This window comes from Peristeroidobacter soli (assembly GCF_004138485.1).
GTDB classification, from domain to species: domain Bacteria; phylum Pseudomonadota; class Gammaproteobacteria; order Steroidobacterales; family Steroidobacteraceae; genus Steroidobacter; species Steroidobacter soli.
In genome coordinates this window covers 458,820-516,490 of record NZ_RYEV01000005.1, presented here as the reverse complement: position 1 = coordinate 516,490, position 57,671 = coordinate 458,820, and the positions used below count along the sequence as shown (strand labels likewise).

Here is a 57,671-nt window from a genome sequence, read left to right as displayed (position 1 = left end):
GTTGCATCAAGCCGCGCATCCGGCGCAGCGCCAAGAAATCGAAACAAACGCTTTCAGCTGGGAATCAGAGCCCGAAGCGCGCGGCGGCCAGTTCCAGAACTCTGGCCAGGACGGCGTCAATCGTCATCGAGGTGGAGTCCACGATCTGCGCGTCATCCGCGGGCTTTAGCGGGGCGATCGGGCGGCTTGCGTCGCGTCGGTCACGCTCGGCGATGTCCAGCGAAAGGGCGGCGAGGTTAGCATCGAGGCCCTTGTCTTTCAACTGGTTATAACGCCTGCGCGCGCGCTCTTCGGCGCTGGCCGTCAGGTATATCTTGAGGCGGGCGGACGGAAAAACCACGGTACCCATGTCGCGCCCGTCGGCCACCAGCCCGGGAGCCTGTGCAAATGCACGCTGACGCTCTAATAAGGCCGCACGGACGCCCGGCATCGCCCCCACCTGGGAGGCGCCCTCGCCGGTCTGCTCGGTCCGGATGGCCCGGCTGACCTCCTCGCCCTCCAGCCAGATCTGCTCGCCCCCATCCGAAGCCAGGCCGAATCTGACATCCAGCTGCTCGGCGACCCGTTGGTGACCGCTCTGGTCGTCCTGAGCCAGGCCTTTGCGCAACCCGGCGAGCGCCACCAGCCGATACAGCGCCCCACTGTCCAGCAGGTGCCACCCCAACTGGTCGGCGACCCGCCGCGCGATCGTGCCTTTACCCGAGCCGCTCGGGCCGTCGATGGTCAGGATCGGAGTGGGATCAGCCATGCACGGTGACGTTCAGCCCCGCCGAGGCGGCGGTGCCGGGGAAGTCCGGGAACGAGGTGGCGACATTGGCCACATCCAGAATCTTGATCGGAGCGGCGGCGCGCAAGCTGGCCACCGAGAACGACATAGCGATCCGGTGATCGCCATGACTGTCGACGGTGCCGCCGGAGAACACCTTGCCTTCCGGACGACCCTGAATGCGAATGCCGTCGGACAGCACTTCACAGGTCACGCCCATCGCCTTCAGGCCCTCGGCCATGACAGCAATGCGGTCGCTTTCCTTCACGCGCAGCTCCTCGGCACCGGTGACGATGGTCTCGCCCTGCGCGCAGGACGCGGCGACGAACAGCACTGGGAATTCATCGATCGCCAGGGGCACCAGATGTTCGGGCACATGAATGCCTTGCAATTGCGCCGGACGCACTTCGATGTCGGCGACTGGCTCGGCGCCCGCGGAGCGATGATTCACTACGCGCAGGTCCGCCCCCATCAGCGCCAGGATATCCAGCAGGCCGGTGCGCGTCGGATTGATGCCGACGCCGGTGATGGTCAGCACGGCGTCCTTCCTGGGATTGATCGAGCCTGCGACCATGAAGAAGGCTGCGGAAGAAAAATCTCCCGGCACTTCCAGCGTGCACGCTTTCAGTTGCGTGGGCGGCGTCAGCGACACTTCTCCGTGCGCGGCGTCGACCTGGCAGCCAAAGCTCAGCAACATGCGCTCGGTATGATCGCGCGTGATCGCAGGCTCGATGACCGTCGTCGGCGTGTTTGCATACAAACCGGCGAGCAGCACCGCGGATTTCACCTGGGCACTCGCCACGGGCAATTCATAACGAATGCCTTTCAACGTCGCGCCGCCCGTGATTTTCACCGGCGGTTTACCGTCGAGCGTCGCGATCTGCGCACCCATTTCGCGCAGCGGCTTCGCGGCGCGTTCCATCGGACGCTTCATCAGCGAGGAATCGCCGATCAGCTCGCTGTTGAAGGACTGGCCGGACAACAGACCGGTCATCAGGCGCATCGCCGTGCCGGAGTTGCCCATGTCGAGCGCATGATTCGCCGGCTTCAAGCCGCGCATGCCGACCCCATGAACGCGCACGGCCTGCGGGCCGATCTGCTCGATTTTCACGCCGAGCGCGCGCATCGCTTTCATGGTCGACAGGCAATCTTCGCTTTCCAGAAAGCCGGACACCTCGGTCACGCCATCGGCGATGCTGCCGAGCATGAGCGAACGGTGTGAAACGGACTTATCGCCGGGCACGCGGACCGCGCCGGAAACGCCAGAAACGGGCTCGACTATGTAATGCGACATCTAGTTTTACGGGGTCACCGGCTCGGCGGCGCCGAGCCTCAGGGCGCCCAGTCTACCCTCATTCCGGCCTTACAGCACCGCGGCCGGGTACGAGCCCAGCACTCGAAACAGAGTGGACGCTTTGCGCAGCTCATCCAGCGCCGTGGACAGCGGCGGCTGCTCGGCATGGCCGATCACGTCGATGAAGAACACATAATCCCATTTACGTTTGCGCGACGGCCGGGATTCGATGCGGGTCATGGTGATGTCGTTGTCCGCCAGCGGCCCCAGCAACCGATGCAGCGCGCCGGGCGACTGCGTGTCGCCGGCCGAGACTAGCAAGGTGGTTTTGTCCTGGCCGCTGGCGCTGAACAGCTTGCGACCGACGACCAGGAAGCGCGTGGTGTTATCGGCCGTGTCCTCGATTTCCGGAACGAGCACGCCGAGGTTGTAAACCTCCGCCGCCGCCTCGCCGGCAATCGCCGCCGTGCCGTCCTCATCGCGGGCCCGGCGGGCTGCCTCGGCATTGCTACTGACCGGCACGCGCTCGATGTTTGGAAGATGCTCATCCAGCCATTGCCGACACTGCGCCAGCGACTGCGGATGTGAGCAGACACGCGAGATTTTCTGCAGCCCTTTCATGCGGCCCATCAGATGCTGACGAATGCGCAGCTCGATCTCGCCGCAGATCTTCAGCGGCGAATTCAGAAACATGTCCAGCGTGTGATTGACCGTCCCCTCGGTGGAATTCTCGATGGGCACCACGCCGAAGTCGGCATGACCGGCCTGCACTTCCTCGAATACTTCGCTGATCGCCGGCAGCGGCAGCGCCCGCACCGAATGGCCGAAATGTTTCAGCACCGCCTGTTGGGAGAACGTGCCCTCCGGACCGAGGAACGCGATCTTCAGCGGCTCCTGCTGGGCCAGACAGGCGGACATGATCTCGCGGAACAGCCGCACGATCTCGTCGTTGCGCAGCGGGCCTTTGTTTCGCTCGATGGCATTGCGCAGCACCTGCGCTTCGCGCTCGGGCTTGTAAAAGTCCGCCGTGCTCATGCCCTCACCGCGCTTGGACTCGCCCACCTGCTGGGCAAAGCGGGCGCGCTCGTTCAGCAACTCGTGGATGTGCTGATCGATCGCATCGATCTGCTGGCGGATCGAGCTCAGCTCGGCCGGTACCGACGCCGGAGCCTTTCTGGCTGCCGCTTTTTTGGAGACGGCCTTGCGAGAGCCGGCCTTGGGAGTGCGCTTCATTGTGAGACAGTCGTGCTCGAGGCTGAACGGGTTTTCAGCCCGTCATTCTGCCAGCCTCGACGGTCACAACGCACGCACGTTCAATACGCCCTCGATCTTGCGCAGCTGGTCCAGCACCCCGGCGGGCACCTGACCGTCCACATCGATCAACGTATAGGCCAGCTCGCCGCGGGATTTGTTGAGCAGATCGGCGATGTTGAGTCGGGCGTGGGCCAGGGCGGTGGAGATCTGTCCGACCATGTTCGGCACGTTCTCGTTGGAGATCGACAGCCGGGTCGAGCTCGCGGTCCGGGGCAGCACCGCCTCGGGAAAATTGACCGAGTGACGGATGTTGCCGTTCTCGAGGAAGTCCTTGAGCGTGTCCGCGACCATGATGGCGCAGTTCTCCTCGGCCTCGCCGGTGGACGCGCCCAGATGCGGCAGCGCCACGATCTTCGGATGATGCTTCACGCCGTTGGTCGGGAAGTCACAGATGTAGGCGCCGAGCTTGCCGCTGTCGAGCGCTTCCACCACCGCCTTCTCATCGACGATGCCGGCGCGTGAAAAGTTGAGCACGACGCCGTTGTCTCTGAGCAGCCGGATGCGCGCGGCGTTCACGAAGCCGCGAGTCGCTTCGATCAAGGGAACATGCACCGTGACCATGTCGCAACGTGAGAACAGATCGTCCAGCGACAACGCCTGCTGCACGCCCGACGACAATTGCCACGCGCGTTGCACGGTGATTTGCGGATCGAAACCGAGCACTCGCATGCCAAGCAGATGAGCCGCGTTCGCAACCTCGACGCCAACCGCACCGAGGCCGATGACACCGAGCGTGCGACTGGGCAGCTCGTAGCCGACGTATTTCTTCTTGCCCTGCTCGACCGCGACCTCCAGCTCTTCATCCGAGCCTTTGAGATTGCGTGCGTAGTCCCAGGCCTGGCAGATATTGCGGGCCGCAAGAAATAAACCGGCGATGACCAGTTCTTTCACGGCGTTCGCATTGGCGCCCGGCGCGTTGAAGACTGGAATGCCGCGCGCGGACAGGCGCGACACAGGAATATTGTTGGTGCCCGCCCCGGCGCGGCCGACGGCAATGACGCTGGCGGGAAGCTCGATCGAGTGCATGTCCGCCGAGCGAACCAGCACGGCGTCGGGATTGCTCAACGCCGACGCAATCTCATATCTCTCCCGTGGCAGCCGCTCCAGGCCGCGAACGGAAATATTGTTCAGCATCAGGATTCGATAAGCCACATCGTTCCCCTCGACGCTCTGACCAGTCATTGGTCAGCAGTCACCAGTCACTTCATCCTGCGTGCTTGCGCTCGAACTCCTTCATGAAGCTCACGAGCGCTTCCACGCCCGCCAGCGGCATGGCGTTGTAGATGCTGGCGCGCATGCCACCGACCGAGCGATGGCCTTCCAATGTCACCAGCCCGGCGTCCTTCGCCTCGCTGGTGAACGTCTTGTCCAGCTCCGGCCGCGCCAGCGTGAAGGGCACATTCATCCAGGAGCGCGCATCGTGCGCCACCGGATTCTTATAGAACGACGAGGTATCGATGGCCGAGTACAGCAGCTCCGCCTTGCGCCGGTTGATCTCGCCCATGGCCTTCAGGCCGCCCTGGCGCTTCAACCACTGGAACACCAGACCCGCCAGATACCAGGCGTAGGTCGGCGGCGTGTTCAGCATCGAGCCTTCCTTCGCCATGGCGCCGTAATCCATGAACGACGGCGTGCCCGGACGGGCGTGACCGAGCAGGTCTTCTCGCACTATCACCAGCGTGAGGCCGGCGGGGCCGACGTTCTTCTGTGCACCACCGTAGATCAGCCCGAACTTGGAAACATCGATGGGCCGCGACAGCAAGGTCGAGGACATGTCGACGACCAGGGGCGTGCCGCTCTTCAGCTCGGGGACGAAATGAAACTCCACGCCACCGATAGTTTCGTTCGGCGTGTAGTGCAGATAGGCGGCGTTCTCGCTCACCTGCCAATTCGACAACAACGGAATCGAGGTGTACGGCTCGCCGGCATCGGCAGCCACATTCACCTTGGCGTAGGCTTTTGCCTCGCTGATCGCTTTCTTGGACCAGGCGCCGGTGTTCACATAGTCGACCGTGTCGCCGGGCTTGCTGAGATTCATCGGCACGCCGGCGAACTGGCCGAAGGCGCCGCCCTGCAGGAACAGCACCTTGTAGTTCTTCGGGATCGACAGCAGCTCGCGCAGATCGGCTTCCGCCTGTTCCGCGATGGCAATGAACGCCTTGCCCCGATGGCTCATTTCCATGACCGACATGCCGGTGCCATGCCAGTCGAGCATTTCCTCGCGCGCCTGCTCGAGTACTTCCTGTGGCAACACCGCCGGACCGGGACTGAAGTTATAGACGCGCATAAGACCCGAAGTAACCAATGACTACTGACTAATGACTGGTCAGGCAGAATCCGGAGCAGCGCCGCCGCCATCGTCGCCACCGGCATCGCCTTCGCCGCCCTCACCCTCGGCGCCTTCCGCGCCGGCTTCGCCAGCACCTTCGCTGACGATGCGCTCCAGACCGACCAGACGATCGCCTTCGTCGACCCGGATCAGGCGCACGCCCTGAGTGTTGCGACCTTGCACCGAGATTTCGTTGACCTGCGTGCGCACCAACGTGCCGCCCGAGCTGATCAGCATGATCTCGTCTTCCGGCTTCACCAGCAGCGCGCCGACCATCCGACCATTTCGCTCGCTGATTTGCAACGCGATCACGCCCTGACCGCCGCGACCATGGATCGGGAAGTCCTCGATCGCGGTCCGCTTGCCGTAGCCATTTTCGGACGCGGTGAGCACCATGCCCTGCTCATCGACGATGATCAGCGAGATGACCTCTTCGGCGGCGGTGGCCGGCAGCTCCGCGCCTTCAGCCGCTGGTGTCGGTTCCGGCAAGCGAATGCCTCGCACGCCGGCTGCCGTGCGCCCCATCGGACGCACGTCGTTCTCATCGAAGCGAATGGCCTTGCCGCCGCTCGAGCACAGAATGATCTGCTTGGTGCCGTCGGTGATGTCGACACCGACCAGCCGGTCGCCCTGCTCCAGCTCGATGGCGATGATGCCGGCCTGGCGCGGCCGCGAGAATGCTTCGAGCGACGTCTTCTTCACCGTGCCCGCCGCCGTGACCATGAACACGAATTTGTTTTCTTCGAATTCGTGGATGGGCAGCACCGCGTTGATGCGCTCGCCTTCCTGCAGCGGCAACAGATTCACAATTGGCTTTCCGCGCGAGCCCCGGCTGGCCTGCGGCAGCTGATACACCTTGAGCCAATACAGCTTGCCGGTGCTGGAGAAGCACAACAGCGTGTCGTGAGTATTGGCGACGAACAGCTTGTCGACGAAGTCTTCGTCCTTCATCGCGGTGGCGGACTTGCCGCGACCGCCGCGACGCTGCGCCTGATAATCGGTGACCGGCTGCGACTTCGCATAGCCGCCATGCGACAGCGTGACCACCACGTCCTGCTGTTCGATCAGATCTTCGATGGTCAGATCCGAATGATCGAAATTGATCTGGGTGCGACGCGGATCGGCGTACTTGGCCTTGACCTCTTCCAGCTCGGTACGAATCACCTGCAACAGGCGCTCGGGACGCGCCAGGATGTCGCTCAGGTCGGCGATCTGCGTCAGCAGTTCCTGGAACTCGGCGATGATCTTGTCCTGCTCCAGACCGGTCAGCCGGTTCAGGCGCATGTCCAGGATGGCTTGCGCCTGGACGTCGGACAAGCGATAGCCGCCTTCGACCAGACCGAACTCGATGGACAAGCCGTCCGGCCGGGAGACGATGTCGCCGGCCCGCTCCAACATCGCCGGCACCGCGCCCGACGTCCAGATGCGGCTCATCAACGCGACCTTGGCTTCAGGCGGCGTCGGCGACGCCTTGATCAAGGCAATGACTTCATCGATGTTGGCCAGCGCGACCGCCTGGCCTTCCAGAATGTGGGCGCGCTCGCGAGCCTTGCGCAGGTCGAACACGGTGCGGCGGGTGACCACTTCGCGCCGGTGCCGCACGAACGCTTCGAGCATCTCCTTCAGGTTGAACAGCTTCGGCTGGCCGTCCTGCAAGGCCACCATGTTCATGCCGAACACCGTTTCCATCGGCGTGTGCTTGAACAGTTTGTTCAGCACCACATCCGCGACTTCACCGCGCTTGAGCTCGATGACCACGCGCATGCCGTCCTTGTCGGACTCGTCGCGCAAGCCATCGGAGGCGATGCCCTCGACCACTTTTTCGCGCACCAGCTCGGCGATCCGCTCGAGCAGCCGCGCCTTGTTCACCTGATACGGCAGCTCGGTGATGATGATGGCCTGACGACCCTTGTCGTCTTCCTCGATGTCGGTCTTGGCGCGCACGTATACGCGGCCACGGCCGGTCAGATAGGCCGAGGCGATCTCGGCGGCGCCGTTGATGATGCCGGCGGTCGGAAAGTCCGGGCCCGGAATGATCTGCATCAAGGTCGCGATGGTGATGCTCGGATCGTCGATGAGGGCGATACAGGCCGTGACCACTTCGCCCAGGTTGTGCGGCGGAATGTTGGTGGCCATGCCGACCGCGATACCGGCCGAGCCGTTGATCAGCAGGTTCGGCACGCGCGTCGGCAGCACGACCGGCTCTTTTTCCTTGCCGTCGTAGTTGTCGACGAAATCGACGGTCTCGCGGTCGATATCGGCGAGCAGCTCGCTCGCAAGCTGCGTCATGCGGCACTCGGTGTAGCGATAGGCCGCCGGCGGATCGCCGTCCACCGAGCCGAAGTTGCCCTGGCCGTCGACCAGCTGGTAGCGCATCGAGAAGTTCTGCGCCATGCGCACCAGCGCGTCGTAAGCCGACGTGTCGCCGTGCGGGTGATATTTGCCGAGCACGTCACCGACCACGCGCGCGCACTTCACATACGGGCGGGAATAGACGTTATTGCTCTCATGCATCGCGAACAGGATGCGACGATGGACCGGCTTCAAGCCGTCGCGCACGTCGGGCAGAGCGCGCCCGACGATGACGCTCATCGCATAGTCGAGATACGACTGGCGCATCTCGTCTTCGAGGTTGACGTGCAGGATTTCGCGCGCGATTTCGGCCATGCGGAACTCGTCGAAGGAAGTGGCGAATCTTATCACATCGCGCGTCCAAAACAGGGCGTCCGGTGGTACTTCTCACAGCTATACTCCGGCGCCCATGGAACCTATCGACACGCTGCTCTCGGCCCGCTGGATCATTCCGATCGAACCGGCGGGCGTGGTGCTGGAAGCACATTCGCTGGCGATTCACCAGGGCCGCATCCTGGCGGTGTTGCCCACGGCCGAGGCGAAACAGCGTTTTTCCGCGCAGGAAGAGCTCGACCGGCCGGCGCACGTGCTGTTGCCGGGGCTGGTGAACGCGCATACGCATGCCGCCAGCAGCCTGTTGCACGGAGCAGTCGCCAGCAGCTCGTTCGAGCATTGGGCGCACACCATCCGGCAGCTTCAACGGCGCTGGGTCGATGCTGAATACGTCCGCGACGGTACCGAGCTTGCGATCGCCGCCGCGCTATCGAGCGGCACGACATGTTTTGCCGACCAGCATCTTTTTCCAGAAGTGGTCGCGCAGACCGCCGCCGAAGCGCGCATGCGTGTCTGCGTCGGCCTACCCGTACAGGACACGCCGTCGGTCTGGGCCGGTTCGGCCAGCGAGTGTCTGGATAAAGGCTTCAAATTGCGGGACGAATACCGCGACGATCCTTTGATCACGACCGCGCTCGCGCCGGTGGAACCCGCAGCACTCAGCGACGACACGCTGGAACGCCTGCGGCGCCTCGCCGACGAGCTGGAATTACCCATCTACATGCACGTCAACGAGAGCCGAGGCAGCGCGCCGTCGCTCGAACGGCTCGAACAGCTGGGGCTGCTGTCCCCACTGCTCGCCGCGGTTCACATGGTCAAACTGGATTCCGCCGACGTCGAACGCGTCGCCGCCGCGGGCGCCAGTGTCGTCCATTGCCCGCAATCCAACCTCAAGCTCGGCAGCGGCCTGTGCCCCGTGCCCCTATTCAAGGATCGTGCGGTGAACGTGGCGTTGGGCAGCGGCGGTGTCGGCAATCACGATCTGCTCGCCGAGCTGCGCACCGCCGCCCTCATCGCCAATGGCATGTTCCCCGCGGCGACCCCGGTCGATGCGCATGACTGGCTCCAAACGGCGACGCTGAACGGTGCACGCGCGCTCGGCCTGGCCGAGTCCATCGGCTCGCTGCTGCCGAGGAAATGGGCCGATGTGTGTTGTATCGACTTGGGCCAGCCCAATACTCAGCCCACCTACGATCCGGCCGCGCAGATTGTATATGCCGCGTCGCGCGAGCAAGTCAGCGATGTCTGGGTCGCCGGCCGCACGCTGGTGCGCGATCGCCAGCTGACGCATATCGACACCGCGGCTCTGTTGAATCGCGCCGAGCTCTGGCGCGTTCGTATCGCGGCTCAGGTGACAGAATGAACGCAACTGCTTCCAATCACGACCCGGCCGAAATCGCCCGCTTCGACGACATCGCCCAGCGCTGGTGGGATCCGAAGGGCGAATTTCGTCCGCTGCACGTTTTGAATCCGGTGCGGCTCGACTACGTCGATGAGGGCGCCTCGTTGCGGGGCAAGCGCGTGCTCGATGTGGGCTGCGGCGGCGGCATTCTCAGCGAAGCGATGGCCAAGCGCGGCGCTCGAGTCACGGGCATCGACCTCGCGCCTCAGACCATCGAAGTCGCCGGGCTGCATGCGCTCGAAAGCCAGCTCACGATTCGTTACATGCGCGAGTCGGCCGAGACCCACGCGGCTCATTCGCCGGGCGCCTACGACATCGTCACCTGCATGGAAATGCTCGAACACGTGCCCGAGCCGGAAAGCGTGCTGCGCGCTCTGCACGATCTGGTGAAGCCCGGCGGTGACATCTTCGTCTCGACGTTGAATCGCAATCTCAAGGCTTATCTATTGGCGGTGGTCGGCGCGGAGTACGTGCTCAACCTGCTGCCGCGTGGCACTCATAGTTATGAGCGCTTCATCAAGCCTTCCGAGATGAGCCGCTGGGCCCGCAGCACCGGTCTCAATGTCGTGGACATCGCGGGCCTCGCGTATGACCCGCTCCAACACACCGCCCGTCGCACCGGCGACGTGAGCGTGAACTACATGATGCACTTGAAAAGAGATGCCTGAATTGGTCGGTACTTCGATTGGGTTGATGGTTCTGGCCGCGCTGGTGGGTGCGCTCGTCGGCGCGCTCGTCGCGAGTCTGCGTGCGCGTCAGCGTTCTGAGGGGCTGCACGTCGAGCTCGCGGTGCTGAAAGCTCAGGTCAAGGGCGAAGAGCAGCTCGAACGCGAGCGCCAGGCCGCGCTCGAACGTTCGATGGAAAAGATGAAGTCGCAGTTCGACACGCTGGCCGGCTCGTCCCTGCGTACCAACAGCGAGCTGTTCCTGCAACTCGCGCGCGAGCACCTGACTCAGCATCAGCAATACGCGGTCTCGGCACTCACCGAACGTGAGAAAGCCATCGAGACCATGCTCGCGCCGATTCGCGAGGCGCTGGGCAAGACCGAGCAGCAGATCGTGCGCATCGAAAAAGAGCGCGCCGAAACTTTCGGCAGCCTGAAGACCTCGCTCGAAACCGTCGCGCTCGGCCAGCAAGCGCTGCAAAAGGAAACCCGCACGCTGGTCAACGCGCTGCGCCGGCCCGAAGTGCGCGGCCAGTGGGGCGAAATGACGCTGCGTCGCCTGGCCGAGCTGGCCGGCATGGTCGAGCACTGCGACTTCAAGGAACAGGTGCACGTACGCATCGAGGACGGCAACCTGCGTCCCGACATGATCGTCCACATGCCCGACGGCCGCGATCTGGTCGTGGACGTGAAGACGCCGCTCGATGCCTATCTCGAAGCCGTCGATGCCGCCACCGACGAAGCGCGCGCAGTGGCGATGCGCCGTCACGCCAACGCCATCGCCGAGCGCGTCAAGCAACTCGGCGCGAAGAGCTACTGGGCGCAGTTCGAACGCAGCCCCGACTTCGTGATTCTGTTCATCCCGGGCGATCAGTTCCTGTCCGCCGCGCTCGCCGAGCAACCGAACCTGCTGGAAGACGCGATTCGTCAGGACGTGATCATCGCGACCCCATCGAGCTTCGTCGCGCTGCTGAAAGCAGTCGCCTATGGCTGGCGGCAGATGTCGCTCGCTCAGAATGCCGAGACCATTCGCACGCTCGCCGAAGATCTCTACAAGCGTCTGGCGGTGTTCACGACACATCTGGGCAAGCTGGGCCGCAACCTGAGTAGCAGCGTCGATCATTTCAACGCCGCGGTCGGTTCGCTCGAACGCCAGGTGCTGCCCGGCGCACGCAAGTTCACCGAGCTGGGGGTGCGCCCGGATCGCGAGCTGGAAACGCTGGAGCCCATCGACAAGATGACGCGCGAGCCGGCGGAGAAAGACCAGCTGCCGCTGCCCGGGACCAACGACAAGGCAGCGCAGTCCAAGTAGCGCCATGTCGATCCTGGAGAACGAACTGGTCAATCGCACGGCCCCACCGGGCTCGATGCGCTATTTCTCGCTGCTGTACTCGCCCGAAGACAAGCGCGACGCCGTCCTCGCCCTCTACGTCATCGACACCGAAATTCGCGAATCCGCCAAGAGCGCCAGTCATGACGTCGCTCATACGCGGCTGACCTGGTGGCGCGCCGAGACTGATCGGCTGGTCAACGGCAATCCACAGCATCCGGCGACGCGGGTGCTCAACGAACACGCGTCCGGCGATCGTGCCATTTTCAGCAAGTTGCACGAAGTGCTGGCGGCGGCGGACATGGATCTCGCCCGCATGACCTTCTCGAATCAGCAGGAGCTGCGTGCGTATTGCTCTCGTAGCGGTGGCGCGATTCAGGAGTTGATCGCTGCCCTGCTCGCCCAACCGGGCGCGCTCGATGAAACAACGCGAGCGGCGGCCAACAAACTCGGCGTCGGCATTCGCATGGCGGAGATCGTTCGGGATCTGCGTCAGGATGCGTACGACGGCAATGTTTATTTGCCGCTCGACCTGCTCGACCGGCAGGAATTGAAAACGGATCATCTGCGCGCCCGCGAAGTCGATCCGAAGCTCAAGACCGCATTGAGCTCCATCCGTGACAGTGCCGCCGCCGAACTGGAGCTGCCTCCTCGGGGCCGACAGACGGAGAGTCTGCGTCCTGCGTTCGTGCTGGCGGCATTGCACCGCAAATTGCTCGATCACATCGCGGCCCGCCACTACGATGTCGCCTCCCAGCGCATCGAGCTCGGCCCGCTGCAAAAACCGTGGACTGCGTGGCGCGCCGCGCGTCGTGCTTGATCCGCCCGTCCGACGAAGCATATGGCTGGCAAAGAATATGACTGACCCGCGTACCTACCAACCCTCCAAAGACGCGCTCAAAGATCGCGTCATCCTCATCACCGGCGCGAGCGACGGCATCGGTAAAGCGGTGGCGATTGCGGCCGCGACCCACGGCGCGCAGGTCGTGCTGCATGGTCGAAACGTTCGCAAGCTCGAAGCGGTTTACGATGAGATCGTGAAGGGCGGCCATCCGCGGCCATCCATTCTGCCGCTGGATTTCGAGAAAGCCGGCCCGGATGAGTACGAGAAGCTGGTCACCGCGCTCGATCAGGAATTCGGCCGACTCGACGGCCTGCTGCACAACGCCTCGATGCTGGGCGAACGCGCGCCGATCGAACATCACGACGTGGCGAAATGGCTGCGCACCATGCACGTGAACGTCAATGCGCCCTTCATTCTCACGCGCACCTGTCTGCCGCTGCTGAAGAAGTCGCCCGATCCAGTGATCTTGTTCACCTCCAGCGGCGTCGTCTCCAATCCGCGTCCGTTCTGGGGCTCGTATCTGGTGTCCAAGTGGGCCAGCGACGGTCTGATGAGCATGCTGGCGCAGGAACTGGAGAAGCAGCCGGCGATGCGCGTGAACAGCATCAACCCGGGCGCGGTGAAGACGAACATGCGATTGCAGGCCTACCCCGCCGAGGATCGCAGCAAGCTGCGCGAAGCTCACACCATCGTGGCGGCGTATCTTTACTTGCTCGGGCCCGATAGCCGCGGCGTCCAGGGCCAGACCCTCAACGCCCAGTAGCCGACTTTTTTGCCCGCCTGTGTCGGGAACCGGTCGGCGGCGGCGTCCTTGCCTCGAACGACCGGTTCCACTCGCAACAGGAGCAGAAAATGAGCGCGGCGCAGAGCGAAACTCCCTACCCGAATCCCGAAGTCAAAGGCGGCCTGGTCGCCTATCTGTGCGTGGATGGCGCCAGCAAGGCGTCCGACTTCTACGTGAAGGCATTCGACGCCAGGGAAGTGTTTCGTTATCCGGTGGATGACAAGGGCCGCACCATGCACATCCATCTTTACGTCAATGGCTCGTCGCTGATGCTGGCCGACGGCTATCCCGAGCACGGCCACCCCTGCGAGCAGCCGCAGGGTTTCAACCTGACGCTGCAGGTGAAGAACATCGACCAGTGGTGGCAGCGCGCGGTAGATGCCGGCGCGGAGATCGTGCTGCCGCTGCAGGATATGTTCTGGGGCGCCCGCTACGGCCAGTTGAAAGACCCGTTCGGCGTGCTGTGGTCGATGAACGAGCCGAAGTAACGATTGTTACTTTCGATTGTTACTTCCGAGGTCAGCGCCGCTTCGGCTTCTTGCGTCGATCAGGCGCGGGCCGGCGGCGCGGACGGGCCGGCGCTTCCGGCTTGGGCGGCGGCGTCGGCAATGTGAGCTCGACGCTCGCATACAACTCAGCGACCTCGCTGTCCGACAGCTCACGATGCTTACCGCGAGGCAGATCTCGCGGCAGCTCGAACTCGCCGAACTGCACTTGAATCACGCGGCTGACTTTCAACCCGCGACTTTCAAACAATGCCCGCACGGCGGCGCGACGATGCGCACGATGCGATTCCACGCGGAACCATCGATTCGTGCCCTCGCCGCCGGCCGGCTCGATGTTTTCGAACTCGATGGTCTCGTCGTCGTATTGAACGACGCGAGGAATGGAGTCGACGTCGTATTCGGGAAACGGCACGAGCACGCGTGCAACGTACGCTGCCGGCGTCGTTTCAGCGCGGCGGCGAAGCGCGTCGGCCAGGCGACCATCGCTCGTCAGTAACAACAATCCGCTGTCGCCCGCTTGCATGGTGTTCACGACCAGCCAGCGCGAGCCGCGCAACGACGGCAGCGATTCCATGACGGATTTACCCGCCACCTCGCCGCTTTCATCTTCCGCGGTGGGCGTGATCGGCTGGCCTTGCGGCTTGTGATACAGGATCACTTTCGGCGCCGCGAAGACGCTCAGCCGCGATGTGACATCTTTGCCATCGATGCTGACCCGATCGCCCGCGTTGTAACGGTCGCCGGGCTGCGCCGGCTGATTGTTCAGACGGACACGGCCTTCCAGCATCCACTTCTCGATCTCGCGACGCGAGCCGAGGCCGTGCTGGGCCAGGAGTTTATGCAGACGTTCGGACATGATTCGGGCACCGCGGGTGCAGCGGTGCCGGTGGGTTAGCCTTCGCTCGGTGGCTCGCTGACGCGAGTGTGCTCTTCATCGTGGTCCGATGCGACCATCGGCGATGAGGTACCGGACTCGTCGTCGCCCTCATCGGCGTCGGCGGACAATTCATCGTCGGCGTCGTTCGATTCGTCGCTGTCACCAGCGTCGGCCGACAGCTTGTCCTCGCTCTCGTCGTCGTCCTCATCGAAGTCGTCGTCATCGTCTTCGTCGTCATCGAAGTCGGCGTCGTCGTCTTCGTCTTCGTCTTCGGCGTCGTCATCATCGTCATCATCGCCGAAGTCGTCGTCTTCTTCTTCCTCTTCCTCTTCCTCTTCCTCTTCGTCCTCTTCCTCTTCGTCCTCTTCCTCTTCGTCCTCGTCCTCGTCCTCGTCGTCTTCGTCCTCTTCCTCTTCGGCGTCGGCGTCGGCGTCAGTGTCTTCGGCGTCTTCGTCGTCGGCATCACGGCCGCTGTCGTCGGCTTTGGCGACCGTCTCGCCGTCGATGCCGGCTTCCGCGTCAGCCTCTGCTCCTGCTTCGACGGCGGCGGCGGCGCCTTCCGCGCTCGCCACAATTTCACCACCGGACTCGATAGCGGCCTCGCCGCTCGCCGCAGCTTCTTCTGTCGTCGCCGCGCCCTCTTCGGTGCTCGCCGCAACTTCACCTTCAGCCGACCCTTCGATGGGCTGAGGCTGATCGGCCTGCAGCTCGAGTTGCACACCGATGGTCTCGATGTCCTTCAGCTCGGCGAGCGTCGGCAGCTGATCCAGGCTCTTCAGACCGAAGTAATCCAGGAACTCACGCGTCGTGCCGAGCAGTTCCGGACGGCCCGGGACTTCGCGGTGACCGACGGTGCGAATCCAGCCGCGCTCTTGGAGCGTGCGCATGATGGTCGAGCTGATCGACACGCCGCGGATCTCTTCGATCTCGCTGCGGGTGATGGGCTGGCGATAGGCGATGAGCGCCAATGTTTCCAGAAACGCACGCGAATACTTCGCCGGACGTTCCGACCACAGACGCGATACGACTTCGGCGGCCTTCGGCCGCACCTGGATGCGCCAGCCGCTCGCGACTTCGACCAGCTCGATGCCACGGTTCTCGTAGTCGGCGATCAGCATGCCGATGGCGGTGGTGAAGAATTCGGGCGTGGGGCGCTCGCGCTCTTCGAAGAGATCCATCAGCTGCTGCGTGGTGATCGGCTTGCCCGCCGCCAGCAGCGTCGCTTCGATGATGTGCTTGAGATCGTGTTCGTTCATCTCGTTGGTTCCGCGTCCGTATTGTCAGCCTCGTCGGAGGCTCCGGTCACGCTGTCGCCTGCATTAGACAGATCAGGCCCGGACAGGTCGGCAGTCTGCTCGGTGGTCGCTTCGTCATGCCCGGCCGCATCGGCCGTAACCGGCGCCGGCGCATCCTCGATCACCACGTTGGTCGTTTCTTCAGCCGGTACTTGCCCGGCGGCGACTTCGATCGTTTCATCAGCCGGCGCATCCTCGACGGCCGCAGCGACTTCAACTGCTTCGACCGCTGGCGCTGCCTCGGTCATGACGACATCCGTCGTCTCGACCGGCTGCGAATGCTCGTCCACGACTTCCTCTTCCACGACTTCGGCCGTCGTGAAGTCGGAAGATGCGACGACTTCGTCGGTGATCTCCACCGGCTCGGCTCGAGACACAACCTCGTCGACGACGTCAGCTGTCTCGACCTCATCGACCACTCCGCCGAGCACCTCAGCGGTCTCGACCTGGTCGACAACTCCGTCGACGCCGTCAGCTGCCTCGACCTCATCGACCACTCCGTCGACGGCTTCAGCTGCCTCGACCTCATCGACCACTTCGTCGAGCACCTCAGCGGTCTCGACCTGGTCGACAACTCCGTCGACGCCGTCAGCTGCCTCGACCTGGTCGACAACAACCTCGGCTTCCGACCGGGCGACGGACTCATCGACGAACGCGGCTGCATCCGTCTGCGACGTGTTCTCTTCGATCACCACCGGCGTGGGCACGACGTGCTCTTCGACCACGTGCTCGGGAACGATGTGTTCCTCGACTTCGTGCTCCTCGACGACGTGTTCTTCAACCGTGCGCTCGTCGCCGGGAACGACGTCAACACTCTCGATCGCCGCGACGGCCTCGTTCGGCTCGACCGCTTCGGTCATCTCGGTCAGCCCGATGACCTCGGTCGACTCGACCGCTTCGGTCGTCTCAGTCAGCCCGACAACCTCGTTCGGCTCGACGGCTTCAGTGGTCTCGGTCAGCCCGACGACCTCGGTCACGTCGACCGCTTCGGTCGTCTCAGCCAGCCCAGCTGCCTCGTTCGGCTCGACCGCTTCGGTCGTCTCCACCGGCTCCGGCGTGTAAATCGACACCAGCGCCTCAACCGATTCAGGCGCGTCGGCGACCGTGCCTTCGATGAGGCCGGCCTGTGTCAACTCGCCCTCCGCGAGGACATCCATCACCGGCGACACGCTGAGCTCAGCGACCTGCTCGACGGCCTGCGCCGTCAGCGGATCTGTTTCGTCGGCGAGGGCGGAATCCACGGCGCCAAAATCATGCGGCACGTCTTCGAGGGTGACCTCGTCATAAACGTGCGAGTTCACCGACAACTCATCGGTCACGACCTGAAGCGTGGCCGGCTCAATCAGCAATCCTTCAATCGCGATATCGGCGCCGGCCGACTCAATCAGCAACGAGCCGTCCGTCGCAACATCGACGGCCCCCGGCTCAGCCGGCAACGAATCTTCTGCCGCGAGATCGGCGGCGGCCGCTTCGATCACCGCTGCATCGATCGCGACCTCTCGACCCTCGGAGGACTCGAGCGCCGCCTCATCGATCACCACCGGCGATCCAGCAGCAACCTCTTCGGCCACCGCGGCGGCAACGGCCGCCTCATCAGTCGCAGCGACTTCGGCGACGGTCTCCACCGCATTCTCGGTCGACGCAATCGCCTCCGACACCGCGGCTTCAACAAAGCCCGCATCGACAATCGTGTTATCCGACTCGATGCTGTCGACCGCAATCGAAGACGCCGCAGCCACATCGGCAACAGCTTCCTGCACGGCGATGGCAGCGTCATCGGCCGGCGGCGTGTCGTCGTCATCTGGAATATCGTTCTCACCCGCCAGCTCCGGCTGCGCGAGCGCCGCGGCGTTCTCCGCGTCGGCCGTCTCCGAAGCCGCGACGCCACCCTGAACGACTTTCAGGTGCCGCTGCGCGGTGCGTACGTGGATGGGGGCGTAAGCCTCAGCTTGCACGATTTCGATCAAGCCTTCCTTCATCAATTCCAGAATGGCGATGAACGTCACAGTGACGCCCATGCGCCCTTCTTCGGGCTTGAACAATTGGCGGAACTCGAAGAACGCGACCGTCTGCAAGCGCGCCAGAATCTCCGTCATGCGCTCACGCTGCGACAAGCGCTCGCGCGAGATGTGGTGATGCGCGAACTTCTCGGCGCGGGACAACACGTCGCGAAATGCGTCGAGCATTTCCTTCAGCGTCACGTCCGGCAGCAGCTTGACGACCTGGCGCTCTTCCAGCTCGGCGGACGCGAGCACGTTGTCGCGCTCCAGCCGATTCAGCTTGTCGAGATCCTCCGCCGCTTTCTTGAAGCGCTCGTACTCTTGCAGACGACGCACCAGCTCGGCGCGCGGATCGTCTTCATCCGTGCCCTCAGCCGACGGCGGCCGCGGCAACAGCATGCGCGACTTGATCTCCGCGAGCATCGCGGCCATCAGCAAATATTCGCCGGCGAGCTCCAGCTGCAACTCCGCCATCACCTCGATGTACTTCATGTACTGACGAGTGATCTCGGCGATCGGAATGTTCAGGATGTCGAGGTTCTGCTTGCGGATCAGATACAGCAGCAGATCGAGCGGACCTTCGAACGCGGTCAGGAACACCTGCAACGCATCCGGCGGAATATACAAATCCCGCGGCAGCTGCGTCATCGGCTCGCCTTCGACGACGGCGAACGGCATCTCGCTCTGCTGGGGCGGCAATTCGGCGCTCAGGTCCTCGTCCTGCAGCTGCGAGCCGGTGTCTTCCACCAGCTTCAGTTCGGGCTTGGCCTTGCTCACCGGTAGTTCATCCCCATCGCCTGGTGCACCTCATCGAGTGTCTGGCGGGCCACGTCGCGCGCCTTCTCGTTGCCCTCGGCGATGATGCCTCGGACCAGGTCGCGATTCTCTTCGAATTCCTTGGCACGTGCCTGCATGCCGCGCAGCTCGGTCACGATTGCATCGATGACCGGCTTCTTGCAATCCAGACAACCGATGCCGGCGGAGCGACAGCCCTGCGCGGCCCACGCCTGCGTCTCGGTCGACGAATAGATCTTGTGCAGATCGAACACCGGGCACTTGTCCGGATCGCCCGGATCGGTGCGACGCTGCCGCGCCGGGTCGGTCATCATGCCCTTCAGCTTCTTCGCGACCTGATCGGGATCCTCGCGCAGGCCGATGGTGTTGCCGTAGGACTTGGACATCTTGCGACCGTCGAGGCCGGGCACCTTCGGCGTCGCCGTCAGCAGCACTTCGGGCTCGACCAGATAGCTGCGGCCCGTGCCTTCCAGATAGCCGATGAGGCGCTCGCGATCGGCCAGGGTCAGCCGCGCCGTGCCTTCCAGCAGCGAGTGCGCCTTGGCGATGGCTTCCTGATCGCCCTTCTCCTGATAAAGACGCCGCAACTCGTTGTATCGAGTGCCGTTGCGACTGCCCAATGCCTTGAGTGCCTTATCCACCTTGGCCTCGAAGTCGGGCTCGCGGCCATAGACATGATTGAAGCGACGCGCCACTTCGCGCGTGATCTCCACGTGCGCGATCTGGTCCTCGCCAACCGGTACGAAGGCGGTCTTGTACAACAGGATGTCGGCCGACTGCAGCAACGGATAACCGAGAAAGCCGTAGGTCGCGAGATCCTTGTCCTTGAGCTGCTCCTGCTGATCCTTGTAGGTCGGCACGCGCTCCAGCCAGCCGAGCGGCGTGATCATCGACAGCAACAGATGCAGCTCGGAGTGCTCGGGCACGCGCGACTGAATGAAGATGGTCGAGGACGCCGGGTTCAGACCGGCGGCCAGCCAGTCGATCACCACGTTCCAGACATTGCTCTCGAGTTGCGAAGTGTCCTCGTAACCGGTCGTCAGCGCATGAATGTCCGCGACGAAGAAGTAGCACTCGTACTGGTACTGCAGCTCCACCCAGTTCTTGAGCGCGCCGTGATAGTTACCAAGATGGAGTGCACCTGTCGGGCGCATGCCGGACAGGACGCGTCGGTTGGTAGCGGGAGTCGAGCTCAATGCCTATCCTTACGACCTAAAAATCAAGGCGTTAGCGAATCTTGTTAATTCGGGAAATCAGCAGCTTGTGAAGCTGGCGGCATTATACGCAGCTTGACAGCCACTCTTGATAGCTGCCGATGAGTCGCATTATTCGAACGCGCTCACGTCGCCCTTGCCCCGGCGGACCACGACCGGCGCGGGACCGGCCAGGTCGATCACGCTGCTCGGCTCGAGCCCGCAGTTGCCGCTGTCGATCACCGCGTCGACGAAGTGAAACAGCCGCTCCTGGATCTCGCGCGGATCGGTCAGCGGATGCTCGTCGCCCGGCAGGATTAGCGTCGAGCTCATGATCGGTTCGCCCAGCTCGTCGAGGATGGCGGTGACCACGGGATGGTCGGGCACACGCACGCCGATGGTCTTGCGCTTCTCGTTCTGCAGGCGCCGCGGCGTCTCCTTGGTGGCCTGCAGGATGAAGGTGTATGGCCCCGGCGTGAACGCCTTCAGCGTGCGGTACTGCGTGTTGCTGACGCGCGCGTAGTTGGCGATCTCCGACAGGTCGCTGCACACCAATGTGAAGTGGTGATGACGGTCGGTCTGGCGAATGCGGGCAATGCGCTCCATGGCCGCCTTGTCGCCGAGGTGGCAGCCAAGCGCGTAGCACGAATCGGTCGGATAAACGACCACCCCGCCCTCACGAATGATCTCGACCGCCTGACGGATCAGGCGGAGCTGCGGGTCCCTGGGGTGAATCTCCAAATAGCGGCTGGTCATCCCGGTATGATAGCGGCCCTGTCAAATCCGCCGGTCGACCGGCAAGGTCCGCGTCCTCTCATGAAGTTGTTGTTCGACTTCTTTCCGGTCATCGCGTTCTTTCTCACCTACAAGATCACCGGCAACCTGTTCGTCGCCACCGGCGTGATCATCGTCGCGGTGATAGCGCAGACGGCCTGGCAATGGTTCCGCCACCGCAAGGTCAGCCAGATGGCGCTGATCTCGGGCGTGCTGGTATTGATTTTCGGCGGTTTGACGCTGCTGATCCATGACAAGGTTTTCATCCAGTGGAAGGTCTCGGTGGTCAACTGGCTGTTCGCGGCCGGTTTCCTCGCCAGCCGGTTTTTTGGCGACAAACTGCTGATCGAACGGATGATGGGCGAGAACGTGCAGCTGGACCCGCCGGTATGGCGCACGCTGAACTGGGCCTGGATCGTGTTCTTCACCGCGCTCGGCATCATCAACCTCTATATCGTCTACAACTTCTCCGAAGAGGTCTGGGTCAACTTCAAGCTGTTCGGCATGCTCGGGCTGACCGTGGTGTTCGCGATCGCGCAGGCGATCTGGCTGTCGTCCAAGATGCCGCCCGAGGACACCTCGGCCCCGTCGGAGAAGCCGCAGTGACCCGCGCCGAGCGCATCGTCGGTGAGCTGCGCAAGGCATTGCACACCGAGCAGGTCGAGTTGATCGACGACAGCCATCTGCACGCCGGTCATGCGGGTGCGAGAGATGGCCGAGGGCATTTTCGCGTGCGCGTCGTGTCCGCCGACTTTGGCGGCCTGCGCACGCTGCAGCGGCACCAGCTGGTTTACCGGTCGCTGGGCGATCTCATGCAGACCGACATCCACGCATTGAGCATCACCGCGCTGACACCGGACGAAGCGCGCTGACGAATATCTTTCAGATAACTTCCACATCAAGGACTCCCATGAATCGTCATCTCCTCGTCGGCCTGCTGCTGCCTCTGACGCTGCTGGCCGGCTGCGGCAATGCCGCCGAAAGCCAAAAAGCCCCCGCCGGCCCGCCGGTCGCGGTGGTCAATGGCAAGAACATCAGCAAGTCGGAGTTCGACCTGTACGTCGAGAACGTCGGGCGCCAGTCCAAGCGCGAGATCTCCGAAGCCGAAAAGTCGCAGCTGCTGGATCAGTTCATCAGCATGCAGCTGGCGGCCGAAGCGGCCTCCAAGGCAGGCATCGAAAAGCAGCCCAAGGTCCAGGATCAGCTCGCCCTCGCCCGCCTCAACGTGCTGGTCGATTCCGGCCTCCAGGAGTGGCTGGAGAAGAACCCGGTGACGGACGCGGAGCTGCGCCCGGAATATGACGCGCAGGTCGCGCAGATGCCTAAGGAATATCACGCACGACACATTCTGGTGGACGACCAGGCCAAGGCCGAGGCGCTCACCAAGGAGCTCAAGGGCGGCGCGGATTTCGCCAAGCTGGCGGAAAAGAACTCGAAGGATCCCTCCGGCAAGAACGGCGGCGATCTCGGCTGGTTCACGCTCGAGACCATGGTCAAGCCGTTCTCCGACGCGGTCGCGGCGCTGCAGCCGGGGCAGATGACGGATCAGCCGGTACAGAGCCAGTTCGGCTGGCACATCATCAAGCTCGAAGAGTCCCGCACCACTCAGGCGCCGGCGTTCGACGAGGTCAAGGACCGGGTCAAGATGCTGGTGCAGCGGAAGAAGCTGCAGAACTATCTGGATGAGCTGCGCAAGAACGCCAAGATCGAGAAAAAGACCTGAGCGCTCACTCGAGCGTGGTCCAGCCCTTCACATCGTAAGGATCCTTGCCCTTCAACACGCGCTGTTCCTGGATCACGAACGATTCGGCTTGTTGCGCGCTGAACTGCCAGGGCACGATGGAGACATAGAAAGGATCGTCGCGACCGTCCGCGGCGATCCTTTTATCGTTGAGGTACGGGTTCACGCACCCGCCGATCTCTTCGCAAAGAATGCGGGGCACTTCCGCGTTCGGCAGGAAGTCCTCCAGGGTCTGCAACCGGCCTCGCGCATTGCGCTCCTTGACCAGCAATACCGAGCGAGTGGCCACGTATCTGGCGTCTGTGGTGCCGCCCGCCACGGCGCGAGTGGAGCGGTCCGTGATCCGCCCGACGATGCCGTGATCCGACACGATGACGATCTTGGTGTTGTCGTACACACCCGCCTGTTTCAAGACATCCAGATAGTCGGCCACACTCAGCAAGGTGCAGCGCGCGCCGATGGCATGCCACAGCGAATACAAGCTGGTATGGCCCCGACGCGCGAACTCTTCATCCGGGACTTTGAACAATTCGTGCCGTGGCTGGCAGTCCTCGCCGAGGAAGCTGGGCTCGTGCGCCAGCAGGCTGGACACGAAATTCAGATTGGATTCTTCGGCATCGAACCGCGTCACTTCCGGCAGCGCCTGCAACTGCGCCCATTCCCTGAACGTGGTCCCGGCCGATGAATCCATGAACGGACGCCATTGCGCTTTCTCATAGATGACGTGCTTCACCAGGTACGGCGCACCGCGCATCGAGCTCAGCAACGACAACAGATCCGCATAGCCCGCCTTGGCCAGATCGTCGAAGGTAAATCCCATGCGCTGGGCGCGCTGGCGAACCGTGGTCAGGGGGAAATGCGTGCAGGTGACGCCGTTGATTTTCAACGCGCCGCAATCGCCCGCCATCGTAAAGCCGAGTCCTCGCGGGCTGACCAGATTGACGTGGTAGCCGTGGCTCGCGAAGTTATGCGGCAGAATGGAGAACGCCTCTATCGACAACTCGCGTAACGATCGGCCACGCGCGTTCATTTCGACCGGCGTGTAGTCGTAACCGCCGAGCATCGGATGCACGCCGGCGATCGAGTTGTGACCCGCGGAGACGGTACGCGGATACCAGGTAAAGCCGTCGAGCCGCTCCAGCAGATCAGGATCGCTCTGTACGATGGACTCCACATACGAGCCCATGAATCGGTCCAGGAACAGGATCAGAACATTGGGCTTGGTACTGGAGAACCTCAGCGGCTGCGCCGGCAATTGCGCGTCGGCGGTCGCCCCGCCCGCCTCGCCCACTCGATCCTGCGAGGCGCGCAGGACGATGACGCCGCCCAAGGACACATTCATCAGTACGCTGGCGACGATCAACGGCCGCGCGCCGAAACGAACGATCAGTGCGCAAACCGTCGACGCGACTGCCGACAGCAACGCGACATCGACCAATGCGCGCCAGGCGAGCACCGATCCGGGCAGTGGAATCTGCTCGAAAGCGAGGCCCGACATCGGTGGATAGCCAAAAGGCAATGCGAACGTGTAGACGATCGAGAGCGCGAGCGCGGTGACCACGAGCAACGTCAGCAGCGTGCGCATTCTCGATGTGAATGCGAGCATGTAGAACAGCGCCGCGACGTAGACTGCAAGCATGGCCTGACAAGCATTGCCCCAGAGGAGCTCGCTCAGAGGGATGCCCAACTCGCCGGGCGACGTGAGATACGTCGCGACAGGCACGAAGAGCAGCAACAGCGCCGCCATGGCGGCCGTCGATAACAAATAGAGCGGCAGACGCAACCGTCCCAGTGCGTGCGTCAATCGCGACAGCCCCTCACCCTGGATGGCCAGCGAAGCGAGGCTTGCCGCGATCGCGACGCCGAGCAATAGCCACGGCGTGCATTCGAGCCAGAGCGCCGCTAGCAACGCAGCATAGACAGCCAGCACGCCCGTCACCAGGCGCACGACGGGCACGATCCCGACCGAGCTCACCGTGCGAAAGACGCCTGCCAGCGCCAGCACCATGGTGAGAAACAACAATATGACTTCGAGGGACATGAGTCAGCGCTGCGCGGTGAATCGCGCGAAGGTCGGGAACTGCGGCGTGCTGCTTCCTGATCGCATCCGACGCGCCAAGATGTTCCGGATCAACGAGAACAGATTGTTCGTGGTCCAGTACAGCACCAAGGCCGCCGGACTCCCATAGAGCAGCACCAGAAACACGGCCGCCAGTGCCCAGGCTTGCCAACGCTTGCTGGGATCGTCGACGTAATAGTAGGTCGACGCCGCGTTGATTGCCGTCATCAGCAGCGGCAACAGGTGCACGCCGCCCAGCAATCCATCCGGACGGCTCAGATCCGCGATCGGACCGAACGATTGTCCAGCCACCGCGTCGAGCCCGGACAGATAATGAAACACCGTGAAGAACACCACGATCTGCACCAGTAGATCCGCCGAGCCGAGCAGTTCCGAGATCGGGTGATATTTGTAGTTGCGATAGACGGCACGGATGTAGAAGTACCGCTCGCGACCGCGAAAGTGCCGCTTCATGCGGGCGACTTCGCTCGCCACGCGCTGCCTGATCTCGCGCGTGGCCGCCGACCGCTGCTCCATCTGCCGATACAGCGGCATCAAGAGCAGATTCAACATCACGCTGAACAGGATCAGCTGCACCCCGGCATCGAGTATCCAGCGCTCGGGAAAATGGTAGATGAACGCATAGATGAGCATCAGCGGATCGACGAACACGTGCTCCAGTGCGTCGAGCATTACACTGCTCCCGCCGTCGAGCGTTGCCGGGCGAGGATGTCGGCGAGCTGCCCCGCCGCTACTTCGCCCGCGCGACCGAAGTTATAGATCAACTGCGAGCGAACCTCCGTCAGCCTCGCGGCGGAGTGACTCGCCAGCGTCCGGCCGATGTGAGTCGCGATATTCGGCATCTCCTCGGGAGGCACCGGCACGATGAATTCCCGGCAGCGCTCCTTCAACTCGCTGTCGCCGCCGAGCAGATCGCCCTCCAGGCCGCCGGCGATGCGCTTCTGATCGATGATCACCACCGGGCGTTCGTAGATGAACGCAAACTCATGAGTGATGCCCGAGATATCGCTCAACAGGACGTGCGCACGGGACATCGCATCGGCCGGGGTACGTTGGGTATCGACGGTGACACCGCTCGATGCCAGCACCCTGGCGTACAACTCCGGCTGCGACACCTTCATTTGCGGATGCGGCCGCACGATCACCTGATAGTCGCGGGCGAGCGATGCGAGGAAGTCGACGCCGAACGACTCGAACATGCTGAACGGCCCCCAACTGGGCGCCACCAGCACCACCGGCTTGCTGCTTGCCGCGCCGATCTCGCGCCGGCTCTTCAACAACTCTTCGTAGTGAGGAATGCCGGTCTCGTAGAGCGCCTTCTGCGGCAGGCCGCGAATGGCCTCGATCCGGCGGATGTTCGCTTTGATGATCTCGCCACAACACAACACCGAGTCGTAGTAATCATAGGCATAGGGTCGAACGTAGCGCGACTCACCCAGCGCGTGCTGCAGAATCGCGTAGTGCTTCACCCTGGCGGAGCGACGAAATGTCATGACATCGAGCTGCGGCGTGGTCGTGACCAGCAAATCCGCCTCGATGTTGTTCAAATAGGCATAGCCGACCATGCCCGGCGCGATGGACCGGTGCGTGACCTTGGCCGGCAACGGTTCGTACGAAGCGTCGCGCTCGTACATGGTGAAAAAGGTCGGCTCGATACCGCGTTCGACCAGCGCCTTCAGCACCGGCAGGAACGTGATTTCATAGCGCGGATCCTCGCAATGGATCGCCAGCTCACAGCGCTGATCTTTGTAGCGCACGCGAAAGATCGCCTCGACCACGCGGTAGTAGAGACCGCGCACGCCGAAGTAGATGGACACGACGATGCCGGAGACGACGTAGAACAGCGCGCTGCCGGTGCCGGGATCGATGTAGGCCGCCGCAGTCGCGGCGTGCAGCAGCAACCCGAGCCCGACCGCGGCCCGGCACGTCCATGTGGACCGCGTCATGGGGAGCGCCGCGCCTCGAAATAGAATTGTTTGGTGCCAAACGCCGACTCGAGCTCGTCGGGATAGACCCGATCGACGGCGGTGACCCGATAATGCCGCGACAACAACTCGAAGGTCTCGGGTACGGTCCGGTAGTTCGACGCGTAGCCGTCCTTCACGACACGCTCGGCTTGCGGTTGTAACGTGCAGGTCGAACGCACCCACACCACCGGTGCCTGCAGTCGTGCAAACAGCGCATCGACCAATTTGTCATCGAACACGTATTGAATGACGCCCGCGACGATGGCCGCATCGACTTCGGGCAGCGGACTGGGATGGGCGATATCGAAGACCGAAGTGCGCACCCGCGGATCGATGCCCTTGAGCAGATCGGCCGCGATATCGCAGCCATGAAATTCTTCGAAATCGGTCAGGCGCAGCAGACATTCCAGCAACGAGCCGTCGCCGCAGCCCAGATCCAGCAGCCGCTTGCCCTGCACTTTCGCCAGGCGCGGCACCAGATAGTTGAGCTCGTGGATACGACGCTTGCGCGTGAACGCGAATGGATACTGAGTTTGCGACTTCCAAAAATCACTGGCGGTCTGGGTGCTCATGATTCAGCCCGCGTCCTGCCATTCGTCGCACACATAGACACCGGATTGATAAAAGCGAATCTGCCCGGACGCGATCCTGCGCTCCAGGTAGCCCGCCAGATCGAACGCCGTCGGCGACGTGAGCGCGCTCATGGGAATGGGAAACCGGATCACGCTCTGCGGGACACGATGAAACGTCTCGCCGTTGGGAATCATCTTGCCGCTCTCGGCTGCCGCGCGGATATCCTGCGGCGAGCGGCGTGGGAATTCGATGCGCTCTCCGACCTCACGCGAGAATTCCGACAGTCGAGTGGTCACGCCATTGTTGATGAAATGCACGTTGCCGAGCAGATCGATCTCCGAGTAATCGTAAACCACGCAGGGCACGTGTCTCGCATCCAGGCGACGCAGCGCCTCGAGCCGATTCGCCCCATCGATCACGATCATCTCGCGCACCACGCTGATCGGGTTGAAGAAGGTGCCGTCGGCGTGGATCTTCGCGATCAGCTTGTCGACCTTGGCCTCGTCGAAAGCCTCGTAGCGTTTCAACTCGGCCATCGGCACCATGCGCAGCCGTTCGCGAAGGAACTGCTCGTCGCGGCGTCTCGAGCGCTCCACGCGTTTACGGATCTCGGTCGTGGAAATGCCCTGGGTCCGCGGCAACAGCACCAGACGAATACCATTGTCGCGTAAGAAGTTCAGCGCTGGCGTGCGGTCGGCGGAAAACAACCAGTCGTCGCCCTGCACGACGATGTCTGGCCGCAACGCCGCGTAGTTGGCGCGCTGGTCAACGTCGGTGTAGTGAATGACCTCGGCGACGAACGGCAGCGAGCGGATCTGCGCATCGCGCTCTTCCAGACTCAGGATGGGACGGGCGCCCTTGGTGTCCTCGACGCCCTGGTCGCTCATGATGCCGACGGTCAGCTCCCCGAGCGCCGCCGCCTGGGTGAGAATATTGAGGTGTCCTCGATGGAGGATGTCGAACACGCCAGTGGTGTATACGCGCACGTGCCTAGTCTCGCCGGCTATCGGCGGGATTAAGTCATACTGGCCCGCCCCCCTGGCGTGAAGGGGGTCACAGCCACGACGACCCAAGCGGCCGATCAGCCCCCGAGCAGCTTCAAAAAGGCGGCTTCGTCCAGAATCTCGACCCCCAGCTCCTGAGCCTTGGTCAGCTTCGAGCCCGCTTCCGCCCCCGCCACGACGTAGCTGGTCTTCTTCGACACGCTGCCCGTGACCTTGCCGCCGAGCGCGACGATGCGATCGCCCGCGTCGTCCCGGCTCATGCTATCGAGCGTTCCGGTGAGCACGAACGTCTTGCCCGTCAGCGGCCCCTCGGCCGGAGCGGCCCGGGCCTTTTGCGCAGGCCAATGAACGCCGCGCTCTCTGAGCGCCTCGACGACTTCGCGATTGTGAGGCTGCTGAAAGAACGTGTAGACGTGTGCGGCCACGACCGGCCCGACATCGGGCACTTCCTGGATCGCGGCCTCGTTCGCTTCCTGCAGCGCCTCGATCGATCCAAAGTGATTCGCGAGCGCGGTGGCGGTGGACTCGCCCACGTCGCGAATGCCGAGCGCGTAGAGGAAACGGGACAGCGTGGTCTTCTTGCTCTTCTCCAGCGCGTCGACCAGATTCTTCGCCGACTTCTCGCCCAGCCGTTCCAGGTCCGCGAACTGCTCGACGGTCAGCTGGTAGAGATCGGCCGGGCTCTTCACCAGCGGCGACTCACCCTCGATCAGCTGATCGACGATCTTCTCACCGAGCCCGTCGACATCCATCGCACGGCGGCCGGCAAAGTGCAGCAGCGCACCTTTGAGCTGCGCGGCGCACGACAAGCTGCCTGTGCAGCGAGCAACGGCTTCGCCCTCCTCGCGCTCGACGGCCGAGCCGCAAATCGGGCACTTCTTCGGCAGCACGACCTTCTTCGCATTGTCGGGCCGGCGGTCGAGAACGACCTTGACGACCTCGGGAATGACATCGCCCGCGCGTCGAATGACGACCGTGTCGCCGATGCGCACGTCCTTGCGTTCGACTTCGTCCATGTTGTGAAGCGTGGCGTTACTCACCGTCACCCCACCGACGAAGATAGGTTCGAGTCGCGCGACCGGCGTCAGCGCGCCCGTGCGGCCGACTTGAAATTCCACGTCGCGAACGATCGTGTTTTCTTCGTGCGCCGGAAACTTGTGCGCGATCGCCCAGCGCGGCGCGCGAGAAACGAAGCCGAGCTCGCGTTGTTGAGCGAAGCGATTGACCTTGTAGACGACGCCGTCGATCTCGTACTTGAGCGAGCTGCGTTTCTCACCGATGTCTTTGTAGTACTCGAGACAGCCCTCGGCGCCCTGCACCACCTTGGCCAGCGGCGACACCTTCAGATTCCATTCACGCAGCTGTTCGAGCACTTCGAAGTGCGTGGCCGGAAGTTTCCAATTGCCATGCTCGCCGACGGCGTAGAAGAACACATCGAGCGGACGGCTCGCGGCGAGTCGCGGATCGAGCTGACGCATCGTGCCGGCCGCGGCGTTGCGCGGGTTCACGAAGACTTTCTCGCCCTTCTCCAGCGCGCGCTGATTCATCGCTTTGAAGCCGGCGAGTGTCATGAACACTTCACCGCGCACGTCGATCACATCGGGCGCCTTGCCACGCAGTTGCGTCGGCACGGCTTTGATCGTGCGGACGTTGTGAGTCACGTCCTCGCCCTTCATGCCGTCGCCGCGCGTGGCCGCACGCACCAGCTTGCCGTTTTCGTAACGGAAGCTCATGGCCAGACCGTCGAGCTTGGGCTCGGCGACGTACTCGATGACTTTGTCTGTTTCCAGCCGCTCGCGGACGCGGCGGTCGAAATTGATCAGGTCTTCATCCGTGAAGGCGTTGTCCAGCGACAGCATGGGCGTCGTGTGGACGGCTTCCTGCAGCTCGCTGACCGGCGTCGCACCGACGCGCTGAGTGGGTGAGTCGGCAGTAATCAGATCGGGGTTGTCCGCCTCGATCTGTTGCAACTCGTTGAGCAAACGATCGTACTCGGCGTCGGAGACTTCCGGGTCGTCGAGCACGTAATAACGATAGTTGTGTTGCTCCAGCTGGCGGCGCAGATCCACTGCGCGCGCCGCGGCGGAACGGACTGTCACTCCTGATAACCCTCGGATCTGCTGGTGGGGCGCGTGCTGGCGCCCGGAGGTGGCCGCTCGAAATCGCGAACCTCCTGTTTCATCCGCTCGATACGATGCACCGTCAGCGGCACACCGCGATCGTCCTGAAGCACGCCGCCCAGCCCTTGATGCAGGCGCCGCGCGCAGGCGACCAGCTCATTGAGTGCATGCATGCCCGGCACGGGGCCCGGCAACTGAGCAAACAAAGTCACGCCCGGATACAGTGTCTCGCTCATCTTCTCCGGATCGAACGTGCCGGGCTCGACCATGCTGGCGATGCTGAAGATGGCCTGACCGTCGCTGTGCTCGCGATGGAAAATGTCGTACCTGCCGTGAACCAGCAGCTCCGCCGCCAGCATTTCCTGCAGCTTCGCGCCTTCGATCTTCTGCGGGGCCGAGCTCAGCCGCAGCGATAGAATCTTGCGACGATCGGGCGAGCGGCGCGCGCCCGGCGATTCGCTGGACGACAGCGTCGGCGCCGGTGTCACGACGGCGGTCGAGTCCGGCGCCTGCACCGGCAGCTCTTCGGTGATCGAATCGTTGCCGAGTGTCGGCTCGACGCGGCCACGACGAAAATCCGGCAGCGGCCGGGCCGCTTCCAGGTTCACCGCCGGCGGCGTTTCTCGCACCGGCCGCGGCGACTCGCCGCGAGGAACACGAGCTTCCATGCGGGGGCTCGACGGACGCACCGGTCGCACGGCCGTGTCGTCATAGTCCTCGACCGGCGGCTCTGCTTCACCTGCCACCTGCTCAGGCTGATCGTCTTCTTCCGGCTCTTCGTAGTCGGGCACATCGTCCCGCTGAAACGCCGGCTCCCGACGCACCTCGGTGAAGCCATGCGGCTGCATCGAAGGCTCGGGGCGAGAGCGAAGCGCGACATCTTCGCCCACTGCCGTAGCACCGCGCCGCCCCCACAGATAGATGCCTGCGAGCAGCACGATACCGAACCCGATCAGAATCCAACGCAACTCACTCATAGAGCTCGTTCTTTACATCGCCGCCAGACGCACCGCTTCGTCGACGTCCACTGCTACCAGGCGCGACACGCCCGGTTCGTTCATGGTCACACCGACCAGGTGCGACGCCAGCTCCATCGTCGTCTTGTTGTGAGTGATGAAGATGAACTGCACGCGCTCGGACATTTCCTTGACCGTGTTGCAGAAGCGGCCGACGTTCGCTTCGTCGAGCGGCGCGTCCACCTCGTCCAGCAGACAGAACGGCGCGGGATTCAGTTCGAAGATGGAGAACACCAGCGCCACCGCCGTCAGTGCCTTCTCACCGCCCGAGAGCTGATTGATGGTGCTGTTCCGCTTGCCCGGCGGGCGCGCCATGATGGACACGCCGGCGTTCAGGATGTCCTCGCCCGCCAGCTCCAGGTACGCATGACCGCCGCCGAACAGGCGCGGGAAGCGTTCCTTCAGGCCGGCGTTGACCCGATCGAACGTGTCCTGGAAACGCTGACGCGTTTCCTTGTCGATCTTCTGGATCGCGGTCTCCAACGTTTCCAGCGCTTCGGTCAGGTCCTTGAACTGGCTGTCCAGGTATTCCTTGCGCTGGGACTGTTCCTGATATTCCTCGATGGCCGCGAGATTGACCGCGCCGAGCCGGCCGACCTTGTCGGCGATGTCGCTCAATGTTTCTTCCCAGGCATGCACGTCGGCTTCCGGCGGCATTTCCTGGTACACGGTCGCCAGCTCCAGACCGGTCGCCGCGAACTGCTCTTGCAGCGTCTCACGGCGCACCTTCAATTCCTGAGCGAGCATGCGCACGTCTTCCAGGCCATTGCGCGCGGCTTCGATCGCGTGCTCGCGATCCAGGCGCTGCTGATCCATCGTACGCATCAAATGCTCGGCACCTTCCAGCGCCTCGCGCGCGACCGACAATTCCTGTTCGACTTCGACGCGTTGCTCGAGCTTCGCTTCGAGCTCCAGCTCCAGCGCTTCGAGCGGCGCATCGCCCTCGGACAACTGCGCAGTCAGCCTGTCTCTGCGCTGCTCCAACTGTTCCAACTGATTGCGCAGACGATCGAGACCGGCGGAAATGGACTGCAGCGCCGAGCGCCGCGACTCCACTTTGATCGCCACGTCCTGCGCACCGGAGCGATCCAGCTGCGCCTGTGAGCGCTTGTGACCCAGATCTTCACGGCGCTCATCACGCTCCTGCTCGAGACCGATGCGCTGATCTTCGAACTGCGCCATCGCCTCCACGCCTTCCTGCAGGCGGGCACGCGCTTCGGCAATGGCTTCGGCACGGCTCTGATGGTCGCTATCCAATTCTTCGATTTCGCCGGTGACCCGACGCAGACGCTCGGCGGTCTGCTCGGCCTTGGCACGCAGTGCGGTCACTTGCGAGCTGAACTCGCTATGCGAGCGATGCAGACGATTCACCTCGACCTGCAATTCATCGCGGCGCTGTTCGAGCGCGTGGAAGCCGTCACGGCATTCGGCGAGCTGCGACTGCACGGTCTCGCGCTGCTCTTCGGCCGCGCTGACGCGGTCACGCAGCTCGCCCATTTCCTTTTCGCGCTCGATGACGCCGGCGTGAACGTCTTTGTCGCGACTGACACGCAGCCAGTCGCGCCCGATCCAGACGCCATCACGCGTGATGATCGATTGACCATCGGAGAGGGAGTGACGGCGCTCCAGCGCTTCGGGCAACGAGTCGACGGCGACGATGCCCGTCAACAACGCGGAGATCGCGGACGGCCCCTGCACGCGAGACAGCAGGCTGTTGCTGTCGCTGCTGTGAGCGCTGCTCGATCCCGCCGAGAAGAAAGAAACGGAGCCGACTTGCAACGAGTCGATGCGTTGCGCGATGTCGTCGAGGGCATCGACCGACACGGCTTCGAGGTACGAGCCGAGCACCGTCTCGACCGCACGCTCCCAGCCCTGCTCCACGACCAGTTGCTGACCGAGACGCGGACGCTCGGTGAGAGAATTGGATGACAGCCATTCGGTGACTTTGCCTTGAGCGAGGCCGAGCGCCGCCTGCTGCAGAGCCTGCAGCGACATCAGCTTGCCCTGCGCTTCCTGCAACTGCTTGCGGGCGTTGTCTTCGGCGCTGACCAGCTCGCGCTCGCGCTCACGCAGCGCCTGCAACTGTTCCGTTGCTTCACGCAGCTGAGTCGCCGCGGTCTCGCCTTGGAGAGCGGCATCTTCCTGCTGAGCTTCGAGCATGGCGATGCGCTCGGCGGAGTCGCCCATGTCGAGCTGACCGAGCTCGGAGCTCAACCGTTCACGACGCGACCGCAGGCCCGACAGTTGATGTTCCAACTGCTCGATACGCGCGCGCTCGACCTGCGTCTTTTCGCTGGCCGACCGCGACTCGCGATTGAAATCTTCCCAACGCTCCTGCCACAGCTGCATCGCCTCTTCGGCCTGTGACAGCGCGTCGGCGGAGGACTGCTCGCGCTCGCGAGCGGCTTCGAGACCGGGCTCGAGCTGTTCCAGCTCGGTCTGCAGCGTGGTGATCTGTTCCTGATCGCGCGACAGGTGTTTGCTGGCTTCGGCCGCGCTCTCTTCGGTCTGTTCCAGATCCTGCCGCTGGCGCTGGCGCAGCTCGCGGGTGTGCTGGATCGACTGTTCGGTGCGCGAGATCTCGGAGCCGATCTGGTAATTGCGACCCTGAACCGCGTTCAGGGCTTCTGACTTTTCGGTGAAATCTTCGCGCGAGGTTTCGATCGACGACTCGATGGCACGCAGCTCGGCGATCAACGCCTGCATCGCCGTGTCGCGCTCACGCAGAATGGCTTCCTTCGACTCCGCGTCGCCTTCGATGGTCTTCAGGCGAAGGGCGATCAATTCGGCGTTGAGCTTGCGCTCATCCTGCTTCAGGGACTGATAGCGGCGCGCGGTCGCGGCCTGGCGCTGCAAGTGGCGCAGCTGCTTGTCGACCTCCTCGCGGACGTCGTTCAGGCGCTCCAGGTTCTCCTTGGTGGCGGAGATGCGATTGGCGGTCTCGCGACGGCGCTCCTTGTACTTGGAGATGCCGGCCGCCTCTTCGATGAAGCCTCGCAGCTCCTCCGGACGCGCCTCGATGACGCGGCCGATCATGCCTTGCTCGATGATGGCGTAGCTGCGAGAGCCCAGGCCGGTGCCGAGGAACAGCTGGGTGATGTCCTTGCGACGGCAGCGCGCGCCGTTGAGGAAGTACGCCGAGGTGCCGTCGCGGGACACGACGCGTTTCAGCGACACTTCGTTGAAGTTGGCGAACTGGCCGGCGAGCTTGCCGTCGGAATTGTCGAACACCAGTTCCACGGAGGCGGTGCCCACGGGCTTGCGCGAGCTGGAGCCGTTGAACACCACGTCGGCCATCGAATCGCCACGCAGATGCTTGGCGGAGATCTCGCCCATGACCCAGCGCACGGCGTCGATGATGTTCGACTTGCCGCAACCGTTCGGGCCGACGACGCCCGTCAGATTGCCCGGGAAATTCACCGCGGTCGGGTCCACGAACGACTTGAACCCGGCCAACTTGATCTTATTGAGTCGCATCGCGCCTCGAGTGCCAAAGGGGGTGTGAAAACGGGCCGTAGTGTATGTGAAACATTCCCGCCTGTGGACGCGTTGACAGCGGCTGAGTGGACCGAAATTCGCAGCCGCCGATAGCCCTGTACGAGGCAGGTACGGTCTGTATAATCGCGCCCCTCTTTGGCGAACGATTGTCCGGAACTGTTGAAGCACCTAGTACAAGGTGGTGTCCAAGCTGTTGTTTAGGGCCGTGGTTTGAGCCGGGGCCCTCGCGGAGGCATTTTCGATGGCCGCAAAAAAACCGTCGACGAAAGCGACGAAGGCCAAGCAACCCGTGGTCAAGAAAGCCCCGGCCGTGAAAGAGTCGGCCAAGGACACCGCAAAGAAGGCGGTGCCCGCCAGGAAAGCGCCCCCGGCAGCGGCGCGGCCGAAGCCGGCCTCAGCCGCCCCGGTGCCCCGGCCGACCCCAGCTTCCGCCCACACTGCAACCAAGGCCGACAAGCCCAGCGAACCGATCAAGCCAGTGGCAGCAGTAGCCGCCGCAGCGAAGCCGGCCCACAAGCCGGCAGCCGCCCCGGTTACGGAAACCGACGACGAGTCGGTCGCCGAACCGGTCCCTGCAACCCCTGTGAAGCCAACTTCAGCGAGACCCGTGATTTCTCATCCGATTACCAATTCCCAGGACACTGACGCGACCAGCGACAGTGAGGACAGCGAAGGCCAGGATCTGTCGAGCGTCAATCTGTTAGCCGGCCCTCGGAATGTAAAACCTTACATTCCGCGGCGTGGCGAGCAGTACATGAACAAGGAGCAGCTCGACCACTTCCGACAGATCCTGAACACGTGGAAACGGGACTTGATGCAGGAGGTCGATCGCACCGTGCTCCATATGAAGGACGAGGCGGCCAACTTCCCCGATCCGAACGACCGCGCGACCCAGGAGTCCGAGTTCAGCCTCGAGCTGCGCACGCGTGACCGCGAGCGCAAGCTGATCCGCAAGATCGAAGAAGCGATCAAGCGGATCGAGGACGGCAGCTACGGCTACTGTGTCGAGACCGGCGAGGAGATCGGCATCAAGCGGCTCGAAGCCCGTCCGGTCGCGACCCTGTGCATCGAAGCGCAGGAACGTCGCGAGCGTCGCGAACTTCAGTACGGCGACCGCGACGACCGGTACAGATAGCGGTTCGCGGTTCGCGGTTGGCGGTTGGCGGTTGGCGGTTGGCGGTTAGTCAAGAGCCCCAGCCGCGGCCGTCCGATGTACTGTCCGAATCGACCCATTGCCGCCAGCCGGCGATGATCGGATGCTGCTACCCTCTTCACCAACCGCCAACCGCTTCTACCGGGGCCGGTTCGCACCCTCGCCGACCGGCCCTCTCCATTTCGGCTCGCTGGTCGCGGCCGTCGGCAGTTATCTGTATGCCCGTCAGGCGGGCGGCGAATGGCTGCTTCGTATCGAAGACCTCGACACCCCGCGCGAGGTCCCCGGCAGCGCCGACTCCATCATCCGTACCCTCGACACGCTCGGTTTCGAGTGGACTGGTTCTATCTTGCGTCAGAGTTCACGCCGCGAAGCTTATGAAGCGGCGACGCAACGTTTGTTAAATAACGCTCAGGCATTTCATTGCTCCTGCACTCGAAGTGAACTGCAAGCCGCGCAATCTTCCGAAGTGCGTTTGTTTGATACCGATGAGTTGCGCTATCCGGGATGGTGTCGCCTAGGCCCTCGCGCACCGGAACGCAAGACCGCCATTCGTTTATTTGTGACCCGAGGGGAAACCGCAGTTACGGATCTGCTGCAAGGACGCTTCACTGTTGATGTGTCAGCAGAGGTGGGAGATTTCGTTATTCGTCGCCGGGATGGGCTGCATGCCTACCAACTCGCGGTGGTGATCGACGATGCCTTCCAGGGAATTACCGCGGTCGTGCGCGGGGCCGATTTGCTACACAGCACACCTCGACAGGTGATATTGCATCGCATGTTAGATCTGGCAGTACCGGACTACGCACATTTGCCAGTAGCAACACATGTTAACGGGATCAAACTGTCGAAGTCGGCAGGCGCTGCAGCAATCGATATCGACCGCCCGACTGGGGAAGTATGGCGGGCGTTGGCGTTTCTGCAGCAAGCGCCGCCTCCCGAACTGCGTCGTGCCGGATTGGCGACGCTGTGGGAGTGGGCAATAAAACACTGGCAACCGCAACGTTTGAACGGACAGCGTCAGGCAACGATCCGGGTCGGACGCGAGGATGGACTAATATGAATGCGCTAGAAACAAGATTGGCTTCTAGCTCTGAGCTGCATCGGGGAGCAGTGATGAGCGAGCCCAAGTTTGAAAACAAGCAGGAGAACGCGACGAATCAAACAACTCAACCCAGAGTCGTCAAGAAATATCCCAACCGCCGGCTCTATGACACCGTCGAAAGCCGCTACATCACGCTCGCCGACATTCGCCGGCTGGTGATGGAGAAAATCGACTTCGTCGTCATCGACAAGAAATCCACCGAGGACATCACCCGCTCGATCCTGCTGCAGGTGATTGCCGAGCAGGAGCACGCCGGCGAACCGCTGATGAGTCAGGACTTCCTGTCGCAGGTCATCCGCTCGTATGGCGGCGCCATGCAATGCCTGGTGGGAAGCTATCTGGAACAGAGCCTGAAGATGCTGTCGAGCCAACAGCAGCAGATGAGGGAGCACATGCGAGGCGTATTCGGCAACGAGGCCTACGACAGCATTGCCGCGCTGACGCAACAGAACATCGAGCGATGGCGCTCGGTGCAGGACGATATCTTTAAAGTGATGAGCGGAGCGGCGACGGCGGCCCGCGAAGAACAGCGCGCAGTGGATACGGAAACCGACTCGCGTGCCTGAGTAACCAGTCTTTCGACCGGAGGCAGTGGCCACTGCCTCCGGCCTGATTCTTTACGCCTCGACGTTGCGCATGCTCAGACGCACGCGGCCCTGACGGTCGACTTCCAGCACCTTCACGCGCACCACGTCGCCTTCCTTCAGCTTGTCGCTGACGCGCTCGACGCGCTCTTCGGAGATCTGCGAGATGTGCACCAGGCCGTCCTTGCCCGGCAGGATGGTGACGAACGCGCCGAAGTCCATCAGACGCGCCACGCGGCCTTCATAGACGCGACCCACTTCGACTTCCGCCGTGATCAGCTCGATGCGACGCTGCGCCTCGCGGCCCGACACGCCGTCCACCGACGCGATCTTGACCGTGCCGTCGTTCTCGATGTCGATGGTGGTGCCGGTCTCTTCGGTGATGGCCCGGATGACCGCGCCGCCCTTGCCGATGACTTCGCGAATCTTCTCCGGATCGATCTTGATGGTGATGATCGACGGCGCCCACTCGGACATCTGCGCGCGAGCCGCCGGGAGGATCTGGTCCATCTGCTCGAGGATGTGCAGACGGCCGGCCTTCGCCTGATCCAGCGCCACCTGCATGATCTCCTTGGTGATGCCGTTGATCTTGATGTCCATCTGCAGGGCGGTCACGCCATCGCGCGTACCGGCCACCTTGAAGTCCATGTCGCCGAGGTGATCTTCGTCACCGAGGATGTCGGTGAGCACCTGGAACTTGTCGCCCTCCTTCACCAGGCCCATCGCCACGCCGGCGACCGACGCCTTGATCGGCACGCCCGCGTCCATCAGCGCAAGGCTGGAGCCGCAGACGCTGGCCATGGAGCTGGAGCCGTTCGACTCGAGAATTTCCGAGACCACGCGGATGACGTACGGGAAGTTGGTCATGTCCGGCATCACGGCGCTGATGCCGCGACGAGCCAGGTTGCCGTGACCGATTTCGCGGCGCTTCGGCGAACCCATCATGCCGGTCTCGCCGACGCTGAACGGAGGGAAGTTGTAGTGGAACATGAACGGCTCTTTGCGCTCGCCGGTCAACGCATCGATGATCTGCGCGTCGCGGCCAGTGCCGAGCGTGGTGGTGACGAGCGCCTGCGTCTCGCCGCGAGTGAACAAAGCGGAGCCGTGCGTACGCGGCAGCACGCCGGTCTTGATCGTGATCGGACGCACCGTCTTCATGTCGCGGCCGTCGATACGCGGCGCGCCGGTGATCACGCGATCGCGCACGATGCGGTATTCGAGGTTGGCGAATTCCTTGGAAACATCGCCAGCGGCGAACTGCGGCGCCTCGCCCGAAGCCAGCGCGGTGATCGCGGCCAGCTTGATTTCCTGCACGCGGTCACGACGCTTCATCTTGTCGGTGACCTGATAAGCGTCGCTCAGCGCGCTCTTCGCATTGGCGGCCACAGCGGCTTCCAGCGCGGTGTTGGCCACCGGCGGCGCCCAGGCCCAGGCGGCCTTGCCGGCTTCGGCCTTGAGCTCGTTGATCGCCTTGATCGCGACCTGCATCTGCTCGTGACCGAACACCACGGCGCCGAGCATCACTTCCTCGGACAGACGATCGGCTTCGGATTCGACCATCAGCACCGCTTCGGCCGTGCCGGCGACCACGAGATCGAGCTTGGAGGTCTTGAGCTGCTTGGCGGTCGGGTTCAGCACGTACTGGCCGTCGATGTAACCGACCTTGGCGGCGCCGATCGGGCCCATGAACGGCACACCGGACAGCGCCAGCGCGGCGGAGGCGCCGAGCATCGCCGGGATGTCGGCATCGATTTCAGGATTCAGCGACACGACGGTCGCGACCACCTGAATCTCATTGAAGAAGTGTTCCGGAAACAGCGGCCGGATCGGACGGTCGATCAGGCGCGAGGTCAATGTTTCTTTTTCCGACGGACGGCCTTCGCGCTTGAAGAAGCCGCCGGGGATGCGACCCGCGGCGTAGGTCTTCTCGACGTAGTTGACGGTCAGCGGAAAGAAGTCCTTGTTCGGATCGGCCTGTTTGCGGCCCACCGCGGTGACCAGCACCACGGTATCGCCCATCGTCACTACCACCGCGCCGTCGGCCTGGCGGGCCATTTCGCCGGTTTCGATCGTGACTTGATGCTGGCCAAAGGCGAAGGATTTTTTAATAGCGCTCACGATGGTTCCTACTGATATTTGGATGGCTCAGCAGCTCATCGCGCAACACGAGGGCGCAAATTGGCCGAGACACGGAATTGAATTGAAGAATGGAGGCTGCGAACGGAACACAGGATGTGCCAAGGTTCGTACGCGATCGGAAGGCGAGCCGGCGGAAGATGTTGTCCGGCTCGCCACCCAGCGGATTAGCGCCGCAGACCGAGGCTGCTGACGACAGCGGTATAACGTTCCGGCGCGGTCTCCTTGAGGTAGTCCAGCAGCTTGCGGCGCTGGTTCACCATCTTGAGCAGGCCACGGCGGGAGGCGTGATCGCTCTTGTGAGCGCTGAAGTGTTCGCCCAGGCCATTGATGCGCGCGGACAGCAGCGCGATCTGAACTTCCGGCGAACCGGTGTCGTTGGCATTACGGCGGTATTGGGCGACGATTCCGCCCTTCTGATCGGTCGACAAAGACATCTGCTTTACCTCGGTGCGGCGTACGAATCGCCGCGTGAAGAATGCTCAAAACCGGCGCGGCGGAATGCCGTCAGCCTTTTGAGAGGCGCGCATTGTACCCGCGCGGCCTGGAATCTCAAGTAAAACCAAGCCAGTAAAATCAAGAATCAGGCTACCGAAACAAACAGCCTTGCCGGCTTTACCCGCCCGCCCGGCTGGCCCTCGCCCAGGCCCAGGAAACGCCCGGCGGCGCCATACAGCCTCACCTCGCTCAGCGGCGCGGCGGCTTGCCCGGCAACCGTACGACCCAGCAGCAGGCTTTGCTCGGCGGCGGCGTCCAGATCCACGCGCGGCAGGTCGGCAAACGCCGTATCCACCGCCAGCAGATGCCCGCCCAGCTGCTCCGGCGTCTGGCTCGACAACGCCTCCAGCGTGAACATGGGCAGCTCGCCGAAGGGATCCACCGACAGCCGGCGCAGCCCTTTGACATAGCCTAGCGTGCCGAGCTTGACCGCCACATCGGCGGCCAGGGTGCGGATATAGGTCCCCTTGGAGCAGTACACGTCGAATTCGAGCTGATTGGAGGCCAGCCCATCCTCGGTGCTTACGCGCGCGATCCTGTGGATCACGATGTCCCGAGGCGGCCGCTCGACCGACTCGCCTTTGCGAGCCAGCTCGTACAGGCGCTTGCCTTCGAACTTCAGTGCGGAATGCATGGGCGGAATCTGCTGCTGATTGCCCAGGAACCCGGCCAGCGTCGCATCGACACCCGCGCCCGTCAGCGCCGGCACCGGCGCCCGCTCGATTACTTCGGTCTCGCCATCGCCCGAGGGCGTCAGCTCGCCGAGCTGCACCAGCACGCGATAGGTCTTGCCAGAGTTCAGCAGACGGCCGCAGACCTTCGTAGCTTGCCCGAAGCATACGGGCAGCAGGCCCGAGGCCAGCGGGTCGAGGCTGCCCGCATGGCCCGCCTTGAGCGCGCCGTAGAGCACACGAACTTGTTGGAGGGCGGCGTTCGAGGACACGCCGAGAGCCTTGTCGAGCAGCAGGATGCCGTCGACTTCACGGTGGAAGCGCTTCACGTTGGAGATGCCGTCAGCGTTTGGGGGAGGACGGCTCGTCCTGGTTCGAGCCGGAGTCGTCATCCTCATCCGAATCGTAGTGGCCGTCGTCATCGTCGTCCGAGCTGTAATGCGCGTCGTCGTCGCCCGACTCAGCCGCGGTTTCGGACTCAGCGGCCGGCTCCTCGTCGACATGGCGGGCCTCATCGTCCTTCACGGCCTTGTTGATCAAGGCCGACAGGCGCGCCCCGCTCTCGATCAGCTCGTCCTGCACGAAGCGCAACTCCGGGCTGTGGCGAATGCCGAGCGCGCGCCCCAGCGGGCCGCGGAGCATGTCCGCGGCCTGCGTAAGGATTTGTTGAGCCAGGTGCGGGTCAGCACCCAGCACCGAGTAGTAAATCGTCGCGTAGCTCAAGTCGCTCGACATGCGCACGTCGGTCAACGTGATCATGCCGAGCCGCGGGTCGCGCAGCTCACGTCGGATCAACTCGCTCAGAGCGCGTTGAATCTGCTGGCCAACCCGCTTGGCACGGGGATAAGACTTTGTCGACATCAATCCTCAGTATCAAGCATCGAGCGTGCGCGCCACTTCGACACGCGAGAAGCACTCGATCTGGTCGCCCACCTGCACGTCGGTGTAGTTCTTCACGCCGATACCGCACTCGGTGCCCGCACGAACTTCGTTCACGTCATCCTTGAAACGCTTCAGCGATTCGAGGCCACCTTCGAAGATCACCACGTTGTTACGCAGCACGCGGATCGGATTGTTCCGGCGCACGTAACCGTCCACGACGATACAACCGGCGACCGTGCCGAACTTGCTGGAACGGAACACGTCGCGCACCTCGGCGAGGCCCACGATCTGTTCCTTCACTTCCGGCGCCAGCATGCCCGTCAACAACGCACGCATGTCGTCGATGGCTTCGTAAATGATGCTGTAGTAACGAACGTCGATGCCCGCTTCCTTGATCATCGAACGGGCCGAGCTGTCGGCGCGTACGTTGAAGCCGATGACGCGGGCGTTCGCCGCCTGAGCCATGGTGATGTCGGACTCGGTGATGCCGCCGACGCCGCTGCCGATGACCTTGACCGCCACCTCGTCGGTGGACAACTTGACCAGCGAATCGCGCAATGCCTCGGCCGAACCCTGCACGTCCGCCTTGATGACGACATGCACGGTCGCGACCTTGCCGTCGCCCATCTGCGAGAGCATGTCCTCGAGCTTGGCCGGGCCCTGCTTCGCCAGCTTGGTATCGCGGAACTTGCCCTGACGATACAACGCCACTTCGCGAGCCTTGCGTTCGCTCTCGACCACGAGCAGCTCATCGCCGGCATTCGGTGCACCGGACAAGCCGAGCACCACGACCGGCAACGACGGACCCGCTTCCGTGACCGGCTTGCCGGTCTCATCGAACATCGCTCGCACGCGACCAAACTCGGTACCCGCGATGATCGAATCGCCCGGTTTGAGCACGCCGCGCTTCACCAGCACGGTCGCCACGGCACCGCGGCCCTTCTCCATGCTGGACTCGACCACGACACCGGCCGCGAGGCCCGACTTCGTCGCCTTGAGATCCAGCACTTCGGCTTGCAACAGAATGGTATCGAGCAGTTCGTCGATGCCCTGGCCGGTATGCGCCGAGACGTTGACGAACATGGTGTCGCCGCCCCAGGCCTCCGGCAGCACCTCGTATCGGGCCAGGTCGGTACGCACCTTCTCCGGATCGGCCGCGGGCTTGTCGACCTTGGTGATCGCAACGACCATGGGCACCTCAGCCGCCTTCGCGTGCTGAATCGCTTCGATGGTCTGCGGCATGACGCTGTCGTCCGCCGCCACGACCAGCACGACCACGTCCGTTATCTGAGCGCCACGAGCACGCATCGCGGTGAACGCGGCGTGACCCGGCGTATCGAGGAACGTGATGATGCCCTTCGGCGTCTCGACGTGATACGCACCGACGTGCTGCGTGATGCCGCCCGCTTCGCCCGCCGCCACTTTGGTGCGACGGATGTAGTCGAGCAGTGAGGTCTTACCATGGTCGACGTGACCCATGATGGTGACCACCGGCGGACGCGTTTCGAGCTCGTGCGAGGCATCGGTGGCCTGCAACTCGTCCTCGATCGCGCTTTCCTTGTGAAGCACAGCCGTGTGGCCGAGCTCTTCCACCACGAGCACCGCGGTGTCCTGATCGATGGGCTGGTTGATGGTGGCCATCACGCCCATGTTCATCATCACCTTGATGACTTCGTTGGCCTTCACTGCCATGCGCTGAGCGAGCTCGCCGACCGTGATGGTCTCGCCGATCTGCACGTCGCGCTTGACCGGTGCGGCAGGACGCTCGAAGCCATGCTGAGTGCCGACATTGATCTGCGTCGAACGACCGCGCGATCTGGCGCTGGTCGCCGCCTGCTGTTTCTTTTTCTTGAAACGAGCACTGGCGTCGCTGGACACGTGCAACTCGGCACGCTGCGGACGATCGGTGGTACCGCCGCCCCCGCGCTTGCCACCACCGCCACCACTCCGATCCGAAGCACGCGGCGGAGCTGCAGCGGCAGCTTCCTGTTGCTTGCGTTCGGCCTCGGCACGCGCCGCGGCTTCAGCGATGCGACGTGTTTCGTCTTCGGCGGACTGACGGGTTTCCGCGTCGGCCATCCGACGAATCTCGTCCTCGAGCTTCTTCTGCTCGCGCGCCGCGAACTCACGCGCTTCCGCATCGGCCTGCTCTTTCTGCAGACGAGCGGCTTCCTGGCGTGCCACTTCGGCAGCCGCTTCCGCAGCCGCTTGTGCGGCCTTTTCCGCTTCCGTTTGTGCGGCGTTCTGAGCTGCGAGCGCAGCTGCTTGTGCCGCCTGAGCGGCAGCCGCCGCGGCGTTCTGAGCTGCAATCGCGGCGTTTTGGGCAGCCAGACGCGCAGCCGCTTCTTCAGCGGCGGCGGCGGCGTGACGCTCGGCCGCTTCATCGGCCGCAGTCGAGGACGGACCGCGCGCCTGCGCCTGCTCTTCGAGCACGCTGCGATTCAGATACGTCTTCTTGCTGCGAACCTCGACGTTGACCATGCGCGCACGGCCCTGCGAGGAAGCGACTTTGATTTCGCCCTGCGACTTGCGCTTCAACGTGATTTTGCTGGGCGCAGCGGTGCTCTGCTTGCTGCCGTGTGCACGGCGCAAGAACGTCAAGAGCTCCATCTTGGCATCGTCGCTGATCATGTCATTCGCGCCGGAGACTCGAATCCCGGCTTCATCGAGCTGCGTCAGCAGCCGCTCGACGGGTACTTTCAATACCTCGGCAAACTGGCTAACAGTCACATCCGCCATATACGCCCTCCCGACCCGCTACTCAGTTCGACGCCGCTCATGCCTGTTGCCCCGCGTTGTCGAACCAGTGCTTACGCGCCGCCATGATGAGCGCGCCCGCGCGCTCGTTATCCACGCCTTCGATCTCCGTCAGGTCATCGATCGCCTGCTCGGCGAGATCCTCACGCGTCACGATGCCTCTGCTGGCGAGCTTCCGCGCCAGATCGTCGTCCATGCCGTCCACCTGCAACAAATCCTCGGCAGGCTCGGAGCTGTCGATCTCTTCCTCGCTCGCGATCGCCTGCGTCAGCAGCACGTCACGGGCGCGGTTACGCAGCTCCTTGATGATGTCTTCGTCGAACTCTTCGATGTTGGCCAGCTCAGACGCCGGCACATAGGCGATCTCTTCGATGGTCGAGAAGCCTTCCTGCGCCAGGATCTGCGCCACGTCTTCATCCACGTCCAGCTGCTGCTTGAACAGGTCGATGAGCTTCTGCGACTCGCCTTCGCTCTTGGCTTCGGCGGCCTGCTGCGTCATCACGTTCAATTCCCAACCGGTGAGCTCGCTCGCCAGGCGGATGTTCTGACCGCCGCGGCCGATGGCCTGCGACAGCTTCTCTTCCGTCACCGCGATGTCCATGGAGTGCGAGTCCTCGTCGACGACGATGGACACCACTTCCGCCGGCGCCATGGCGTTGATCACGAACTGCGCCGGATTCTCGTCATAAGGAATGATGTCGACGCGTTCGCCGGCGATCTCGTTCGAAACCGCCTGCACACGCGAACCACGCATACCCACGCACGCACCGACCGGGTCGATGCGGCTGTCGTTGCTCTTCACCGCGATCTTGGCGCGAACGCCTGCATCGCGCGCGGCGCCGAGGATCTGGATCAGACCCTGGCCGACTTCCGGCACTTCGAGCTTGAACAGCTCGATCAGGAATTCCGGGGCCGTCCGCGTCAGGAACAACTGCGGACCGCGCTGCTCGGTGCGCACATCCGCGAGATACGCCTTCACGCGATCCTGCGAACGGATCGGCTCGCGAGGAATCATTTGGTCGCGTGCGATGAAGCCTTCGGCGTTACCGCCGAGGTCCACGAACACGCCGTTGCGATCGACGCGCTTGACGATGCCCGACACCAGCGTGCCCTGGCGCGCCTTGAATTCATCGACCACCTGCGCCCGCTCGGCCTCGCGCACCTTCTGCACGATGACCTGCTTGGCGGTCTGGGCCGCGATACGGCCGAATGCGACCGACTCCATCGGCACTTCGACGTAGCCACCGACCTCGGCGTCTTCGGAAATGTCCTTGGCGTCTTCCAGACGTAATTCACTGTCCGGGAATTCCAGCTCGGTGGAATCGTCCGCGAACACTTTCCAACGGCGCCACGTGTCGTAGTCGCCGCTCTTGCGATTGATGGAGACGCGCACGTCGATGCCCTCGCCGTGACGTTTGCGGGTCGCGGACGCGAGCGCGGCTTCGAGCGCCTCGAAGATGATTTCCTTGTCGACGCCCTTCTCGTTGGAGACTGCGTCCACCACCATCAGAATCTCTTTGTTCATCGTGCGAACTCCGCTATACGCTTACCGCGACTCCCGTCGCTCATACGTCATACGTCCGGGATCAACCGCGCCCGGTGGATGTCTTCGATCGGCAAGCTCACCTCGCCGCCATCCGTCTCGAGCGTAATCTCGCTCTCGCCTACCTTTTGCAAGCGCCCCTGAAACCGCTTGCGGCCGTTGATCTGCTGAATCATCTCCACCTTGACCCGCTCGCCCGCGAAGCGCGCGAAATGGGCCTGAGTCCGGAGCACCCGATCCAGGCCCGGCGAGGACACTTCCAGGGTGTACTCGTTCGGAATGGGATCGGCCTCGTCCAGCACGGCGCTGACGGCCCGACTCACCTTCTCGCAATCGTCCACGGAAATGCCGTCCGGGCTATCGATATACAGCCGCAACAGCCCACCGCCGGCACGCGGCGCGTACTCGATTTCCCACAGCTCGTAACCGAGATTGGCCACGACCGGGCCGAGCAGCTCGCCCAGCTGATCTCGCAGCATCGGTCACCTCCGGTTGACTGTGGGGGCCCTCGGGTGCCCCGTTCCGGCGCTTATTACCCGCGCCGGAAGAGCTCCGCCGGGCCGGTTTTTACCGTCGCCGAAACGAAAAATGGGCCCCAAGGCCCATTCTCACTCTCCGTCCCTTCCTGCCAGGCGGCCTTGGCGGCGCCCGACTCCCCTATTCTCAGAAGCGAAAAAGGCCCTTCGAATCGGGCCCTTTCGTACCCGGACACCTTATATATGCCCGGAAGCGCTACCTACAACCCCTGTCGGGACGGCTGACACCTGTTACCAGGGGGAGACGCGCCTTCAGGGGTGGCGGAGTTTACGGTGGGGGGTGGGGGATGGCAAGCGGTGCATAAAGGGGCATCTATCTCCGGGAAGAACCGAAAAGCATTTGGCTGCGGGGCATCCCCAAGCATCACTTTATCGAGGCTCCCAGACCCCGTATGACCGCTGAGTGGAAGTCGCTCCATCTCCCAACTCCGCAGTGAACCTATCCCTTGTTGTCATCTTGATTTGACCATCAGGACCCAGAGCACAAGCTGTGACTACCGGATTCCACTTCACAAAGGGGTACGCGCTTCCAGCTGCCGCGAGCTGATCAACCTTCCCTTGTAGTGTCCCTCGAAGATACTTCGCAAGTGGCCAATGGCCGACCGGTTTATCGTAAGGAGCGCGGAGCAATCGTTCGATACTTTCAGCTGGGACATCTGTCAGATGAAAGATGCATGCTCTCACGTAATCGGCGAGCCTATGGCGACCTGCCTCTACGTGTGTGCGAATTACTTCATACCCCAGATATCCATGTTCGAAGCGGTCGCTCGCCTTGCGCGCCTTCGCATAGCATTCATCGTCACCTTTCAAAAGATATTTCCTTCGGATCGTCGGTTCGAATTGTCGCTGATCAGTCACTCCAAGGCTCTTCGCTAGCTCTTCCTTTGTACTGATCGCCTGCTGCACCATCAACTGCCGCACTTGGCTTCCGTTAGTACTTCAGTCGCCGTCCACAGATGAGCCAGGAAAGGCTCTCTCGCCCCAACTTCCATGACTCAAGTGCCAACCGATATTGGTTCGCCGCTCTAAGCAGTCGCTCCCGATCAGGATGTTTGAACATAGCCTCGATCACGCCAATTCCGGCCCACCGAGGCGCGACACATGGCCCGCGGTACACTCGGGAGATATGTACGCTTGAAAGTAGTCGCGCCCAGCAGCATCGGGTGTCGTCTCAAATCCAATCTCCCGCTTTCATTCGCTCACGCCCCGCATCAACCGAGATTGCCACTGGCGTCACAGCTGCCCTGCCGAGAGAAGCCTGATCGCACCTGTCGACTCAGCGCTCCGAAGAATGCACGCATTCGGCGCGCGTATACCGCGGGAATGTTAAAGCCCAAATGCCGTACACTCCGCCCCCATGACCTCCCTGACCACCCCTCTCTCCGACGACGAACTCGACCAACTCACCGAGTTCCTCGACTCCCTCCCCAGCCCAACGGCGATGAACATCGAGCGCATGGATGGATTCTTCTGCGCGCTCGTGGTCGGGCCGGAGCTCGTGATGCCCAGCGAATACTGGCCGCACGTCATCGGCGGCGAATCTGCGGAGCATGGCCCGGCGTTCGACTCGATGGAGCAAGCGCAAACCATCATGGGCATGTTCACGCGCCACTGGAACTCGATTGCGAGAACGCTCGAGCGCGGCGACATCTACGTCCCGATCGTCGTACTGGATGACAACGACCAGGCGCTCGGTAACGAATGGGCGAAAGGCTTCATGCATGGCGTAGGCCTGCGAGCTGCCAGCTGGCAGACGTTCCTGCACGACGAAGAGCGCGCCGGTTCGATCGTCCCGATGATGGCGCTGGCGCATGAGAACGATCCGGATCCGAAATCGCGTTTCGAGTCGCCGTCACCCGAGAAGCGAACAGAGCTGTTGCAAATGATGACAGCCGGCATCGTGCAGATGTATCGCTACTTCGCGCCGATGCGCGCGCAACCGATCATCTCGACGTTCGTGCGTAGCCAGCCGAAGACCGGTCGCAATGAACCGTGTCCGTGCGGTAGTGGCAAGAAGTATAAGCAGTGCTGCATGACGCGAGCGCATTGATCGCATCGCCGTCCGCACTCCAGCTGGAGTGCCGAATGTTAAATTCCCCACCAGCGCGGGTGATGCCCTCTTCGAGAGACCACTTGGCGTCATCGGTGAGGTCGTAGGTGGGCCGAAAGACAGCTGCTTTGAACTCGTCCACCGTCATCGACGCGGACGTTAGAAACAACAAAGGCCCAGACAATGTCTGAGCCTTTGAGGCGGCCCTCATACGAAGACCTCGTGGGCTAGGCCCGGTCGTCATATTACTCCGCGACGTCTGTCTGTCCAGAAGAAAACGATCAACTCACAGGGAACCTGTATCGGGAAAGCCGCATCAGTTGCGCGGCAACACGCACGCAGAGTCCCGCGGCAACCATCCATGGATCACAGACCGGGGAACCAACCAGCCCGCCTTAGCCATATCCGCAGTCATCGCGATTTGCTTGGGCTCTTGGCCTTCTTGTTCCGCGAAGCCTTCGGCACCACCTCACCCTCATGCTTCGCCGGCAACGTCTTCACAAACGCCCGACACCGCATCACCCACTCCTCAAGCTCGTCATCATCCGCGATCCCCGCCGCATCAACATATACATATCCCTTCATCGGCTTCCCCGTGAAGTCCATCTCACGCACGTGCTTCCGCGCCAGTGCCGCGGCGTAGTTCTCAGGGCCGACGCGCGCCATCAGCAGATCGCCGATGACGCCAACAAACATATGCCCATCAGCGAGAAACGCGATGCCGCCGAACATACGTCGCTCGCTGATGCGCGGCGTCCTGACTAACACGTCGCGAATTCTTTCCGCCAACCCTTCATCGAACGCCACACGATCCTCCAGCTGGAGTGCGCACTGTTAAATTCATCCACCCAAGACACTCGGATTCATCTTCCACACGGTGTAGTTGAGCCCAGCCGCAAAGCTCACCCACAGCAAATAAGGAATGAGCAGCGCTCCGGCGAGTGGTCGAATGCGCCAGAACGAAACCAGTGTCGCGACGAGCAGCGCCCACAACAGGAGGATGTCAACGAACGCAGCTCCGCCGAGATGCCACGCAAAGAAGAGCCAGCTCCACAGCGCATTAAGCGCGAGTTGCGCCAGGAACAGGTTCAGCGCCGCGCGCGCATAACCGTATCCTCTCTCGCGCCAAACAAGCCAAGACGCAACCGCCATCAGCGCGTAGAGCACCGTCCACACGGGACCGAACACAGACGCCGGCGGCGCCCACGTAGGCCGCGAGAGCGATAGGTAGAAAGTACCTGCCTGCACGGAGGCCACCGCACCGATCGCAGCTGCGATAAAACAAATGGTGAGCCAGGCGATGAACCCACCCGCTTGTGCTTGTTTCGACAGTGCCATGCCCACGCTCCCGGTAATTGCGACCGACGATCAAGATGCACGAATCTCAATGTGACTGCCACATCTACGACACAGATCTTCGCACCGAGCTCGCCGGCCACATCAACGCGGCCAACTATCGCCTCCTTCTCTGTCATCGCCGAGTTCGACCGCAGCAGCGGTTGGAATGGCGGCGACTCGCATGCAACGCGAGCGTGGTTTGCATCCTAGAAGACGAGAACGGCGACCACTCAACGCGGGCCGCAAGACGCGAAGCACCCCACCTGCCCTACAACGCGCACGTGGAGGATTCCCATCGCTCCAGGCATGAAAGTTATTCCCGCGCCCCCGGCTTTCCCAATCCGACCAGCTGCTATCGTCTTTGCGAACCCCATATCGTGGCGACAACGACAACGGAATGCCCATGACCCATCCCCTCTTCACACCGGCGCAGCTCGGCCAGATTCATTTGCAGAATCGTGTAGTCATGTCGCCCATGACGCGCGACCGTGCCATTGGCAACGTGCCGAATGAATTGATGGCGACTTACTATCGGCAGCGCTCCGGCGCCGGCCTGATCATCACTGAAGGGACGTCGCCCTCGCCGAACGGCCTCGGTTACGCACGCATTCCCGGCCTGTTCAACGAGGCGCAGGTCGCCGGTTGGAAAACGGTCACAGACGCGGTTCACGGCGCCGGCGGCAAAATCTTCGTCCAGTTGATGCACACAGGTCGCGTCTCGCACGCGCTCAACTTGCCTGAAGCTGCGAGGGTCATCGGACCGGCAGCCATCGTGACGCCCGGCGAGATGTGGACTGATCAGAGCGGTCAGCAACCCTTCCCCGTGCCGGAGGTGATGAGTGAAAAGGACATCGCCGACACCATCACGGAGTTCGCAACCGCCAGCAAGCTGGCGATTCAAGCCGGCTTCGATGGCGTCGAGTTACACGGCGCGAATGGCTACTTGCTCGAACAGTTCTTGAACGTTGCGTCCAACCAGCGAACCGATCGCTGGGGCGGCAGCGTCGAGAACCGCATCCGCTTCGTTGAAGCAGTAGCGAAGGCCAGCGTGGAGGCGATCGGCGCGGACCGCGTGGGCATTCGCTTGTCGCCGTACGGCGTGTTCAACGGCAGCACACCGGACGCACAAACCGATGAGCTCTACTTGACGCTCATCGAACGCTTGAACACGTTAGGGCTGTTGTACATCCACATCGTCGATCACAGCTCGATGGGCGCGCCGCCGGTGAGCCCGGAGTTGAAAGCGAAACTCCGAGCGGCGTTCAAAGGAACCTACATTCTTTCCGGCGGCTACGACGCCGCTCGTGCCAATGCCGACTTGGCGGAACAGCGTGGCGATCTGGTGGCCTTCGGCCGCCCGTTCATTTCCAATCCGAACCTGGTCGAGAAGCTGAAGGCCAGCGCCTCCCTGCAAGCCCCGGACCCGAACACCTTTTACACCCCGGGTGAGAAAGGCTACACGGACTACGCGGCGTAACTTCAGACGAGCGTGTCGGGGCTATTGCACTCGCCCCGACCCGCTCACGGCATGCTCATCTGAATTCATGATCGCGGGCCGCGCCATCCCTTCGGCAATCTGCAGAAAAGTGAGCTTCACCCGCCCGCCGCGCGCATTCGCTCTTTGACCGTCGCGACGAATTGCCACACCTGCTCGTTGCTGGCAAACGCCCGTCGCGGAATGATGTGGGCAGCAAGCGCATTGATATAGACGGCAGTGAAGCCCGGTCGCAGGACGTGAATCGTCATGGAGTTCATGGCAGGCAGTCTTGCCAAAGCGCGTGTCCCGTGCCAGCTTGCCCTCACAAGATCTCGCGCCACCCAGGGATGGCGACAGGTGCCATTTTCTCATGAGAGACGGAGTTTCCTCGCGGTCGGCTGGACGAATCGTTCGCCTGCTCCTGCTGTGTGCAGGCATGGTGTGGGCTGTTCTGGCTGGTGGACGGGCCTGGGCGGACGATGAGACGGTGCTGGCCGAAAAGCCACCCGTGGCGGCGCCTCCAGGCTGGGTGAGGAAAATCGATGCCGCGGCGGTCGACCTCAAGAACACCCAGCTCGACTATCTGTTGATCGACCGTCAGCTGCGCGTCGAAGACCAAACTTCCTCGCTTTATTCGCACTTCGTCATGCACCTCGGCAATCAGGCTGCCGTGGACGACGAATCTCATGTGCAGATCGACTATAGCCCGGCGACCCAACGGATCGTCCTGCACAGCCTCGCGCTCCGGCGCGGCGGCCAGAGCATCGATCAGCTGTCGCGGGCTCGCATTTCGACGCTGCGTCGTGAGCGGGACCTGGAGCGGGGAATCATCGACGGCGAGCTGACCGCCAGCATCGTGCTCGAGGACGTCCGCGTTGGAGACATCGTCGACTACAGCTACACGCTGGTGACCGGAGCGGACGGTCTGGACACGCCCTTCTCGGAGACCTTCACCACGCAATGGTTGACGCCGGTACGCTACTCACATTTGCGCGTCATCTACCCCGACGCCAGAGCGCTGGCGATCAAGACCTCCAACCCGGCGGATCAGCCAACCAGCCGCGTCGCTGAAACGTGGCGCGAACTCGTGTGGGAATGGCACGACCTCGCCGCCTTGCCCCGGGAAGACGACCGGCCCGGCTGGTACGTCCACTATCCGTACATTTATTTGAGCGAAGCTCGCAGCTGGCAGGAGATCGCCCGTTGGGCCACGCGCCTCTATCCGAAAGCGCGACTGTCTGCCGAGTTGAAATCGCTCATCGCGCAGCTACAGACATCCGGCGAGAAGAAGGAGCAGCTGATCGTCGCCGCGCTCCGCTTCGTACAGGACGAGATCCGTTACACCGGTATCGAGATCGGCGCCGGCGGTTACAAGCCGCAGCCGCCGGACGTCGTGCTGAAGCGCCGCTTCGGCGACTGCAAGGAAAAGTCATATCTGCTGGTGACGCTGCTGCAGGCCTTGGGGATCGAGGCGCGGCCCGCGCTGGTCAACACCTATCGCAGACAAGCAACCCCGGACCTGCTGCTGCCCTCCGCCGCCGCGTTCGATCACATGATCGTGCGCGTCCAGCACGAGGGCAAAGTGTACTGGCTCGATTCGACGCGCACCTTGCAGGGCGGCGGGCTGTACAACCTGCAGCAGGCGCATTTCGGCGCGGCCCTGGTCGTCGACGACTCGGGCACGTTCGAAACCATTCCCGAGCCGATCTTGAACACGCCGAACGAGAGCATCGTCGAGCGCTTCGATCTCAAGGCCGGCGTGTTCGCCAAGGCATCGATGCGAGTCGAGACGACCTATCTGGGCGCTGAAGCGGATCGCATGCGTGGCTGGCTCGCCAGGACCAGCAAGGATGAAGTCACCCGTCAGTACTTGAACTTCTACAAGGACGACTATCCCAACGTCGACGTCGCCGAGCCGTTCGTGGTCGTCGACGATCGCGAAGCCAACCAGGTCGTGGTGATCGAGAAATACCTGCTGGATCCGGCGTTCGTCGCAGACGACGAGGACGGCGAGGACCATTACTTCGAGATCAATCCGAACGCCATTTGGCTGGCAGCACGCGCGCCCAAGACCGTGGTGCGCACGTCGCCGCTGCAGCTCGACCACCCGACTAACGTCCGCTACAAGGCGGTGGTCCTGCTGCCCGAGCCCTGGCCGATCGAAGACAGCCACAACAGCATCGCGACCAAGGCGTTCACGTATCGCTCGGCGGTCCGCTATCAGCACAACACCGTCACCGCGGAGTACGAGTTCAAGACACAGCTGAACGACATTCCCGCCGCCGAAGTCGCCGAGCACGGCCGCAAACTGGAGGCCGTACGTCACGACGCCTCTTATTCCCTCAGCTATTCGACCGCGGCCGCGGCAGCACCCGAGCCTTTCGAGCTCAGCTTTGCGATGACGTTCGCGCTCATCGGTGGAATCGTGGGCGGCGGACTGATCATGCGCTGGCTGTGGCGCTACCAGGATCCTCGCTATCCGAAGCCGGCGACCAGCCCACACGCCCCTGTTCTGGAAGGCGTCGGCGGATGGCTGGTGCTTCCCACCCTCGGACTGTTCGCGTCAGTGATCTCGCTGGCGCGCGTGCTCTATTCTTGGCGCAGCTATTTCGACGCCACCCTGTGGGCAGCACTTGGCAGCGGCCAGGATGCGGTGGTCGCGCATTGGGGCAAGATCGGCGTGTTCTTCGTTCTGATGCTGGGAGTCGCGCTCCAGCTGATCACAATCTTCCTGCTCTATCTGCTGTTCACGAAACGACGCGGCTTTGCGCCCGGCTACCTCGGCCTGATCTGGATCGAGCTGCTATGGAGCGTCCTGAACCGGCTATCGCTGTCCGCCGTCGGGATGAGCGCAGCCGCGCCAAAAGTGATCGGCCTGTTCGTGGCTCTGGAACTGATCGGAACCCTCATCTGGACCGCTTATATGCTGCGTTCCGAACGCGTGCGCGTGACCTTCGTGCGAACGCGCTCCGGGCCGACGGTTACGCCAGGATCCGCCGAAACGTCAGATTCACCCGAGGCCCGCACGGCCGAGCAAGCTTGTTGATCCCGTGCTTCCAGTGATGCTGAGTCGCGCCTTTCATCAGCAGCAAGCTGCCCGACTCCAGCTCCAGGTGAACCGGCTGCAGCTGTTTCTTGAATTTATGTTTCAGCACGAACGTCCGTTGCTCACCGAAGCTCAGCGACCCAATCACCGGATTTCTTCCCAGCTCCGGCTCATCGTCACTGTGCATGCCCATGCTGTCGCGGTGGTCCCGGTAGTAGTTCAGCAGCACGCTATTGAAGGCAGCTTCCGACAACGCCTCGACTCGACTTCGCAGCGTCGACAATAAATCGGTCCACGGCAGTGGCTGGAGCGACAGCCCCGAGTATGTATAACGGGCGTCCGCATCTCCGAACCACGCAGTCAGGCGTGGTTGCTGATACTCCTTGCCCCACAGATTGATGACCTCACTGCGCCAGGGGATTTGCTCGATGAGCTGTTTCAGGATGAGATCGGGTTCCGCGCCCAGCGCCACGCGCGGCGCGTAATAGACTTCGGCGTCGGCAATGTCGAGCCGATCCAGGCCGCCGGTTGCGAACAGATCTTGAGTCATCGGAACCGAACCTTAACTCAAGCCTGGCGGTGTCGGCCAGCCCGGTTCTTGACGAAGGTTTCCCTAGAAACCATAATGGTTTCCAACGACACCTTTTGGAATTCACGCGTGGCCAACCCGCTCGAATCGCACATCGGTTACTGGCTGCGCATGGTGTCCAACCAGGTGTCCGGTTCATTCGCCCGCGCGCTGCAGGAACGGCAGATCTCGGTCGCTGAGTGGGTGGCGCTGAATCAGATCGGCAACACGCCGGACCCGACACCCGCACGACTCGCGGATTCAATGGGCATGACGCGCGGCGCCGTTTCCAAAGTGCTCGACAAACTCGACGCCAAGAACTGGATCGCGCGTACCACCAGCGATCAGGACAGCCGCGTGCAATTTCTGTCGCTGACGGCCGCGGGTCGTCGCCTCCTCCCGCAGCTGACCGCGATCGCGGACGGCAACGATGAACGTTTCTTCAACGCGTTGACGAAGAGCGAGCAAGCCACGTTGCGCGGCCTGCTGCGAAAGCTGGCCGACGCGCATCACATCACTCAGACCCCGGTGGAATGACCATGACCGACATCAGCAAGGCAGTCGCGAATCTGCAGGCCGCTCAGCAGCGCGCCATGGCGATCCGTCCGAAGGTCGGCGGCTTCCCCTATCTCGCCGAGACGCTTCGATCCGCAGGGGTTTCAAAAAGCACCTGGTCGCTGCCCTCTTGCGAGAGTCGTTACGACACGCTCGAGGGTCCCGTGGTGATTCAAGGCACATCGCTGATCAGCGGCGCCGCCGACGTGCCGCGCTTCGATCAGGACGCGCTGATCGCAGCGATTCGTCGCGATCAGTCGGGCGACGCCGACTTTCCGGAGTTTCTCGCTTCGGCCTGGCGGGCCGGCGTGATCGGCTGGGAAGTGGATCTCAACGAGCGGACCGTCACCTACTACGGCTGCGGAGATGAGGAGTACGTGGAGCGGTATCCCGCCGTCGAGATCGTCAGTTAGTCAATGCACGCGCGCACCGCACGCTCAGCTGCGTGCTCTTGAGGGTCGCTGACAGACCGCTCACCTGACCGCCGATTCGATGAGACCGGTCGTCCTTGCAGTCCGCCAGGGAAAGCCCCAACGCAATGATCAGAAAATAACCCGGCGGCCTCATGCTTGGTACGTCTTCAACTTTCCGGAGCCAGATTCTGCGCCAGGAACTTCTCCAACTCCGTCAGTAGCGTCACGCGATCGGACTTTCGATTCAGCTGATGGCCGGCATCCTTGAGGAAAATGGCCTTGTGAGACTTGCCGGCACTCTTCAGCGCCGAGGCCATCTGCCGCGAATGGTCTACGTCCACCTGGATGTCACGCTCGCCGTGGAGCAGGAAGATAGGGATGGAGATCTTCGACACGTGACGCAGCGGCGAGTCTTCCTTCAGCTTCTCTTTGTTGGTGCCGAGCTGCTCGCGCACGATGGCGCGGTTGCTGAAATAGCGGGATTCGCTCAATAGATCCTTGAGGTCGCTGACGCCCGCGATGCTTGCCGAACAGCGATACAACTCGCCGTTCCGAACCGCGGACAACAGCGCCGCGTAACCGCCGAAACTCCAGCCGACGACGCAGATGCGTTTCGGATCGGCGATGCCCTTCTCGATCGCCCACTTGGTGCCGTCGGTGATGTCGGCGTAAGTCAGGCCGCCCCAATCCTGATGCGCGGCGTGGAACCAGTCGCCGCCGTAGCCCGAGGAGCCACGGAAATTCATCTGCAACACCGCGTAGCCGCGGCTCACCAGGAACGCGCGCAGGAAGTCGAAATCCCACGAGTCGCGAGCGATCGGGCCGCCGTGAGGCATGACGATCAGCGGCAACTTCTCCGCTCGCACCCCCGGCGGCACCGTGAGATAACCAGGAATCTCCACTCCGTCGCTGGCCTTGTACGAGATCGACTGCATCTGACCGATGGTCTTGGGATCGAGCTCCGGATAGGCCGTATCGATCCTGTAGATCTTCTTTTCGCCGGCGCGCAGCAGATAGTAAGTCGGGCCTTGCACGTCGCTATAGGAGCGAACGATATAAACCTTCCGGTCATCCGAATAGTCGCTGAGCACATTGAAAGTGGTCGGCAACGCGCGATTGATCACCTCGACCTGCGCCCGGGTCGCCTCGTCGGTGTAGTGCACGAACGGCCGGTCGGTCTCGTAGTAGATGCCGATCAGCTTGCGATCCGGCGTGAGAATCGGATCCGATGCGTCGACATGCGGATGCGAGAACACCAGCTTGGGCTCCATCTGATCGGTGAGGTCCATTTCCCAGAGCGCCTCGCGGCCTTCGTAGGTGCCCTGGGCAAACGCGCGATTGGTACCGGGCATGATGGCGATGGGTACGAGCTCATCGCCGCCGCCGAACACTTTCACTTTCGCGAGCGGCAGCCATTTCTTCTCGTTGTCCATGCGCGCGAAATATTCCAGCACCGCGCTGTCTCGCCGGTAACCGTAGCCGAAGCGGACGTTGCCGGCGCCGTCGG

General features: G+C 62.9%; 47 protein-coding genes and 1 pseudogene (1 of these 48 only partly in view). 17 read left to right on the top strand and 31 right to left on the bottom strand.

Annotated elements, in window-relative coordinates:
• Positions 1-64: 64 nt before the first annotated feature.
• The 6 genes from cmk to gyrA form a co-directional block, all read right to left on the bottom strand.
• Positions 65-748 (bottom strand): (d)CMP kinase, encoded by a 684-nt coding sequence (cmk, locus tag EKO19_RS23815; protein ID WP_129779239.1) that lies wholly within the window; start codon positions 746-748, stop codon positions 65-67.
• Complete coding sequence (gene aroA / locus EKO19_RS23810; RefSeq protein WP_129779237.1) at positions 741-2,060, bottom strand: 3-phosphoshikimate 1-carboxyvinyltransferase; 1,320 nt, start codon at positions 2,058-2,060, stop codon at positions 741-743. The genes cmk and aroA overlap by 8 nt, the downstream gene beginning before the upstream one ends.
• Positions 2,061-2,129: 69 nt before the next feature.
• Positions 2,130-3,293 carry a prephenate dehydratase gene (pheA, locus tag EKO19_RS23805; protein ID WP_129779235.1) on the bottom strand — a complete coding sequence of 388 codons (1,164 nt, stop codon included), beginning with the start codon at positions 3,291-3,293 and terminating at the stop codon, positions 2,130-2,132.
• A 63-nt stretch (positions 3,294-3,356) separates the two neighbouring features.
• A complete protein-coding gene (locus EKO19_RS23800; protein WP_129779233.1) occupies positions 3,357-4,556 on the bottom strand; it encodes a phosphoglycerate dehydrogenase in 1,200 nt (399 codons plus the stop codon).
• Between the two features lie 22 nt (positions 4,557-4,578).
• Positions 4,579-5,661 carry a 3-phosphoserine/phosphohydroxythreonine transaminase gene (serC, locus tag EKO19_RS23795; protein ID WP_129779231.1) on the bottom strand — a complete coding sequence of 361 codons (1,083 nt, stop codon included), beginning with the start codon at positions 5,659-5,661 and terminating at the stop codon, positions 4,579-4,581.
• Positions 5,662-5,700: 39 nt separating this feature from the next.
• The gene (gyrA, locus tag EKO19_RS23790; RefSeq protein ID WP_129779229.1) at positions 5,701-8,370 is read right to left on the bottom strand and encodes a DNA gyrase subunit A; all 2,670 of its coding nucleotides are present in this window, start codon (positions 8,368-8,370) and stop codon (positions 5,701-5,703) included.
• 94 nt (positions 8,371-8,464) lie between these two features.
• Here gyrA and EKO19_RS23785 point away from each other — a divergent pair, with 94 nt between their 5' ends.
• From EKO19_RS23785 to EKO19_RS23760, 6 genes are all read left to right on the top strand, one after another.
• Positions 8,465-9,751, top strand: a complete 1,287-nt coding sequence (locus tag EKO19_RS23785) for an amidohydrolase family protein (RefSeq protein WP_129779227.1) — start codon at positions 8,465-8,467, stop codon at positions 9,749-9,751.
• Positions 9,748-10,458 carry a bifunctional 2-polyprenyl-6-hydroxyphenol methylase/3-demethylubiquinol 3-O-methyltransferase UbiG gene (gene ubiG, locus EKO19_RS23780; protein ID WP_129779225.1) on the top strand — a complete coding sequence of 237 codons (711 nt, stop codon included), beginning with the start codon at positions 9,748-9,750 and terminating at the stop codon, positions 10,456-10,458. The genes EKO19_RS23785 and ubiG overlap by 4 nt, the downstream gene beginning before the upstream one ends.
• Positions 10,451-11,767, top strand: coding sequence for a DNA recombination protein RmuC (rmuC, locus tag EKO19_RS23775; protein ID WP_217705543.1), 1,317 nt, complete (start codon positions 10,451-10,453; stop codon positions 11,765-11,767). The genes ubiG and rmuC overlap by 8 nt, the downstream gene beginning before the upstream one ends.
• 4 nt (positions 11,768-11,771) lie before the next feature.
• The gene (locus EKO19_RS23770; protein WP_129779223.1) at positions 11,772-12,605 is read left to right on the top strand and encodes a squalene/phytoene synthase family protein; all 834 of its coding nucleotides are present in this window, start codon (positions 11,772-11,774) and stop codon (positions 12,603-12,605) included.
• 37 nt (positions 12,606-12,642) lie between these two features.
• A complete protein-coding gene (locus EKO19_RS23765; protein WP_129779221.1) occupies positions 12,643-13,392 on the top strand; it encodes a YciK family oxidoreductase in 750 nt (249 codons plus the stop codon).
• 89 nt (positions 13,393-13,481) lie between these two features.
• A complete protein-coding gene (locus EKO19_RS23760) occupies positions 13,482-13,901 on the top strand; it encodes a VOC family protein (protein ID WP_129779219.1) in 420 nt (139 codons plus the stop codon).
• 31 nt (positions 13,902-13,932) lie between these two features.
• Here the strand turns inward: EKO19_RS23760 and EKO19_RS23755 are convergent, their stop codons facing one another.
• The 5 genes and pseudogenes from EKO19_RS23755 to EKO19_RS23735 all read right to left on the bottom strand — a co-directional run bounded on the left by EKO19_RS23755 (position 13,933) and on the right by EKO19_RS23735 (position 20,835).
• On the bottom strand, positions 13,933-14,775 hold the full coding sequence (locus EKO19_RS23755) for a S4 domain-containing protein (protein WP_129779217.1): 843 nt from the start codon (positions 14,773-14,775) through the stop codon (positions 13,933-13,935).
• A 35-nt stretch (positions 14,776-14,810) separates the two neighbouring features.
• Positions 14,811-16,052 (bottom strand): SMC-Scp complex subunit ScpB, encoded by a 1,242-nt coding sequence (scpB, locus tag EKO19_RS23750; RefSeq protein WP_129779215.1) that lies wholly within the window; start codon positions 16,050-16,052, stop codon positions 14,811-14,813.
• 1,955 nt (positions 16,053-18,007) lie between these two features.
• A pseudogene (locus EKO19_RS39995) lies at positions 18,008-18,769 on the bottom strand (segregation and condensation protein A); the annotation flags it as partial.
• Between the two features lie 95 nt (positions 18,770-18,864).
• The gene (locus tag EKO19_RS23740) at positions 18,865-20,082 is read right to left on the bottom strand and encodes a tryptophan--tRNA ligase (RefSeq protein ID WP_129779213.1); all 1,218 of its coding nucleotides are present in this window, start codon (positions 20,080-20,082) and stop codon (positions 18,865-18,867) included.
• 129 nt (positions 20,083-20,211) lie between these two features.
• On the bottom strand, positions 20,212-20,835 hold the full coding sequence (locus EKO19_RS23735) for an L-threonylcarbamoyladenylate synthase (RefSeq protein ID WP_129779211.1): 624 nt from the start codon (positions 20,833-20,835) through the stop codon (positions 20,212-20,214).
• A 6-nt stretch (positions 20,836-20,841) separates the two neighbouring features.
• On the opposite strand from EKO19_RS23735, the gene EKO19_RS23730 reads away from it, so the two are divergent.
• The 3 genes from EKO19_RS23730 to EKO19_RS23720 are packed head-to-tail and all read left to right on the top strand — an operon-like array spanning position 20,842 to position 22,576.
• The gene (locus EKO19_RS23730) at positions 20,842-21,459 is read left to right on the top strand and encodes a septation protein A (RefSeq protein WP_407676662.1); all 618 of its coding nucleotides are present in this window, start codon (positions 20,842-20,844) and stop codon (positions 21,457-21,459) included.
• Positions 21,456-21,725 carry a BolA family protein gene (locus EKO19_RS23725; RefSeq protein WP_129779207.1) on the top strand — a complete coding sequence of 90 codons (270 nt, stop codon included), beginning with the start codon at positions 21,456-21,458 and terminating at the stop codon, positions 21,723-21,725. The genes EKO19_RS23730 and EKO19_RS23725 overlap by 4 nt, the downstream gene beginning before the upstream one ends.
• Before the next feature lie 38 nt (positions 21,726-21,763).
• Entirely contained in the window at positions 21,764-22,576 is an 813-nt protein-coding gene (locus tag EKO19_RS23720) for a peptidylprolyl isomerase (protein ID WP_129779205.1), read from the top strand.
• Positions 22,577-22,580: 4 nt separating this feature from the next.
• On the opposite strand, the gene EKO19_RS23715 is transcribed toward EKO19_RS23720, so the two are convergent.
• The 8 genes from EKO19_RS23715 to smc form a co-directional block, all read right to left on the bottom strand.
• Positions 22,581-24,635, bottom strand: a complete 2,055-nt coding sequence (locus tag EKO19_RS23715; RefSeq protein WP_129779203.1) for an alkaline phosphatase family protein — start codon at positions 24,633-24,635, stop codon at positions 22,581-22,583.
• Positions 24,636-24,638: 3 nt separating this feature from the next.
• Entirely contained in the window at positions 24,639-25,346 is a 708-nt protein-coding gene (locus tag EKO19_RS23710) for a YidC/Oxa1 family membrane protein insertase (RefSeq protein ID WP_129779202.1), read from the bottom strand.
• Complete coding sequence (locus tag EKO19_RS23705) at positions 25,346-26,620, bottom strand: CDP-glycerol glycerophosphotransferase family protein (RefSeq protein WP_129779200.1); 1,275 nt, start codon at positions 26,618-26,620, stop codon at positions 25,346-25,348. The genes EKO19_RS23710 and EKO19_RS23705 overlap by 1 nt, the downstream gene beginning before the upstream one ends.
• Entirely contained in the window at positions 26,617-27,213 is a 597-nt protein-coding gene (locus EKO19_RS23700; RefSeq protein ID WP_129779198.1) for a class I SAM-dependent methyltransferase, read from the bottom strand. Before EKO19_RS23700 ends, EKO19_RS23705 begins: the two co-directional genes overlap by 4 nt.
• A gap of 3 nt (positions 27,214-27,216) precedes the next feature.
• Positions 27,217-28,200: an adenylyltransferase/cytidyltransferase family protein gene (locus tag EKO19_RS23695; RefSeq protein ID WP_129779196.1), complete on the bottom strand. Its 984-nt coding sequence runs from the start codon at positions 28,198-28,200 to the stop codon at positions 27,217-27,219.
• Positions 28,201-28,295: 95 nt separating this feature from the next.
• On the bottom strand, positions 28,296-30,317 hold the full coding sequence (gene ligA, locus EKO19_RS23690; RefSeq protein WP_129779194.1) for an NAD-dependent DNA ligase LigA: 2,022 nt from the start codon (positions 30,315-30,317) through the stop codon (positions 28,296-28,298).
• On the bottom strand, positions 30,314-31,315 hold the full coding sequence (locus tag EKO19_RS23685; RefSeq protein WP_129779192.1) for a cell division protein ZipA: 1,002 nt from the start codon (positions 31,313-31,315) through the stop codon (positions 30,314-30,316). Before EKO19_RS23685 ends, ligA begins: the two co-directional genes overlap by 4 nt.
• A gap of 12 nt (positions 31,316-31,327) precedes the next feature.
• Positions 31,328-34,831: a chromosome segregation protein SMC gene (gene smc / locus EKO19_RS23680; RefSeq protein ID WP_129779190.1), complete on the bottom strand. Its 3,504-nt coding sequence runs from the start codon at positions 34,829-34,831 to the stop codon at positions 31,328-31,330.
• A gap of 262 nt (positions 34,832-35,093) precedes the next feature.
• Between smc and dksA the strand changes: the two genes are divergently transcribed.
• The 3 genes from dksA to phaR all read left to right on the top strand — a co-directional run bounded on the left by dksA (position 35,094) and on the right by phaR (position 37,676).
• Positions 35,094-35,987, top strand: a complete 894-nt coding sequence (gene dksA / locus EKO19_RS39665) for an RNA polymerase-binding protein DksA (protein WP_129779188.1) — start codon at positions 35,094-35,096, stop codon at positions 35,985-35,987.
• 121 nt (positions 35,988-36,108) lie between these two features.
• Positions 36,109-37,068 (top strand): tRNA glutamyl-Q(34) synthetase GluQRS, encoded by a 960-nt coding sequence (gene gluQRS / locus EKO19_RS23670; protein WP_129779186.1) that lies wholly within the window; start codon positions 36,109-36,111, stop codon positions 37,066-37,068.
• A 53-nt stretch (positions 37,069-37,121) separates the two neighbouring features.
• Positions 37,122-37,676, top strand: coding sequence for a polyhydroxyalkanoate synthesis repressor PhaR (gene phaR / locus EKO19_RS23665; RefSeq protein WP_157995410.1), 555 nt, complete (start codon positions 37,122-37,124; stop codon positions 37,674-37,676).
• Positions 37,677-37,727: 51 nt separating this feature from the next.
• Here the strand turns inward: phaR and pnp are convergent, their stop codons facing one another.
• The 7 genes from pnp to rimP form a co-directional block, all read right to left on the bottom strand.
• Positions 37,728-39,812 (bottom strand): polyribonucleotide nucleotidyltransferase, encoded by a 2,085-nt coding sequence (gene pnp, locus EKO19_RS23660; RefSeq protein ID WP_129779182.1) that lies wholly within the window; start codon positions 39,810-39,812, stop codon positions 37,728-37,730.
• A gap of 185 nt (positions 39,813-39,997) precedes the next feature.
• Positions 39,998-40,267, bottom strand: coding sequence for a 30S ribosomal protein S15 (gene rpsO, locus EKO19_RS23655; RefSeq protein WP_129779180.1), 270 nt, complete (start codon positions 40,265-40,267; stop codon positions 39,998-40,000).
• A 146-nt stretch (positions 40,268-40,413) separates the two neighbouring features.
• Positions 40,414-41,328 carry a tRNA pseudouridine(55) synthase TruB gene (gene truB, locus EKO19_RS23650; protein ID WP_217705542.1) on the bottom strand — a complete coding sequence of 305 codons (915 nt, stop codon included), beginning with the start codon at positions 41,326-41,328 and terminating at the stop codon, positions 40,414-40,416.
• Positions 41,329-41,341: 13 nt separating this feature from the next.
• Positions 41,342-41,860, bottom strand: a complete 519-nt coding sequence (rbfA, locus tag EKO19_RS23645; RefSeq protein ID WP_129779176.1) for a 30S ribosome-binding factor RbfA — start codon at positions 41,858-41,860, stop codon at positions 41,342-41,344.
• A gap of 12 nt (positions 41,861-41,872) precedes the next feature.
• Positions 41,873-44,620 (bottom strand): translation initiation factor IF-2, encoded by a 2,748-nt coding sequence (gene infB / locus EKO19_RS23640; RefSeq protein WP_129779174.1) that lies wholly within the window; start codon positions 44,618-44,620, stop codon positions 41,873-41,875.
• Positions 44,621-44,657: 37 nt separating this feature from the next.
• On the bottom strand, positions 44,658-46,163 hold the full coding sequence (gene nusA, locus EKO19_RS23635; protein ID WP_129779172.1) for a transcription termination factor NusA: 1,506 nt from the start codon (positions 46,161-46,163) through the stop codon (positions 44,658-44,660).
• Between the two features lie 47 nt (positions 46,164-46,210).
• A complete protein-coding gene (gene rimP / locus EKO19_RS23630; protein WP_129779170.1) occupies positions 46,211-46,660 on the bottom strand; it encodes a ribosome maturation factor RimP in 450 nt (149 codons plus the stop codon).
• Between the two features lie 1,414 nt (positions 46,661-48,074).
• Between rimP and EKO19_RS23625 the strand changes: the two genes are divergently transcribed.
• The gene (locus EKO19_RS23625) at positions 48,075-48,767 is read left to right on the top strand and encodes a UPF0149 family protein (protein ID WP_129779168.1); all 693 of its coding nucleotides are present in this window, start codon (positions 48,075-48,077) and stop codon (positions 48,765-48,767) included.
• A gap of 411 nt (positions 48,768-49,178) precedes the next feature.
• Here the strand turns inward: EKO19_RS23625 and EKO19_RS23620 are convergent, their stop codons facing one another.
• Both EKO19_RS23620 and EKO19_RS23615 read right to left on the bottom strand, forming a co-directional pair.
• The gene (locus EKO19_RS23620) at positions 49,179-49,574 is read right to left on the bottom strand and encodes a TfoX/Sxy family protein (protein ID WP_129779166.1); all 396 of its coding nucleotides are present in this window, start codon (positions 49,572-49,574) and stop codon (positions 49,179-49,181) included.
• A gap of 33 nt (positions 49,575-49,607) precedes the next feature.
• Complete coding sequence (locus EKO19_RS23615) at positions 49,608-50,105, bottom strand: TspO/MBR family protein (protein WP_129779164.1); 498 nt, start codon at positions 50,103-50,105, stop codon at positions 49,608-49,610.
• A 403-nt stretch (positions 50,106-50,508) separates the two neighbouring features.
• On the opposite strand from EKO19_RS23615, the gene EKO19_RS23610 reads away from it, so the two are divergent.
• Positions 50,509-51,582, top strand: coding sequence for an alkene reductase (locus EKO19_RS23610; RefSeq protein WP_129779162.1), 1,074 nt, complete (start codon positions 50,509-50,511; stop codon positions 51,580-51,582).
• Between the two features lie 116 nt (positions 51,583-51,698).
• On the opposite strand, the gene EKO19_RS38390 is transcribed toward EKO19_RS23610, so the two are convergent.
• Positions 51,699-51,851: a hypothetical protein gene (locus EKO19_RS38390; RefSeq protein WP_157995409.1), complete on the bottom strand. Its 153-nt coding sequence runs from the start codon at positions 51,849-51,851 to the stop codon at positions 51,699-51,701.
• Between the two features lie 167 nt (positions 51,852-52,018).
• Between EKO19_RS38390 and EKO19_RS23605 the strand changes: the two genes are divergently transcribed.
• Positions 52,019-54,628 (top strand): DUF3857 domain-containing protein, encoded by a 2,610-nt coding sequence (locus EKO19_RS23605; RefSeq protein ID WP_175597164.1) that lies wholly within the window; start codon positions 52,019-52,021, stop codon positions 54,626-54,628.
• On the opposite strand, the gene EKO19_RS23600 is transcribed toward EKO19_RS23605, so the two are convergent.
• Complete coding sequence (locus EKO19_RS23600) at positions 54,564-55,178, bottom strand: alpha-ketoglutarate-dependent dioxygenase AlkB family protein (RefSeq protein WP_129779158.1); 615 nt, start codon at positions 55,176-55,178, stop codon at positions 54,564-54,566. The genes EKO19_RS23605 and EKO19_RS23600 overlap by 65 nt on opposite strands.
• A gap of 75 nt (positions 55,179-55,253) precedes the next feature.
• Here EKO19_RS23600 and EKO19_RS23595 point away from each other — a divergent pair, with 75 nt between their 5' ends.
• Both EKO19_RS23595 and EKO19_RS23590 read left to right on the top strand, forming a co-directional pair.
• A complete protein-coding gene (locus EKO19_RS23595) occupies positions 55,254-55,733 on the top strand; it encodes a MarR family winged helix-turn-helix transcriptional regulator (RefSeq protein ID WP_129779156.1) in 480 nt (159 codons plus the stop codon).
• Between the two features lie 11 nt (positions 55,734-55,744).
• Positions 55,745-56,164 (top strand): DUF1398 domain-containing protein, encoded by a 420-nt coding sequence (locus tag EKO19_RS23590; protein WP_129780242.1) that lies wholly within the window; start codon positions 55,745-55,747, stop codon positions 56,162-56,164.
• 167 nt (positions 56,165-56,331) lie between these two features.
• Here EKO19_RS23590 and EKO19_RS23585 read toward each other — a convergent pair whose 3' ends face one another.
• Positions 56,332-57,671: the 3' portion of an alpha/beta hydrolase family protein gene (locus EKO19_RS23585; RefSeq protein WP_129779154.1), read on the bottom strand. Its footprint extends 607 nt past the window's final position; 1,340 of the gene's 1,947 nt are visible here — the last part of the coding sequence; its start codon lies off the right edge, out of view; it ends in the stop codon at positions 56,332-56,334.

What these genes read in the sequence shown, in the direction of transcription:
- smc (WP_129779190.1), bottom strand. Translation starts at nt 34,831, where the DNA reads ATGCGACTCAATAAGATCAAGTTGGCCGGGTTCAAGTCGTTCGTGGAC.
- EKO19_RS23715 (WP_129779203.1), bottom strand. Translation starts at nt 24,635, where the DNA reads ATGTCCCTCGAAGTCATATTGTTGTTTCTCACCATGGTGCTGGCGCTG.
- serC (WP_129779231.1), bottom strand. Translation starts at nt 5,661, where the DNA reads ATGCGCGTCTATAACTTCAGTCCCGGTCCGGCGGTGTTGCCACAGGAA.
- EKO19_RS23765 (WP_129779221.1), top strand. Translation starts at nt 12,643, where the DNA reads ATGACTGACCCGCGTACCTACCAACCCTCCAAAGACGCGCTCAAAGAT.
- EKO19_RS23595 (WP_129779156.1), top strand. Translation starts at nt 55,254, where the DNA reads ATGGTTTCCAACGACACCTTTTGGAATTCACGCGTGGCCAACCCGCTC.
- EKO19_RS23800 (WP_129779233.1), bottom strand. Translation starts at nt 4,556, where the DNA reads ATGACTGGTCAGAGCGTCGAGGGGAACGATGTGGCTTATCGAATCCTG.
- EKO19_RS23605 (WP_175597164.1), top strand. Translation starts at nt 52,019, where the DNA reads ATGGTGTGGGCTGTTCTGGCTGGTGGACGGGCCTGGGCGGACGATGAG.
- dksA (WP_129779188.1), top strand. Translation starts at nt 35,094, where the DNA reads ATGGCCGCAAAAAAACCGTCGACGAAAGCGACGAAGGCCAAGCAACCC.
- EKO19_RS23730 (WP_407676662.1), top strand. Translation starts at nt 20,842, where the DNA reads ATGATAGCGGCCCTGTCAAATCCGCCGGTCGACCGGCAAGGTCCGCGT.
- infB (WP_129779174.1), bottom strand. Translation starts at nt 44,620, where the DNA reads ATGGCGGATGTGACTGTTAGCCAGTTTGCCGAGGTATTGAAAGTACCC.
- EKO19_RS23625 (WP_129779168.1), top strand. Translation starts at nt 48,075, where the DNA reads ATGACCTCCCTGACCACCCCTCTCTCCGACGACGAACTCGACCAACTC.
- EKO19_RS23685 (WP_129779192.1), bottom strand. Translation starts at nt 31,315, where the DNA reads ATGAGTGAGTTGCGTTGGATTCTGATCGGGTTCGGTATCGTGCTGCTC.
- EKO19_RS23760 (WP_129779219.1), top strand. Translation starts at nt 13,482, where the DNA reads ATGAGCGCGGCGCAGAGCGAAACTCCCTACCCGAATCCCGAAGTCAAA.
- EKO19_RS23785 (WP_129779227.1), top strand. Translation starts at nt 8,465, where the DNA reads ATGGAACCTATCGACACGCTGCTCTCGGCCCGCTGGATCATTCCGATC.
- EKO19_RS38390 (WP_157995409.1), bottom strand. Translation starts at nt 51,851, where the DNA reads ATGACGATTCACGTCCTGCGACCGGGCTTCACTGCCGTCTATATCAAT.
- EKO19_RS23755 (WP_129779217.1), bottom strand. Translation starts at nt 14,775, where the DNA reads ATGTCCGAACGTCTGCATAAACTCCTGGCCCAGCACGGCCTCGGCTCG.
- rbfA (WP_129779176.1), bottom strand. Translation starts at nt 41,860, where the DNA reads ATGTCGACAAAGTCTTATCCCCGTGCCAAGCGGGTTGGCCAGCAGATT.
- EKO19_RS23610 (WP_129779162.1), top strand. Translation starts at nt 50,509, where the DNA reads ATGACCCATCCCCTCTTCACACCGGCGCAGCTCGGCCAGATTCATTTG.
- EKO19_RS23735 (WP_129779211.1), bottom strand. Translation starts at nt 20,835, where the DNA reads ATGACCAGCCGCTATTTGGAGATTCACCCCAGGGACCCGCAGCTCCGC.
- EKO19_RS23700 (WP_129779198.1), bottom strand. Translation starts at nt 27,213, where the DNA reads ATGAGCACCCAGACCGCCAGTGATTTTTGGAAGTCGCAAACTCAGTAT.
- EKO19_RS23600 (WP_129779158.1), bottom strand. Translation starts at nt 55,178, where the DNA reads ATGACTCAAGATCTGTTCGCAACCGGCGGCCTGGATCGGCTCGACATT.
- EKO19_RS23770 (WP_129779223.1), top strand. Translation starts at nt 11,772, where the DNA reads ATGTCGATCCTGGAGAACGAACTGGTCAATCGCACGGCCCCACCGGGC.
- scpB (WP_129779215.1), bottom strand. Translation starts at nt 16,052, where the DNA reads ATGAACGAACACGATCTCAAGCACATCATCGAAGCGACGCTGCTGGCG.
- ubiG (WP_129779225.1), top strand. Translation starts at nt 9,748, where the DNA reads ATGAACGCAACTGCTTCCAATCACGACCCGGCCGAAATCGCCCGCTTC.
- gluQRS (WP_129779186.1), top strand. Translation starts at nt 36,109, where the DNA reads ATGCTGCTACCCTCTTCACCAACCGCCAACCGCTTCTACCGGGGCCGG.
- gyrA (WP_129779229.1), bottom strand. Translation starts at nt 8,370, where the DNA reads ATGGCCGAAATCGCGCGCGAAATCCTGCACGTCAACCTCGAAGACGAG.
- rmuC (WP_217705543.1), top strand. Translation starts at nt 10,451, where the DNA reads ATGCCTGAATTGGTCGGTACTTCGATTGGGTTGATGGTTCTGGCCGCG.
- aroA (WP_129779237.1), bottom strand. Translation starts at nt 2,060, where the DNA reads ATGTCGCATTACATAGTCGAGCCCGTTTCTGGCGTTTCCGGCGCGGTC.
- nusA (WP_129779172.1), bottom strand. Translation starts at nt 46,163, where the DNA reads ATGAACAAAGAGATTCTGATGGTGGTGGACGCAGTCTCCAACGAGAAG.
- EKO19_RS23720 (WP_129779205.1), top strand. Translation starts at nt 21,764, where the DNA reads ATGAATCGTCATCTCCTCGTCGGCCTGCTGCTGCCTCTGACGCTGCTG.
- EKO19_RS23705 (WP_129779200.1), bottom strand. Translation starts at nt 26,620, where the DNA reads ATGACGCGGTCCACATGGACGTGCCGGGCCGCGGTCGGGCTCGGGTTG.
- phaR (WP_157995410.1), top strand. Translation starts at nt 37,122, where the DNA reads ATGAGCGAGCCCAAGTTTGAAAACAAGCAGGAGAACGCGACGAATCAA.
- EKO19_RS23710 (WP_129779202.1), bottom strand. Translation starts at nt 25,346, where the DNA reads ATGCTCGACGCACTGGAGCACGTGTTCGTCGATCCGCTGATGCTCATC.
- rimP (WP_129779170.1), bottom strand. Translation starts at nt 46,660, where the DNA reads ATGCTGCGAGATCAGCTGGGCGAGCTGCTCGGCCCGGTCGTGGCCAAT.
- rpsO (WP_129779180.1), bottom strand. Translation starts at nt 40,267, where the DNA reads ATGTCTTTGTCGACCGATCAGAAGGGCGGAATCGTCGCCCAATACCGC.
- pheA (WP_129779235.1), bottom strand. Translation starts at nt 3,293, where the DNA reads ATGAAGCGCACTCCCAAGGCCGGCTCTCGCAAGGCCGTCTCCAAAAAA.
- cmk (WP_129779239.1), bottom strand. Translation starts at nt 748, where the DNA reads ATGGCTGATCCCACTCCGATCCTGACCATCGACGGCCCGAGCGGCTCG.
- EKO19_RS23615 (WP_129779164.1), bottom strand. Translation starts at nt 50,105, where the DNA reads ATGGCACTGTCGAAACAAGCACAAGCGGGTGGGTTCATCGCCTGGCTC.